46 protein-coding genes, 1 other RNA gene and 1 pseudogene are annotated in these 57,619 nt (G+C 51.9%); 14 read left to right on the forward strand and 34 right to left on the reverse strand.

Annotated features, from left to right (window positions below; genetic code table 11):
* Positions 1-33: 33 nt before the first annotated feature.
* The 3 genes from L1D47_RS04940 (at position 34) to L1D47_RS04950 (ending at position 3,555) form a co-directional block, all read left to right on the forward strand.
* Complete coding sequence (locus L1D47_RS04940; RefSeq protein ID WP_239882803.1) at positions 34-2,448, forward strand: S8 family serine peptidase; 2,415 nt, start codon at positions 34-36, stop codon at positions 2,446-2,448.
* A 101-nt stretch (positions 2,449-2,549) separates the two neighbouring features.
* Positions 2,550-2,954, forward strand: a complete 405-nt coding sequence (locus L1D47_RS04945; RefSeq protein WP_239882804.1) for a VF530 family protein — start codon at positions 2,550-2,552, stop codon at positions 2,952-2,954.
* Between the two features lie 142 nt (positions 2,955-3,096).
* Positions 3,097-3,555, forward strand: a complete 459-nt coding sequence (locus L1D47_RS04950) for an Atg14 domain-containing protein (protein WP_239882805.1) — start codon at positions 3,097-3,099, stop codon at positions 3,553-3,555.
* Between the two features lie 54 nt (positions 3,556-3,609).
* On the opposite strand, the gene ribA is transcribed toward L1D47_RS04950, so the two are convergent.
* From ribA to rssA, 6 genes are all read right to left on the reverse strand, one after another.
* Positions 3,610-4,227 (reverse strand): GTP cyclohydrolase II, encoded by a 618-nt coding sequence (gene ribA, locus L1D47_RS04955; protein WP_041509436.1) that lies wholly within the window; start codon positions 4,225-4,227, stop codon positions 3,610-3,612.
* Positions 4,228-4,473: 246 nt separating this feature from the next.
* Positions 4,474-4,830, reverse strand: a complete 357-nt coding sequence (locus L1D47_RS04960; RefSeq protein WP_041509435.1) for a YibL family ribosome-associated protein — start codon at positions 4,828-4,830, stop codon at positions 4,474-4,476.
* Between the two features lie 169 nt (positions 4,831-4,999).
* Positions 5,000-5,476 (reverse strand): anaerobic ribonucleoside-triphosphate reductase-activating protein, encoded by a 477-nt coding sequence (gene nrdG, locus L1D47_RS04965; protein WP_239882806.1) that lies wholly within the window; start codon positions 5,474-5,476, stop codon positions 5,000-5,002.
* Positions 5,477-5,671: 195 nt separating this feature from the next.
* Positions 5,672-7,789: an anaerobic ribonucleoside-triphosphate reductase gene (gene nrdD / locus L1D47_RS04970; protein WP_239882807.1), complete on the reverse strand. Its 2,118-nt coding sequence runs from the start codon at positions 7,787-7,789 to the stop codon at positions 5,672-5,674.
* Between the two features lie 250 nt (positions 7,790-8,039).
* The gene (locus L1D47_RS04975) at positions 8,040-8,735 is read right to left on the reverse strand and encodes a hypothetical protein (RefSeq protein ID WP_239882808.1); all 696 of its coding nucleotides are present in this window, start codon (positions 8,733-8,735) and stop codon (positions 8,040-8,042) included.
* Positions 8,736-9,165: 430 nt separating this feature from the next.
* Positions 9,166-10,113 (reverse strand): patatin-like phospholipase RssA, encoded by a 948-nt coding sequence (rssA, locus tag L1D47_RS04980; RefSeq protein ID WP_239882839.1) that lies wholly within the window; start codon positions 10,111-10,113, stop codon positions 9,166-9,168.
* A gap of 216 nt (positions 10,114-10,329) precedes the next feature.
* Between rssA and L1D47_RS04985 the strand changes: the two genes are divergently transcribed.
* From L1D47_RS04985 to L1D47_RS04995, 3 genes are all read left to right on the forward strand, one after another.
* Positions 10,330-11,673, forward strand: coding sequence for a DEAD/DEAH box helicase (locus L1D47_RS04985; protein ID WP_239882809.1), 1,344 nt, complete (start codon positions 10,330-10,332; stop codon positions 11,671-11,673).
* Between the two features lie 340 nt (positions 11,674-12,013).
* A complete protein-coding gene (locus L1D47_RS04990; protein ID WP_239882810.1) occupies positions 12,014-12,454 on the forward strand; it encodes a DUF3010 family protein in 441 nt (146 codons plus the stop codon).
* A gap of 76 nt (positions 12,455-12,530) precedes the next feature.
* A complete protein-coding gene (locus tag L1D47_RS04995) occupies positions 12,531-13,034 on the forward strand; it encodes a YgjP-like metallopeptidase domain-containing protein (RefSeq protein ID WP_239882811.1) in 504 nt (167 codons plus the stop codon).
* Positions 13,035-13,113: 79 nt separating this feature from the next.
* On the opposite strand, the gene L1D47_RS05000 is transcribed toward L1D47_RS04995, so the two are convergent.
* From L1D47_RS05000 to L1D47_RS05045, 10 genes are all read right to left on the reverse strand, one after another.
* A complete protein-coding gene (locus L1D47_RS05000) occupies positions 13,114-14,370 on the reverse strand; it encodes a peptidoglycan DD-metalloendopeptidase family protein (RefSeq protein WP_239882840.1) in 1,257 nt (418 codons plus the stop codon).
* A 245-nt stretch (positions 14,371-14,615) separates the two neighbouring features.
* Positions 14,616-17,672: an SMC family ATPase gene (locus L1D47_RS05005; RefSeq protein WP_239882812.1), complete on the reverse strand. Its 3,057-nt coding sequence runs from the start codon at positions 17,670-17,672 to the stop codon at positions 14,616-14,618.
* Positions 17,669-18,811: an exonuclease SbcCD subunit D gene (locus L1D47_RS05010; protein WP_239882813.1), complete on the reverse strand. Its 1,143-nt coding sequence runs from the start codon at positions 18,809-18,811 to the stop codon at positions 17,669-17,671. The genes L1D47_RS05005 and L1D47_RS05010 overlap by 4 nt, the downstream gene beginning before the upstream one ends.
* Positions 18,812-19,143: 332 nt before the next feature.
* Positions 19,144-20,004, reverse strand: coding sequence for a glutathione-dependent disulfide-bond oxidoreductase (gene yghU, locus L1D47_RS05015; protein ID WP_239882814.1), 861 nt, complete (start codon positions 20,002-20,004; stop codon positions 19,144-19,146).
* A gap of 235 nt (positions 20,005-20,239) precedes the next feature.
* Positions 20,240-20,563: a hypothetical protein gene (locus L1D47_RS05020; protein WP_239882815.1), complete on the reverse strand. Its 324-nt coding sequence runs from the start codon at positions 20,561-20,563 to the stop codon at positions 20,240-20,242.
* Between the two features lie 83 nt (positions 20,564-20,646).
* Positions 20,647-21,666: a hypothetical protein gene (locus L1D47_RS05025; RefSeq protein ID WP_239882816.1), complete on the reverse strand. Its 1,020-nt coding sequence runs from the start codon at positions 21,664-21,666 to the stop codon at positions 20,647-20,649.
* Positions 21,667-21,777: 111 nt separating this feature from the next.
* Positions 21,778-24,093 carry a toxin-antitoxin system YwqK family antitoxin gene (locus tag L1D47_RS05030; protein WP_239882817.1) on the reverse strand — a complete coding sequence of 772 codons (2,316 nt, stop codon included), beginning with the start codon at positions 24,091-24,093 and terminating at the stop codon, positions 21,778-21,780.
* 90 nt (positions 24,094-24,183) lie between these two features.
* Positions 24,184-25,947 carry a hypothetical protein gene (locus L1D47_RS05035; RefSeq protein WP_239882818.1) on the reverse strand — a complete coding sequence of 588 codons (1,764 nt, stop codon included), beginning with the start codon at positions 25,945-25,947 and terminating at the stop codon, positions 24,184-24,186.
* Between the two features lie 123 nt (positions 25,948-26,070).
* A complete protein-coding gene (locus tag L1D47_RS05040; RefSeq protein ID WP_239882819.1) occupies positions 26,071-28,455 on the reverse strand; it encodes a hypothetical protein in 2,385 nt (794 codons plus the stop codon).
* Positions 28,456-28,649: 194 nt separating this feature from the next.
* On the reverse strand, positions 28,650-29,414 hold the full coding sequence (locus L1D47_RS05045; RefSeq protein WP_041509420.1) for a TSUP family transporter: 765 nt from the start codon (positions 29,412-29,414) through the stop codon (positions 28,650-28,652).
* Between the two features lie 111 nt (positions 29,415-29,525).
* Between L1D47_RS05045 and gcvA the strand changes: the two genes are divergently transcribed.
* Positions 29,526-30,503: a transcriptional regulator GcvA gene (gene gcvA / locus L1D47_RS05050; RefSeq protein ID WP_239882820.1), complete on the forward strand. Its 978-nt coding sequence runs from the start codon at positions 29,526-29,528 to the stop codon at positions 30,501-30,503.
* Positions 30,504-30,694: 191 nt separating this feature from the next.
* Here the strand turns inward: gcvA and L1D47_RS05055 are convergent, their stop codons facing one another.
* The 6 genes from L1D47_RS05055 to L1D47_RS05080 form a co-directional block, all read right to left on the reverse strand.
* On the reverse strand, positions 30,695-32,665 hold the full coding sequence (locus L1D47_RS05055) for an NERD domain-containing protein kinase family protein (protein WP_239882821.1): 1,971 nt from the start codon (positions 32,663-32,665) through the stop codon (positions 30,695-30,697).
* A 92-nt stretch (positions 32,666-32,757) separates the two neighbouring features.
* Positions 32,758-33,144 (reverse strand): ribonuclease E inhibitor RraB, encoded by a 387-nt coding sequence (locus L1D47_RS05060; protein ID WP_041509417.1) that lies wholly within the window; start codon positions 33,142-33,144, stop codon positions 32,758-32,760.
* 36 nt (positions 33,145-33,180) lie between these two features.
* Complete coding sequence (locus L1D47_RS05065; protein WP_239882822.1) at positions 33,181-33,408, reverse strand: RNA-binding S4 domain-containing protein; 228 nt, start codon at positions 33,406-33,408, stop codon at positions 33,181-33,183.
* A 48-nt stretch (positions 33,409-33,456) separates the two neighbouring features.
* On the reverse strand, positions 33,457-34,005 hold the full coding sequence (locus L1D47_RS05070) for a GNAT family N-acetyltransferase (RefSeq protein ID WP_239882823.1): 549 nt from the start codon (positions 34,003-34,005) through the stop codon (positions 33,457-33,459).
* Between the two features lie 4 nt (positions 34,006-34,009).
* Positions 34,010-34,288 carry a peptidylprolyl isomerase gene (locus tag L1D47_RS05075; RefSeq protein WP_011866267.1) on the reverse strand — a complete coding sequence of 93 codons (279 nt, stop codon included), beginning with the start codon at positions 34,286-34,288 and terminating at the stop codon, positions 34,010-34,012.
* A 91-nt stretch (positions 34,289-34,379) separates the two neighbouring features.
* Entirely contained in the window at positions 34,380-36,221 is a 1,842-nt protein-coding gene (locus L1D47_RS05080; RefSeq protein ID WP_239882824.1) for a DUF885 domain-containing protein, read from the reverse strand.
* 79 nt (positions 36,222-36,300) lie between these two features.
* Here L1D47_RS05080 and L1D47_RS05085 point away from each other — a divergent pair, with 79 nt between their 5' ends.
* Entirely contained in the window at positions 36,301-36,810 is a 510-nt protein-coding gene (locus tag L1D47_RS05085) for a diguanylate cyclase (protein ID WP_239882825.1), read from the forward strand.
* A 54-nt stretch (positions 36,811-36,864) separates the two neighbouring features.
* Here the strand turns inward: L1D47_RS05085 and L1D47_RS05090 are convergent, their stop codons facing one another.
* From L1D47_RS05090 to L1D47_RS05135, 10 genes and pseudogenes are all read right to left on the reverse strand, one after another.
* Positions 36,865-38,112 carry a hypothetical protein gene (locus tag L1D47_RS05090; protein ID WP_239882826.1) on the reverse strand — a complete coding sequence of 416 codons (1,248 nt, stop codon included), beginning with the start codon at positions 38,110-38,112 and terminating at the stop codon, positions 36,865-36,867.
* A gap of 2 nt (positions 38,113-38,114) precedes the next feature.
* Positions 38,115-38,732 (reverse strand): energy transducer TonB, encoded by a 618-nt coding sequence (locus L1D47_RS05095; protein WP_239882827.1) that lies wholly within the window; start codon positions 38,730-38,732, stop codon positions 38,115-38,117.
* A gap of 1 nt (position 38,733) precedes the next feature.
* Positions 38,734-39,138, reverse strand: a complete 405-nt coding sequence (locus L1D47_RS05100) for a biopolymer transporter ExbD (protein WP_239882828.1) — start codon at positions 39,136-39,138, stop codon at positions 38,734-38,736.
* Between the two features lie 13 nt (positions 39,139-39,151).
* The gene (locus L1D47_RS05105; protein WP_011866273.1) at positions 39,152-39,679 is read right to left on the reverse strand and encodes a MotA/TolQ/ExbB proton channel family protein; all 528 of its coding nucleotides are present in this window, start codon (positions 39,677-39,679) and stop codon (positions 39,152-39,154) included.
* Positions 39,679-41,034, reverse strand: a complete 1,356-nt coding sequence (locus L1D47_RS05110; protein ID WP_239882829.1) for a MotA/TolQ/ExbB proton channel family protein — start codon at positions 41,032-41,034, stop codon at positions 39,679-39,681. Before L1D47_RS05110 ends, L1D47_RS05105 begins: the two co-directional genes overlap by 1 nt.
* Positions 41,034-41,816, reverse strand: coding sequence for a DUF3450 domain-containing protein (locus tag L1D47_RS05115; protein WP_239882830.1), 783 nt, complete (start codon positions 41,814-41,816; stop codon positions 41,034-41,036). Before L1D47_RS05115 ends, L1D47_RS05110 begins: the two co-directional genes overlap by 1 nt.
* Positions 41,817-42,321: 505 nt before the next feature.
* Complete coding sequence (locus tag L1D47_RS05120; protein WP_239882831.1) at positions 42,322-43,296, reverse strand: class I SAM-dependent methyltransferase; 975 nt, start codon at positions 43,294-43,296, stop codon at positions 42,322-42,324.
* Positions 43,297-43,787: 491 nt separating this feature from the next.
* Positions 43,788-46,427, reverse strand: coding sequence for a TonB-dependent receptor (locus tag L1D47_RS05125; RefSeq protein WP_239882832.1), 2,640 nt, complete (start codon positions 46,425-46,427; stop codon positions 43,788-43,790).
* Positions 46,428-47,110: 683 nt separating this feature from the next.
* Positions 47,111-48,321 (reverse strand): annotated as a pseudogene (locus L1D47_RS05130) (porin).
* A gap of 233 nt (positions 48,322-48,554) precedes the next feature.
* A complete protein-coding gene (locus tag L1D47_RS05135; protein WP_239882833.1) occupies positions 48,555-50,969 on the reverse strand; it encodes a DNA polymerase II in 2,415 nt (804 codons plus the stop codon).
* Positions 50,970-51,116: 147 nt separating this feature from the next.
* Between L1D47_RS05135 and dinG the strand changes: the two genes are divergently transcribed.
* The 6 genes from dinG to L1D47_RS05165 are packed head-to-tail and all read left to right on the forward strand — an operon-like array spanning position 51,117 to position 56,575.
* Positions 51,117-53,189, forward strand: coding sequence for an ATP-dependent DNA helicase DinG (gene dinG / locus L1D47_RS05140; protein ID WP_239882834.1), 2,073 nt, complete (start codon positions 51,117-51,119; stop codon positions 53,187-53,189).
* An 8-nt stretch (positions 53,190-53,197) separates the two neighbouring features.
* Entirely contained in the window at positions 53,198-53,971 is a 774-nt protein-coding gene (locus L1D47_RS05145; RefSeq protein WP_041509404.1) for a TSUP family transporter, read from the forward strand.
* Positions 53,968-54,630 (forward strand): primosomal replication protein, encoded by a 663-nt coding sequence (locus L1D47_RS05150; RefSeq protein WP_239882835.1) that lies wholly within the window; start codon positions 53,968-53,970, stop codon positions 54,628-54,630. The genes L1D47_RS05145 and L1D47_RS05150 overlap by 4 nt, the downstream gene beginning before the upstream one ends.
* A 9-nt stretch (positions 54,631-54,639) precedes the next feature.
* Positions 54,640-55,329: a DUF2057 domain-containing protein gene (locus L1D47_RS05155; RefSeq protein ID WP_239882836.1), complete on the forward strand. Its 690-nt coding sequence runs from the start codon at positions 54,640-54,642 to the stop codon at positions 55,327-55,329.
* A gap of 7 nt (positions 55,330-55,336) precedes the next feature.
* Positions 55,337-56,239 (forward strand): histone deacetylase, encoded by a 903-nt coding sequence (locus tag L1D47_RS05160; protein ID WP_239882837.1) that lies wholly within the window; start codon positions 55,337-55,339, stop codon positions 56,237-56,239.
* A 51-nt stretch (positions 56,240-56,290) separates the two neighbouring features.
* Entirely contained in the window at positions 56,291-56,575 is a 285-nt protein-coding gene (locus L1D47_RS05165; protein ID WP_239882838.1) for a late competence development ComFB family protein, read from the forward strand.
* Between the two features lie 289 nt (positions 56,576-56,864).
* Here L1D47_RS05165 and ffs read toward each other — a convergent pair.
* Positions 56,865-56,961, reverse strand: an RNA gene (gene ffs / locus L1D47_RS05170) — signal recognition particle sRNA small type.
* Positions 56,962-57,157: 196 nt separating this feature from the next.
* Complete coding sequence (locus tag L1D47_RS05175) at positions 57,158-57,457, reverse strand: ComEA family DNA-binding protein (RefSeq protein ID WP_041509562.1); 300 nt, start codon at positions 57,455-57,457, stop codon at positions 57,158-57,160.
* Positions 57,458-57,619: the final 162 nt, after the last annotated feature.

Consider the following 57,619-nt stretch of genomic DNA (forward strand, 5'->3'; position numbering starts at 1 on the left):
TTATTAATTCTAACTTTTAAAATGGAAGACAATATGACAGTTAAAAAGACAACTGCGGTCGCTATGTCTTTGTCTGCGCTTGCCTTGGCAATCGCAGCAAACGTCAATGCGGCGCCTTCGAAAGGACTCCACCTTCAGGCGGATAATGCCCGTATCAATCAAGCATCTCCCCTGCCTAAGCGCTATATCGTCAAGTTTAAGAATGCCCAGGCCGCCGCACAAGCCGATGTCAACAGCCTGAATGATTATCAGCCTAGAGCCAACGAAGTCTTCTCTCAGCATAGAGCGCTGAACAGCGTGAAGGCCAAGCAGATGAAGCGCATCGGTCGCTCAAACGCATACTCGGCTCAGCTGGATAGCAAGGGCGTTAAGGCCCTGAAATTGCGTGCCGACATCGACTATGTTGAAGAAGATATGCCGCGCCGTCTGCTGAGTGAAACGACGCCTTGGGGTCAAACCTTCGTAGGCGCCACCAGCCTAAGCGACAGCATGGCCGGCAACCGCACCATCTGTATCATCGACTCGGGTTACGATCGCAGCCACAGCGAGCTAAGTGGCAACAATGTCACGGGTACCAACAACTCGGGCACAGGCAACTGGTATGAGCCAGGCGCCCACAACGCGCACGGTACTCACGTAGCCGGCACCATTGCCGCTATCGCCAACAACGACGGTGTTGTCGGTGTGATGCCAAACCAAAACGCCAACATCCACGTGGTGAAAGTATTTAACTCTGACGGTTGGGGTTACTCATCTTCACTGGTTTCTGCGGTTGACACCTGTGTCAATAACGGCGCCAATGTCGTCACCATGAGTCTGGGTGGTTCTCAGTCAACCACGACTGAGCGCAACGCACTCGCGGCTCACGCCAACAACGGCGTGCTACTGATCGCCGCTGCCGGTAACGACGGTAACAACACGCACAGCTACCCAGCATCATATGACGCCGTAATGTCTGTTGCCGCGGTAGACAACAACAAAGATCACGCTGCCTTCTCTCAGTACACCAACCAGGTTGAGATCTCAGGCCCAGGTGAAGCAATTCTTTCGACTGTCACACGTGGCGAGGGTCGTCTGGCAAACATCACCGCAGGTGGTCAGTCATACTTCGACAATGGTGTGGTTCCTCATAACCGCTATGTGAAAGACAGCAGCGGCAACTATGTCGGTACACCTATCGCAGGTTCTGTCACCGCCGAGCTGGCCGAGTGTAGCGTATCGGGCGGTGTATTTAACTGTGGCGACATGACAGGTAAGGTTTGTCTGGTTGAGCGTGTTGGCAATCAAGGCGCCAGCTACCCAGAGATCGACGCGGTTAAGGCTTGTAACAATGCCGGCGCTCAGGCGACCATCGTGTTCAGTAACACGGCACTGCCAGGTCTGCAAAACCCCTTCCTGGTTGACACCAACAACGAAGCCCCAATGGTTTCTGTTTCTGTCGATCGCGCCACTGGTCAGGCACTGCGTGCTCACCTAGGCACCAATGTCACTGTGGCTAACACTAGTGGTGAAGATTACGAGTACTACAATGGTACCTCTATGGCGACGCCACACGTATCGGGTGTTGCAACACTGGTATGGAGCTACCACCCAGAGTGTAGCGCCGCCCAGGTGCGTGCTGCGCTGACCGCAACCGCTGAAGATCTGGATGTAGCGGGTCGCGACGACAAGACTGGTTATGGTCTGGTTAACGCGGTTGCAGCCAAAGAGTACCTAGATGCTTCTTGTAACGGCCCAACCGATCCGGGTACGGGCGGAAACGGTAGCAACGTGCTGGAAAATGGCGTGGCTAAGACCAACCTGTCTGGCGTGAAAGGCGACGAGCTACACTTCTCAATCGAAGTACCAGCAGGTGCCAGCGATCTGAACTTTGCCATGAGCGGCGGTACCGGTGATGCTGACCTTTACATGCAGTACGGCGCGGCCCCTACCCTGAGCAGCTACGACTGTCGTCCTTGGAAAGGTGGCAACAGCGAGTCTTGCCCAGTGAGCACACCGCAGGCAGGTACCTACTATGTGATGGTGCAAGGTTACAGCGACTTTAGCGGTGTCAGCCTGACGGCTAGCTACACAGAGCAGAGCTCTGGCGGCAACACTGGCGGCGCAGCCACCTACACCAACAACACCAGCTATGCGATCCCTGACAACAACTCTGCTGGTATCAGCAGCCCAATCGATGTCACTCGCAGCGGCGACTCTGGTACAGTCACGGTAACGGTAAACATTACTCACACCTATATCGGCGACTTGCAGGTTGAACTGCACAGCCCAAGCGGTCAGGTAGCCGTGCTACATGACAACAGTGGCGGCAGCGCAGACAACATCATCAAGAGCTACACAGTCGACATGTCTGGCGTTGAATCGGCCGGCACCTGGACACTGAAGGCCGTAGATAGCGCCCGTCGCGACACAGGTACTATCGATGCATGGCAGCTTAGCTTCCAGTAAAGGCATAAAATAAACAGGGGACCTCAGGGTCCCCTTTTTTATCGAAAACGCCATGAATAAGCTGATATAATGAGACAAAATTTTTTGACTCATTCATCACCATGACCCAGGCGAATAATCCATTACACGGCATCAAACTCGAAGCCTTACTCACCGACCTTGTCGACCACTACGGCTGGGAAGAGCTGGGTAGACGCATCGACATACGCTGCTTTAACCACGACCCTTCCATCAAGTCCAGCCTCAAGTTTCTACGCAAGACCCAATGGGCCAGAGAAAAGGTCGAGCGCCTCTATCTCAAGATGATTGGCGAGCCTATTCCGCAGCACCTTCGCGGTGACGCCGGTCGTAATACCGAGGCACCACGCGCTAGCGGTACCCAGGATTCTGGCAGATCCAGACCAACAAGCCATCAACCCACAAGAGAGCAGCCCACGAAAGACAAGGCTGAAGATGAGAGTTCAACGGGCGTGAATCAACACATTTGGGGAAAAGGCCAGGACTAAGCTAGAAAAGAAGCCAGCGAATTTCACCGAAAAAGTGAATCCTATCAGCGTATTCATGCAGGAATTAACTTAAGCTTTGCGCCTGCCTGCCGATATTCTGGCTAGGCATCCTCTTAGTCGTAATAACCAGGAAGGTTAGCAAATGAATGTGCTCGGTATAAATCCCTTAGGCGCCCAAAGCGCCGGTCCTACAGACTTAAGCTTTATCGAAGTGCGTAGCACCAATGCCCCGCAAGCGCCCCAAGTTCAAAACGCTCAGTCTCAGCCAGTGACCGATAAGGTCAGCCTGTCCGAAGAGGGCCGTCAGGCGCTCGCCGATGCGACAGGCAAGGCGCTGCGTAACAACGATGCGGCCAAGGCAGCTAACGCGCAAAAAGCGGAGCAAGAAGTGGATGAAGGCCAATCTCAGATAGACAAAAAGATTAAAGAGTTAAAGCAGAAACTCGAAGAGTTAAAACTCGAGCTCCAGGCCCTTCAAGGGGATGATTCCGAAACCGCGAAACAAGCGCGCAAGCAACTACAAGATCAGATAGCCGTTCTCAGCAATCAGCTGATGTCGCTGCTCAGCGCTAAAGAGAAACAGGATCAATCGCAAGGGTAACGAAAAATAATCACACCATGGCGACAGGTTAAGGCGTCGCCATGGCGAAAGAGGTTAATTTTGATGTTCTTCGGTGAAGTGATATTCAGACATCATATGACCCAGCTCGGTCGACTTGGTCTTTAGATAGGCCTCATTGTAACGATTCTTACCTACCTGCAGAGGCACGCGCTCGATAACCGCTATACCTAGCTCTTTCATCGCCTTGACCTTGCGGGGATTGTTGGTCATCAGCTTCACCTGCTGCACACCAATCTTCTCCAGCATGGGCTTGATCATGTCATATTTGCGCATATCGGCGGCAAAGCCCAAACGCTCGTTGGCCTCTACCGTGTTGGCGCCTTGATCTTGCAACTCATAGGCACGGATCTTATTGAGCAGGCCTATGCCACGGCCTTCCTGACGCAGGTAGAGAATAAAGCCCTGACCCGCCTCGGCGATATTTTGCATCGCGGTTTGTAGCTGAAAACCACAATCGCAACGCAGACTAAACAGGGCATCACCGGTCAGACACTCGGAATGAATTCTGCCCAACATGGGCTGGCTCGCATCTAACTCGCCAAAGGTGAGCGCCACATGTTCTTTGCCCGTCTCTGTATCTTCGAAACCATGCATGGCAAATACTCCCCAAGGCGTGGGAAGTTTAGAGGTGGCGACATACTTAATCGACATGAAATAACCTTTACAACTCGCTCTGTCTGAGATGCGAATGAAGAATGAAAACCAGGTGGAGGAACTCTCCCCTTTCTCAGACCGAGCATTCTATGTGTTTTTGCCTAACAGTGAAATACCCGAGTATTAAAATCGGATATTGCTTCACCGCAACCGCTTCGGCTTATTAGGATACGCTCTGAGCGGCGACAAGGCTATGAAGTCGCTCACGCCGCCATCAAAATCCTTTATGCTTTATCCTCGGTCTTAAAAGGCCTTAGGTGCGTATCCTGTTACCTGAGTCAATCCCATCTGACGACCCAGCGCCGTCATGGGATGCACGACTATCAAACCCTTCACCGAACGCTTGAGCTTACCCATATCGGCCTGCTCGGCCTTGGTCAGCGCACGGCTAAAGGCAAGTTCACTCAGCTCGGTGCCGCGTTTGTTCAATTGGCGGCTCTGTTGCTGTTTGACATGGGTAATTTGCTTAGTTACCGCATTGATCTCTTGCTTAAATTGCAAAATCACCGCCTGATCGCCGCGCTTCTCCGCCGCATCTAATTTACGACGATACTTGTCGAGACGATCGTTCAACTGCTGTAACTCTTGCTTTAAATTCATTAACTTGCCTTAAAAATCTCGCGAATACACAAATGCCACTCGGTTAAAAATAGGCAGCATTTGCCAGTTTGGCGAACATTATACCACTAATGAGGAAGGTGCGAACAAGTCATCTGGCGCAGGCCGCGCCAGCGTCTTGGGGCCTGTTTATTCGTTTTTGGCGTAAAAATCAGCGCTGCTTTTGGGTAAGATAGTGGATCACCTGGTTGCTGCTGCCGCGAAACACCAAGCTAGGATCGGCTAAATCACGCTCAAACTTGCCATCCACCAGCACATCCACATAGGCGACAACGGCTTGTTGCGCCAGGCTGAGTTCATCAAGCCTATAGCCAGTCCATAACCAGATATCCTTACCCTTGCACTCCTGTCTGACTCTTCTCACCAGGGTGAGTATGGTGTCGAGGTTACCCGGATGCAGCGGGTCACCACCGGAGAGCGACAGGCCGCGACGTTTGATGCGGGTATCATTGAGGTCCTCGATCACCTGCTCGAGCATCTGCTCATCGAACAGATGGCCCGAGTCGGGATGCCAGGTCGATTGGTTGTAACAGCCCCGGCACTGATGCTCGCAGCCCGAGACAAACAGGGTTGCTCTGGTACCTGGGCCATTGACCACGTCGATGGGAAAATATTGATGATAATTCATGTGTCTCTCATGCAAAGATAGCTAGGGCCTGTTGACCTTTTGAGAACAAATTTTGTTCTAATTGAGCACGTTCAAATCGCGGCATGAGGCTTGAAGTATAGTTATTCTATATAAAAGCCGAGTAACAAAGCGTTGAACGTGCTCAAGACGAACCCTGCAAAAATGAACGCGAAAGATAAACGGGCCCTCTTCTCGTTAGAGGTGCTTCACCCGGCGTTTAACTTCTTCCTGCTTACCATAGTTAAAGGGTCTGGCATCTGGGCTGCCCAGATAACCACACACGCGGCGGGTCACAGAAACCCGGCTCGGCTCATGGTTGCCACACTTAGGACAGGTAAAGCCTTTGCTGGTACAGCTAAACTCGCCGGTAAAGCCGCAGTCGTAACACTCATCAATCGGCGTATTGGTACCATAGTATGGCACCCGACTGTAACTATAGTCCCACACATCCTCCAGCGCCTCGATGTTGTGCTGCATGTTGGGGTATTCGCCATAGCAGATGAAGCCACCGCTGGTGAGCGCCGGATAGGGCTGCTCGAAATCCAGCTTATCGTAAGGATTCACCTTCTTCTCCACATCCAGGTGGAAGCTATTGGTGTAATAGCCGCGGTCCGTTACGCCATCGATCACCCCAAAGGCCTCGGTATCCAGCTTGCAGAAGCGACTGCACAGGTTCTCGCTCGGCGTGCTATAGAGGCTGAAGCCATAGCCAGACTCTTCGCGCCAGCGCACGGTAGCCGCCTTGAGATGCTCGATAATGGCAAGGGCCTTATCTCTGAGCGCCTCGCTGTCATACACATGGGTCTGGCTACCATAGAGCGCATTGATGGTCTCATGCAGGCCGATATAACCCAGGGAGATAGAGGCGCGACCATTTTTAAAGATGCCGCTGATCTCATCGTCGGCGCGCAGACGGACGCCACAGGCGCCTTCCATATAGAGAATTGGTGCGACTCTGGCCTTCACACCCTGTAGACGCTCGATACGAGTGTCTAGGGCGCGGCGAGCCACCGCCAGACGCTCATCAAGCAATTGATAGAAGCGGGTCTCGTCGCCCTGAGCCTCGATAGCGATCCGCGGCAGGTTCAGGCTCACGACCCCCAGGTTGTTGCGCCCCTCATGCACCAGCTCGCCTTCCTCCTCATAGGTGCCGAGGAAGCTGCGACAGCCCATTGGTGTCTTAAAGGAACCGGTAACCTTCTCGACCTGTTCGTAGTTGAGGATATCCGGATACATGCGCATCGACGCGCACTTGAGCGCCATCTGCTTGATATCATAGTTGCAGTCACCGACCTTGTGGTTAATGCCGTCGCGAATGGCAAACACCAACTTAGGGAAGACGGCCGTCTTACGGTTCTTACCCAGGCCTGTCATGCGCACCTTCATCATAGATGACTGAATCAGGCGCGACTCCCAAGAGGTGCCCAGGCCGAAACCGAAGGTCACAAAAGGTGTCTGGCCGTTGGCGGTGTGCAGGGTATTTACCTCATACTCCAGCGACTGGAAGGCGTCGTGACACTCCTTCTCCGTCTGCGCCGTGGCAAAGGCCTTGGCATCTGTGATCCCCCAGGTCAGCGCGACCTGATAATGCTTGTCGTAACTCTTGGCAACGAAAGGTGCCAGCACCTCATCGATACGGTTGATGGTGGTGCCGCCATAGATATGGCTAGCCACCTGGGCAATGATCTGCGCCGTCACTGCAGTGGCGGTGGAGATTGACTTGGGGGTTTCGATCTCGGCGTTACCCATCTTGAAGCCGTGGGTCAACATGCCGGCCAAGTCGATCAGCATGCAGTTAAACATGGGGAAGAAAGGCGCATAGTCGAGATCGTGATAATGGATCTCACCGGACTCGTGGGCCGCCACCACATCTTTTGGCAGAATATGGCGTGTGGCATAGTGCTTGGCGACAATCCCCGCCAGTAGATCCCGCTGAGTCGGGATCACCTTAGAATCTTTGTTGGCGTTCTCATTCAGCAGCGCGGCATTGCTCTGCTCCACCAGACCACGGATCTCGCGGTTGAGGCGACTGCTCAACTCACGATGGATATCCCTGTCATGACGATACTCGATATAGACCCTGGCGAGTCGCTTGTAGGGGCCTTCCATCAACTGGTTTTCGACCGCATCTTGCAGATCATGAATATCCACCTGCTCGAGCTCTGCCACCGACTGGCGTACTTGTAGGGCCACCTCGGTGGCATAGGCAACATCATCAATACCTGCCGAACTTGCAGCGGCAATCACTGCATCCCGAATCCTTGTTTCGTCAAAAGGCGTGCGGTAACCATCCCGCTTAATAACCACTGGCATTGTTCAATATCTCCTCAAGTAACGGCCAAATTAACACCATATATAGTGTTAATATAGACGACGAACACAATATGTAGCGCATTAAGCTACAAGTTAGGCTCAAGTACCTTGATCCAGATCATTAATTTGCGGATGGATTTTTTTAACACAAGATTACTGCCAACTGAGCCACTTATCGTCAAAACTGGCCTTGACCCAGCCGGCAAAGGGAGCTAGATGCGGGATAAAAATGGGACAAACTGTGAATAAGTTACGTAATTCTTTTAGATAGTGACAGATAACGCTGTAGTTGCCCGGAAGCCTGTTGCGAACTTCCTGAGGCAGACGCCAATTGCATGGTCGACTTGAGTCCTTGCCACATCGCCTTATCGTTCTGGGTCAGCCCGTGTTCCCCCTGAACAAACACCGCCAGTTGCGCCGACACCCGCGCCGCCTTCTGGTTCAGCCCCTGACTATCGAGGCTGTCCATCTGCTTTAGCACAGACTCGGCGTCATCGAGCATGGCGATCATCACGCTATCGGGCTTACTCTCCTTGAGTTGCGATCGCTGGCTGGCAATAAAGTCAAGCAGCGAGGGCTGTGACGCATCCCCCCTTGGGATCTCAAAGCCTGCCTGACCCAGGCGATTGAGCTGATTTTCCGACAAGATGCCGTCCTGATGCAGGCGCTGAATTAACTTAGGAATGTCGCCAAGACCAAATTGCCCCTTGGAAAAGAAATCTTTGGCCATCGCCTCTATCTTTTGCGCCCGCTGTGCTCGTGGCGAGAGAAACACCGCCTCCTGTGGGATCTCTGGTCCACCAGCTTTTGCCTGGGGGCCCTGGTGGGACAGCGTCACCTTGTCGCTGGAAGATGAACTATCGACATCTGGGGTGTCTGTCTGGCCATAGGTGTTGGCGATCAGGTTAGCTTGTGAACCCGTAATGGCCTGGCTAATTGAATTCATTGTCAATTTTTCGACTGCTGCATGAAATATCCAAGCAAGCAGCAAAAACCAGGCCAGAGATAACCTATGTCCGAAATAACCTAAGTCTAAAATAAATCAGGTTAGAGAAAACCCGCGTCACAGAAAACCTGGGGCACAGAGAACCAGAGGCGCTTATTTAAAAGCTAGGGCCTGTTTATCTTTCGCGTTCATTTTTGCAGCATTCTGTATCGCTTTTATACAAGGCAGAGCGATTGCAATGTAGTGCACTACATCAATGAGCGATAACGCAGTAGAAAAATGATACAGACGCTGCCCGCAGGGTTCGTCTTGAGCACGTTCAACTCCTTGTTACTCGGCTTTTATATAGAATAACTATACTTCAAGCCTCATGCCGCGATTTGAACGTGCTCAATTAGAACAAAATTTGCTCTCAAAAGGTCAACAGGCCCTAGTGACTCTCCAGCTCATCGACTCGGGCGCGGATAATATGGGCCACCTGCTTCACCGCCTCCTGCCCCGCCTCGATAGCCTCGCCGGCGCGGTGAAACTCCATGGTACCTATCTCCATCACGTTAGGGGTGATCAGGATATCCGGCGGATCGCCCATCAGGCGTACTCGCTTGTGGCGCTGCTCCAGGATATCCATCGACTGCGACATTACAGCCAACATCCCGGGCTCGCTACGATTACCTAGGGAAAACTTATCAGTCAGCCCGCTGACATAGTCTCTTCCCCTTGCCAGGAGATCCATGAAGCCGCTCTCCAGCTCCTTCTCGGCTTTCACCAGCTCAGCTTCGCTGGCCTTCACATCGGAAGAGATGGCCACAGGTAACTGTTGTTGGCGCGTCTTCCTGTGTGCATTGAGATCTACGGCGATCACCAGATCAACCCCCATGGCACGACTCACAGACACGGGAACCGGATTGACCACGGCGCCGTCCACCAGCCAGCGGTCGCCGACTCGCGCCGGTGGTAAGATCCCCGGCATAGAGCAGGAGGCGCGCACCGCATGACGCAGATTGCCCTGCTTAAACCAGATCTCCTGCCCGGTATAGAGGTCGGTTGCCACCGCGGCGAAAGGCATCTGCATCTGCTCGATGTCCAGGTTGCCGATATGCTGCTGCATCACGTCAAACACCTTCTCGCCACCAATCAATCCGCCCTTGCGCCAACTGAGATCCATCAGGCCAAGCACGTCCCAGCTGGAGAAGCTGCTGACCCAGGCCTCTAAATCCTCAAGATTATCCTGCGCATAGGCCGCGCCCACCACGGCGCCGATAGAGCAGCCTGCCACCTTATTGGAAAAAATCCCCATGTTCGCCAGCTCATTTAGCACCCCAATATGGGCCCATCCCTTAGCCGCGCCACTCCCCAATGCAATGCCGATATTCGCCATCTTCTCTACTTCTCTCCCTGAGACGCGATCTGCCTTAACCACGCCGCGCCGTATGTTGTCTTTGTTTTCATCATAAGCCAAAGCGCGCTCGGGCACAGCCCGTGACACTAAAAATTAATCTCGGCATTCGGCTGACAAATCGGTATCGCGCAAGTCATGGCTGAATCGTGCTTAGCGATGTATAATGCGCGCCTATCTATATTTTGGAGCACAGCATTGCAATTTTCAGATTTTTCACTCGATAAACGTCTACTGACCAGCCTTGAACACATGGGCATCGACACGCCGACCGAGATCCAAACGCAATCGATCCCCGTAGGCTTATCGGGAAGAGATCTCATGGCATCGTCTAAGACGGGCTCGGGCAAGACCCTCGCCTTCCTGTTGCCAGCAATGCAGCGCGTCATCGCCACCAAGGCCCTCAGCAAGCGCGACCCCAGGGTCTTGATTCTGCTGCCCACTCGAGAGCTGGCCACTCAGGTCTACAGTCAGCTACGACTGCTTGTGGCTAACACCCAATATAAGGCGATCAAGATCCTCGGCGGGGAAAACTTTAACGACCAGGCCAAGGCGCTGGCCAAAGACCCTCACTTCGTGGTGGCCACACCCGGCCGCCTGGCGGATCACCTGGCCCAGCGCCACCTGTTCCTCAACGGACTCGAACTGCTCATCTTGGATGAGGCCGACCGCATGCTGGATCTGGGCTTCGCCGAACAGCTAAAGGCGATCAACCTGGCCGCCGATCACAAGCGTCGCCAGACCCTGATGTTCTCGGCCACACTGGATCACGGCCAGATCAACGAAATCGCCGCCGAGCTACTCAAAGAGCCGGAGCACGTGGCCATCGGCGCCTCTCACGTAGAGAACCAGGATATCACCCAAAAGATCTACCTGTGCGACAACCTCAGCCACAAGGAGCAGCTGCTCACCCGCCTGCTGCAGCTCGAGCCGCACAAACAGGTGATCATCTTTACCGCTACCCGCGGCGATACTGACCGCCTGGCAACACTGCTGGCCGAGCAGGGCTTTAGCACCAGCTCCTTAAGCGGTGAACTGAAACAGGCGGCGCGCAACCAGATCATGGATCAGTTCAGTCGCGGTCAGCAGCAGATTTTGGTCACCACAGATGTGGCCTCTCGCGGACTGGATCTGCTCAACGTCTCCTTGGTGATCAACTTCGACATGCCAAAATTTGCCGAAGAGTATATTCACCGTATCGGCCGCACCGGTCGCGCCGGCGCCAAGGGCGATGCTATCTCCCTGGTGGGACCGAAAGACTGGTTCAACTTCAAGCAGGTACAAAACTTCCTGCAGAAACGTTTCGAATTTAGCGAGCTTGAGGAGTTAGCGCCTACCTTTAAGGGTCTAAAAGACAAGCCCAGCCAGAACAAGCGTCAGGGTAAGAGTCATGCAAAGCCTAAGGCCAAGACGACCAAGGCTAGCCGCAGCGACAAACCCAAGCAACAGCGAGATAAACGCTTTATCACCGGCGTCGATGTAGGAGATGCGCCTATGCTGCGCAAACCCAAGTCGAAACTGCAAGATACGCCGGAAGAGTAAGCATCAAGGACTGAACTAGTACACGTAAGCGAGTAGACATAGGCGAGTACAAATAAGCTATTACGAATAAGCTATTACGAATAAGCGGCCACCTAAGGCCGCTTTTTAATGCCCTGAGCCGCTCACATCAGTTCCCCTCTAGAGCAGCTTTCCCTGACCTGCGTCCCTGACTTGCTCCCCTATCCAGCTTCCCATGACGCTCCCGGTGGAAACGGCGCCAAGTCGCAAGATTTAAACCGAGCATTAGCTAAGTGAGGCGATTTTCACATAACAACTAGTGCTCAATCGCAGCAATTAAGGTTACAATAGCGCCCATTGATTTTTTTATATTAGGGTTATCATGAGAGTTTGTGGCGTTGAATTAAAAGGTGGCGAAGCCATCATCTGTTTGTTGAGCTATGAGGGTGAGACCTTTAACATCCCTGATTGCCGTTCTCGCTCACTGACCATCTCTAACTCGGCCAGCACAGAGTCGATCAAAGAGTTCCACTTTGCCTTCAGTAAGCTGATGCAAGACTACAAGATCGACGAAGTCGCCATCATAGAGCGCGAGCAGAAAGGCAAGCTGGCAGGCAGCGCCACCAGCTTCAAGATGGAAGCAGCCATTCAGCTTTGCGGCCTGCCGGTACACCTGATCTCACCGGTCAACATCAAAGAGCAGCTCAAGCGCAATCCGCCCATGGTCGATTTCGACGGTCTGGACTTGAAGCGTTTCCAAAAGAGCGCCTTCGAAGTAGCCTACTGCTACCAAAACAAGTGCATCTTTACCAAGAAAGACTAAGCATCTTGCCGGGTCACTGCGCCCGGCTATCTCTTCGACCGCGACGTCAACGTCGCCAGCTAATCAGCACCTAGTTATGTCATCACTGCCCTATCTACAAGGCTATCGACCCGAACTCATCAGCCAGGTCAATGAACTCATCGAGACCAATCGACTGAGGACTGTGCTCGAGCGCCGTTACCCAGATAGCCACGCTATTCGCAGCGACAAGGCCCTGTATGACTACACCATGGCGCTGAAGAACCGCTACCTCAAGAAGTCATCGCCCCTAAGCAAGGTGATATTTGACGATAAGATCACCCTCAAGAAACAGACGCTGGGGCTGCACAGCTATGTGGCCAAGAATCATGGTGGCAAGACCAAGTCGAAGAATGAGATCCGCATCGCCGCCAGGCTCAAGGAGGTCCCCGAGCCCCTGCTGCGCATGGTGGTGGTGCACGAGCTGGCGCATCTTAAAGAGAAGGATCACAACAAGGCCTTCTATCAGCTGTGCTGCCATATGCAAGGCGACTATCATCAGCTGGAATTCGATCTGCGCCTATGGCTCACCATGCTGGATCTCGAGGCGCAACAGGCCTAGCCTGACAGCTCACGGCCATAAAAAACGCTACAAGATGTGGCATTTTTTTGTGTCTAATCTTTTTATGTATAAACCGAGCTTAACTCTGACCCATCATCATCTGGCGCACCTTGACCAGCTGGGCAAACTCATTCATCTGTTTCTTCGACAGCTTACTCGCCATGGGGATATTTGCCTTCATAGGATCCACCGGACGGCCATTGATATGAAACTCATAGTGCAGATGTGGCCCAGTGATACGGCCCGTCTTACCCGACAGGGCGATCACCTGTCCGCGGGACACACGTTGACCCTTATGTACCAAGGCCTTAGAAAGATGCAGATAGCGGGTGCGGTACTTGTTGCCATGATCGATCACCACATATTTACCCGCATATCTATGGTCGGTCACCAAAGAGACGATGCCATCACCGGGGGCGATCACCTTAGTGCCGACAGGCGTGGCAAAATCGGTACCATTATGGGGCGCGGTGCGACCCGTCACCGGATGGTGACGATGGCGGTTGAAACGCGAACTGATACGGTAATTTTTCTGTAGCGGAACACGCTGGAAGGCGCGCGCCAGGCTGCGGCCCTGCTCGTCATAGAAGTTGCCATCGCTGTTTTGATAGGCGTTAATCTTGCTGCGTCCACGCTCAATGGTGACGGCTAAAATATCGCTGTTGCCCGTGACTTCCCCATCGATATATTGATCGCTCTTAAGTACCGAGAATCGGTCGCCTGCACGCAGATCCCGGGCAAAATTAAGCTTCTCTTTCAGCAGGGTCTCGATGCGTTGGATCTCGCCGGCATTGAGGCCGATACCTTGGGCCGACAGATAGAAGGAACCTTGGATCTCGCCGCTTAGGGCCCTGTCCTGCCAGATCCCGTCGATGTTGATCTCATCGACACTGAAACCACCCTCTTCGTAACGGCTAAACACCACCTGGCGCGCCGCATTAAAGTAAAGTTCAAGTTTCTCCAGCTGGCCCGAGTCGTCGAGCCAGAAACGTATTATGTTGCCGGGCTTTAGGGTATCGAGAGCCAGGATATTGAGATCCGCCTCCAATACCTTGTACATGGTCTGCTGATCGACATTGGCCTCAACAAACAGGCCGCTTAGGGTATCGCCGGACACGATTGTCTTTACAAAATCCGCTTGAGATACGGTTTCGACCGTTTCATCGCTCAGGTGCAGGTTAGTCACCAGAGATTCAATATCCAGCGCCACGGGAATGCGTTGTGGCAGCGCCTGTTTTTGGCTCGGCCACAACAGTGCCGCGCCCACAACCAGGCCCGCCGCCAATAAGATCTTTTTGTGAGGCGCGGGTAACGCCATGATACGGGATTGAGACATGCTCAAAAAAGAAATTTTACCTGCGCGCAACCTGTGCCTCATTTTTCATTATTATGCTTTTCATTAGACCCCAAAACCCCATAAAACATGGGGTCGATGCCAAGTTATATCAAAAATAACGGCATTTACAAACCGATCGACAACACAATTTAATGGAATAAATAGAGGTTTTCGGCCGCCAAACAGACAAAAAAACTAAAAAGGTGCTGAAAAGCCAACCAATATCAGCACCTTCTTAATTTCGGCTAAGGTAAAACTAATTTAATTTCGCTGCCCTCGGCGCTCTTGTGGATATCGATGCGGCTAGTGATCTGCTCCTTCATCTCGGTGACATGGGAGATCACTCCCACCATGCGCCCGGCCGATTGCAGATCCATCAGGGTCCTGATGGCCAGCTCAAGAGAATCCTGATCCAGGCTACCGAACCCCTCGTCGATAAACAGGGTATCTAACTTGATACCACCGGCGTAGGCCTGCACCACATCCGACAAGCCAAGGGCCATAGACAAGGCCGCCATGAAGCTTTCGCCGCCGCTCAGGGTCGCCACAGATCGCACCTTGGCCGTGTAGGCATCTTCGACCTCAAGCTCCAGGCCTGAGGCCTTATTGCCCTTGGCCCGCTCCTCCTTGCGCAGCAGGCGATAGCGCCCCTTACTCATCAGCTGCAACCTGTGACTGGCTTCTAGCAAGACATCGTCCAGCAACACGGAAAGCACGAAGCGCTGCAGGCTGATCTTGTTACCCGTATTGCCGTTGGCCACATCGGCAAGGGTGCCTACCACGGCATATTGCTGCTCGAGCGCATCGGCCTTAAGGTCCAGCGCCTTGAGCTGCTCCTGAGTTTGACTGAGCTGCGCCGCCCTGGCACTCAGCTTCTGCCACTGCGCCAACGCCTGCTGCATCGCCTGCTGGGCATCCATTTTCTGCTGCTCGAGGACGGCGATATCCGGCGCCTCACAGCCCGATAACGCCTGGGTTAACTGAGACAGATTGGCTTGATGTGTGATTAGCGCCTGCTCGAACGCCTTTATCTGGTTTGCCAGCTCGCTCTGCTCTGCCTCTGTCAGGCAAGCCTGCTCAAAGTCAGCAACACACTCAAACTCTGAGGTGTCGAGCGCCTGTTGGAAGCTCTGAGTCTCCTGCAGGGCAAGCGCTTTGATGTCCTCAAGACGACCGCTGGCCGCCTCCAGTGAGGCCTTGGCGGCGGCATTGTCTTGCTCCGCCTTGGCGTGCGCCGCCCTCACCGCTTGCTGACGTGACTTAAGCTCTGCGATGGTTTGAGTGAGCTCGGCAATGGCCGCGCCGACCGCCGCCGCATCGCTGAAGCCCTCGGGAATGGCCGCGCTTATCTGCTGATGCTGTCCCTTGTCGCTGGCCAACTGTTTGTCCAGCTTGGCATAATGCGCGCGCGTCTCATCCAGCACGGTTTGTAACTCACGCCCCTGGCGCTCACTGCTCTCAATCTGAGTATCTAACTCGCCAAGCGATGCCTGTGCCGCCTTGGCCCGTTCAAACGAATCGCCGAGATCTACAAGTCGCGCCTGATGTTGCTCGAGCGACAAACCTGCCGCCTCGCCAAGCTCCTGCGCAAGCTGAGTCGCGCTCTGCTGCAGACTTTGCAGCGATTGCTTGAGCAGCTTAAAGTCACTGCGAGCCTGGTGCAGCAGCGTCAGCGCGTCGCTCTCTGCCTGTTTGGCGCTCGCCAGCGCCTCATCGCTTGGCAGGTCAAACTCGCCCATGGCAGGCTCTGGGTGTTCCAGGCTGCCGCAGACAGGGCAAGGCTCGCCCGGCGCTAACTCTGCCGCCAGGCGCGCGGCCTGACCGCGATGCCAGCTAAGCTCCAGGCGTTTGTGCTGCTCTTGGGCCTGTAGATGCTTATCGGCCAACTCGCTGCCGGCGGCCTTTGCCGCCGTGAGTTTCTGCTCAAGGGTGTTTATCTCAACTTGCTGCTGCTGCCAACGCTCAAACACCTTGAACTGGGCGCGCGCATCGCTAAGCGCCTGCTGCATACTCAGCAGCGGCTCGGCCTCACGCTTAAAGGCATCACGACGACTGGCCATCTCCTGGCGGGCCTGATTCAGCTGTTCCAGCTGCTGGGCGCTGCGCTTACCACTGGTCTCGGCCGCCAGCATCTTGGCCTGACCATCCGTAAGCTTCTGGCTCAATTGGTTAAGCTGCTCAAGCTGAGGAGTCAAAGCCTCGAGCTGAGTCAGACGCTGCTGCTGGCTCAATTGCTCCTGCTCAAGCTCACCCAGTCGCTCAAATGCCTGCCTGCTCTGCACTAATGCCTGCTCGGCACTCGCTTGGGCCTGCTGGCACATCTCTAGATGCCGGGTGGCGCTTTGTTGCTCGCCGAGGCGTGACTGCATCGCCCGGAACAGGGGGCTTAGACTATTTGCCCGGCCCGCCGCCTGCAATCTCTGCTGCCACTGGGTCGCCTCGACCTGACGGGCCTTCAAGGCTTCACCCTCGCTCCGCAATTGCTGCAAGCGATTAAAATCGCCCTGTAACTTCAAGCCCTGGTCCAGATGCTGATTGGCCGCCAGCAGGCTCTGCTCGCTCTGCTGCTTTTGTGTCTGGGCAAGTGCCAGCTCGGGCGCGATACTCTCAAGCTCGTCCGCCAGCGCCTGGTCGCTCTCAAGCGAAGCGCCTTCTAAGATACCGCCGCGGCGATTACGCATCGCCTCGACGTCGCGTCGAATACCGGCCGCCTGCTGTTTGAGTCGCTCCTCGATGCGGCGGTAGATGTGGGTCTGAAACAGCTGGCTGAAGATCTTCTCTCTGGCCTTGGAGTCGGCCATCAAGAGCTCGCGAAACTTGCCCTGGGGCAGCACCATCACCTGACGGAACTGATCCACATCCAGGCCGGTTAACTGCTCTATCTGATGGGTGGCGTCAGACACCTTGGCCGCCACCAGCAGGGTCTCGCTGCCATCCGTGTCGAAGCGGCTCAGCTGGGCCTCGCTCTTTTGCAGCGTTACCCCGTCACCACTCTTCTTGGCTCTAGGCTGCTCGGGCACACGGCGAATCAGGTAACGGGTCGCCCCCAGTTCAAACTCGAAACTGACCTGAGTGAGCCTTTGCTCATCGGCCATGTCGCAGCGCATCTGAGTGCCTTCTCGCTCGTCCCCCGTGGTCTTGCCATAGAGGGCGAAACAGATGGCGTCGAGAATCGTCGTCTTACCCGCGCCAGTGGGGCCGTTGATCAGAAACAGCGGGTTGCTACCAAGCGCGGCAAAATCTATGGTCTGCTCATCGGCGAAGGGCCCGAAGGCGGTCATGGTCAGTCGCAGTGGTCTCATCGCTCCGCCTCCCCTTTGTGTAGCTCATCCAGGGTCTGGGTGAGCAGCTCAAGCTGCGCGTCATTGAGCGGGTCGCCAGAGACCTGAGTGAAGAAATCTTTAAACATCTCAAGCTCACCCTTCTTAATATGGTCTGATGCGATGGCCAGCTGCTCGTTATTGGCCATCAGGCCGGTGCGCTCCAGATGCAACACGTTGGGGTAGACGCTCCTGAGCTTGCCCATGGCATCCAAGATGGCATGTTTGTCGAGCAGGCGCACCATCAGATAATCTTCGCGGCCGGGATCTTTCACACCTTGCTTTAGTAAGTCATCGAGCGCCCCCTCTATGATGCGCACATCTCGAAGTGGGGAGAGTGGCAGCAGCGTCATGCTCGCCGGGCTGCCCGAATTCAACTCCACCAGGGTCACCGACTTGTGCTGATACTGCTCACTAAAGGAGTATTTGAGGATGGAGCCCGAATAGCGCACCTGCTCCGCCCCCTTGTATTGGGGACCATGAAGGTGACCGAGCGCCGTGTACGCGAAGGACTCGAAATGTTTGGGCGAGATCTTGTCCGCCCCGCCGATACTCAGTGGCCGCTCCGAATCCGACTCGCTGCCGCCATCGAGGAAGCAGTGGCCTATCACCACCTTAGGCAATCCCTGACTGTCGTGCTCGTGTACCTGCTTAAGCAGCTCGACCATCGCCGCCTCATGGCTGCTGGCCTCGCAATCGAGTATCTGCCTGACGCTAGCAGGCTCGGCATAGGGCAGCGGATAGAAGATGGCATCGCCACCCTCGCCGCTCAAGCGTATGGGACATACCTGAGCGCCCAGCGGGCCTATGATATGCAGGCCACTGGCCTGCATCTGACGCGCGGCAAATCCGAGGCGCTCATGGCCATCATGGTTGCCGGCGATCATGATGACGCTGATCCCTAAGGCGATAAATTCGTTGAGCACCTCATCGAGCAGGGCCACCGCGTTGGCCGGCGGCACGGATCTATCATAGATATCACCGGCGACAATCAGGGCGTCGACCTCATGGGTCTTAGCCAGGGAGACTATCTGATCGAGCACATGGCGCTGGTCGTCGAGCAGGCTCTGATTATGCAGCTGACGGCCGATATGCCAGTCTGAGGTATGGATAAATTTCATCTTTTCTCGTTTAAAAATGAGGAGGATAGGAGCGAAGCCATTGCTGGCTATAGTAAGAAATGTCACCCCATTAGGCAATGCAGGCCTGTATCTGTATCACTTTTCTACCGCGTTATCGCTCGCTGTTCTAGTACATACACAACAATCGCTCTTCCTTGTACAAAATCGATACAGAATGCAGCAGAAATGAACGCGCAAGCTCAACAGGCCGTAGGACTCTGTTTACCGCAGATAGAAAAGATAAATAGATAAAGAGATAAGAAGATAAAAAAGACCCACCTTAAGCGGTGGGTCTTTTCAGTATTGCTAACTCATATTATCAAGCGTGTGCGTTACTTGTCGGGCGTCATGGCCAGCACGGCGTCGATATCGGCGCCGCTGTGACGCTCGGCCAACAGCTCCCAGGGCTCTCCCCAGGTGCGATTGACGATGCGGCCACGGCGCACCGCCTCCCGTGAGGCGATCTGCTCTGCCCAGCGCTTAAGATGCACATAGCTATCGACATCGAGGAACTCGCCAGCATCATAGGCCTGACCCAACACCAAGTTGCCATACCAGGGCCAGATAGCCATGTCGGCGATGCTGTACTCATCCCCGGCGATATAGGTGTTCTCGGCCAACTGCTTATCCAGCAGATCCAGCTGGCGCTTCACCTCCATGGAGAAGCGATTGATGGGGTATTCAAATTTTTCCGGTGCATAGGCATAGAAGTGACCGAAGCCGCCCCCCAGGTAAGGCGCGGAACCCTGTAGCCAGAAGAGCCAGTTGAGCACCTGAGTACGCTGTGGGCCGCTCTCTGGTAGGAAGTGGCCAAATTTCTCCGCCAGATAGAGCAAGATGGCGCCCGACTCGAACACGTTAACCTCGGTCTCGCCTGAGGTGTCCAGCAAGGCGGGGATCTTAGAATTGGGATTGACTGCCACGAAGCCGCTGGAGAACTGGTCGCCCTCACCTATCTGGATCAGATAAGCGTCATATTCGGCATCGGCGCCGAGGGCGAGTAACTCTTCGAGCATGATGGTGACCTTCAGGCCATTGGGGGTAGCCATGGAGTAGAGCTGCAAGCCATGCTCGCCTCGGGGCAGCTCGGCTTCATGACGGGCACCCGCGGTGGGTCGATTGATACTGGCCCAGGTACCGCCATTTTCGCTGTCCATGGTCCACACTTTCGGGGGAGTATAGGTTTCTGACATACTGCTTCCTTTATCTTATTCGTTTGCGCCCCTCACTCATTCTGGCCTTGCCTGTGGGAGCCTGATAGCTTCCCTATCTATCTCGGGGCGATTGAGTTCAATTTAAACCCTTGTAGGGTCAATTGGATAGAACCTTTGGCTATAGCGCCAAGAAAAAAGGCATGAAAGAAAACTGGCACTTAACCGCAGCAACCTTGGCATGGCGAGCGTAACGATATTATCGCCTAGGCAAGAATCAAGCCGGGTCTGTATCAGACTCGCCAGCCTGCTTTGTCTGATACCTCTCCAAGATACCGCTGCGGGCCAGCCCCCGATGCACGTTGCGGCACAGCTTGGCGAAACGACTCACCTCACCCAATAAGGGCTTTTCTCCCTGCTCGAGGGCGCTTTCCCAATAGCAGATCTCGCTGTCGACCAGCTCGAGTAACTTCTTAGGACAGCCGATACAAGACCCCTTGGGCCCACAGACGAAGGTCTCTGGCTCATTTAGCGGCATGGTGTGCCTGACCTCTTCGATCAGCTGCTGCATGGCGGTCGCGCTATCTGGCTTATGCGTCATGGGCTTCGATATCTCCCACCGAACCAAAATAAAAGTGAGGCCACTATATTACCTTTGCCTGAGATAACTAAATAGGGCTTAGATCAAAGCCGCTCGTGATAAACCTGCTCACCCGCCTGATTAAAATAAAAGGTCTCGAGCCGTTTTCCCTTGCCATCAAACAACTCACGTTTAACCAGGTGGCCCGACTCATCCAGGGTGTCCACCCGAGTATCCACCATGACGCCCTGTCGATAATGCTTGGCGTTCATCAGCCGGCCATTACAGTGATACCACTCAAACCGCCCCTGTTCGCTACCCATCTGGTAGTGGGCGAGTTTCTCAAGCGCGCCGGTGGACTGACAGTAACTGCGCTGCTCACCATGGCGCACTATGAGCGGATCGAAGCCGTATTGCTGCTCAGACTGCAGGCGACCGTTTGACCAATAGGTCTGCTGCGCGGCCAGGTTCGCCGCCCTGTCATAGGTATAACGGGTCTTTACCTTGCCGCTGGCATAGAAAGTAATTTCGCTCAGGCGCTTAAGATCCTTTTTACGAAACAGGGCGTCGCTGGCCAGGCTGCCGTCGGGGAAATAGCGACGCAGGCGCTCTCGCTGTTCGCCATCATGATAGAAGAGGTGTGTCCAGGGACGCCCCTGCTCATAGGTGATGGACTCGAGTATCTCATCGCCTTCCAGGCGCTGGTAGCGCTCAATAATGCCTTGCTCATTAAACAGGGCTACCGCCTGAGTCTCACCGCCTCGATAGATAGCCTGACGTTTAGGCCGCTGGCTTTGTGCATGATAATCCAGCTGCTCCCCCTCTCTTACCCCCTGGTGATACCAGGCATGGGACAAGATACGACTGCCATTTGCCGAGAAGCTAAAGCCGTGGCGTTTGCCCTGATGGTACTGGGTGGCGCTGAAGAAGCCCTCCGGCTGACCTGTAGTCTTGATGCCGCTGAAGGGCTCGCCGCGATAGCCTTCCAGGCAGTCCGTTTCGATCCAGATCCCGTAGACCTCTTGTCTGCTACAGTCGATGGGCGACAGCGCCTGCTCATCCACCGGCAGCTGTGGCGCCTCGCTGCAACCGGGTATCAGGAGAATACCAAGCAAGAGCGTCACGGCTCGACCTAGCAAGCGTACAGCGACTCGACTTAGCAAGCGTGCAGCGGCCCGACTTAATAAGAGACCAGGACACATCTTATCTAACCAGCCGCATTTTCGACGCGCCACCTAGTGATGCTCCGTCTTGATCAGCTTGCCAAATTGGTCATAGAAGGCCCAATCACCGGCCTCGCGATCTGCAATGCAACTTCCTTCGCTGCGCAGCTCGCCGTTAGGCCAGTAGGCGCGCCACAACCCTTCCTTGCGTGAGCGCAGAAATGCCCCCTGCTCGGCCTGCTTACCGTTAGCATGAAAATAGCTGGCCTCGCCTTCGCGCTGACCGTCGAGCCAGAGCTCCTTGGCCTTAGGCTTGCCGGTTTGAAAATAGCTCAACTGCTCGCCGCTGAGCCTATCCTTTCGATAGTGGGCGCGCTCCTGCTGCTGACCATTGGGATAATACTTGGCATATTCCCCGTGGCGCTTACCGCTCTGACACTCGGCGCTTTCTGCCAACACGCCATCCTCAAACCAGCTTTGCCACAGGCCCTCCTGGCTGCCCTTGAGCATCTGGCCCTCGCGCTTGAGTTGACCATTGCTCGAATAATATTCGCTGAAGTGGCCGCTGAGCTCACCCGCCTGATACTGCTCGCTGCGATAACGCACCTGCTTGAAGCTGTAAGCCCGCTCGCCCTCGAGTTTGTCCTCATGGTAGTGGCTGACACGATAGATGTTACCCTCGGGAATCGGCCCGAAGCTTGGGTCTTTCTCCTGGTAACGATACTCGGTCCACTTGCCCTGTTTACGATCTGCCTGGTAACTGCCTGTCACCCTGCGCCGGCCATTATCAAACTCGCGGTAAGGCCCGTTTAGCTTGCCCGCCTCGAAGGTCATCTCCCGACTGACCAAGCCCCGGCGATATTGCCGCCAGGTTCCCTGTTTCTCGCCATTCTTGTACTCGCCCGCTTCGTTAAGATCGCCATTGGCGTACCAGCGGGAAAACTCACCATCGAGCGGATAGCGGCTGCGCCCGGCCGGCTTATCCTTGCCGTAATGTAGCAGCTCTCTGGGTTTGCCCGTTTCATAGAAGGACTCATACTTGCCCACCCATTGGCCCTCGATGCGTGTACCGCGCTCTTTAAGAGTACCGTCATCGAAGTAGCGCTCGGCCTCTCCGGTCTGGCGATTGTCCTGGTATTGATCCAGGCTGCGCAGATTGCCATTGTCGTAATAGGCCAAGAAGTCGCCATGACGTGCCCCCTGGCGCCACTGCTCTTGTCGTTGCAACCTGCCATTGCGGTAGCGCTCGAAGTTGCCATCTTTCAGGCCGAGATCATAGTCTTCTGTCTTGACCAGGTTACCGGCCGTGTCGAAGACTTGCTGCATTCCGTGTAAGGGGTACTGACCGTTATCGGCCAGAGTCTGCTCGTGGTAACGAATCACCTTCTTGGGTTTGCCGTCATCGTAATAGGTCTTCTGCACGCCAGCCTGCAGCCCGGCTTTATAGTTAAGTTCGCTCACCAAAATGCCGGTGCGATTGCAATAGCGCTGAGGCCCGTCATGTTTGCCATCGAGGTAGTTTTCCTCCTCGAGCTTAACGCCCGTATCGCTGTAATGCGCCAAGGTGCCCTGGCGCAGCCCCTCACTGTACTGCCCCTTTAGCGACAACTGACCATTGGGATAATAGGTCAGGCTCTCACCATGGAGGCGACCGGCGGCGTAATACTCGTCGCGCTCGGGCGTACCATCATCATAGAAAGTCTGCCAGCGCCCCTGACGCTTGCCGTTGGCATCCAGTGTGCCTTGCTCTATCACCAGCCCCTCGCTGTTTTGTGCTAGATAAGGGCCGGACAACTGGTTGTTGGCATACTGCTGTCGCTGTGCCAGCACACCATTGCCATGATAGGTCTCCCAGATCCCGTGGCGCAGATTATCGATATAGGTTTCTTTAGCCTGAAGCTTGCCGCTGGCAAAATAGCGCAGCACCTCAGTCTTCACCCCGGCCTCATAGACCGTCTTCTGATAGAGGTTCCCCATGTCATCGTATTGCACCCACTCTCCGCTTGGCACGCCCTTGAGATAGAACTGCTCCTCACTCAGCTCGCCACTCGTGCTAAACAGCTGCCAGCGGCCCGATTGCAGGCCTTTCACATACTCGCCATCCAGCAGCTTTTGATTATTTGGCAAAAAGACCTGCCAGCGCCCATTGGGCACTCCTTGAGTAAACTCCCCCAGGGTATAGCCCTGATTATCGCGCACCAGGGTCACCTGACCGTTGAGCGCCATGCCGGTAGCCAAGTTGTAGTATGTGGCTATGCCCTCCTGCTGGCGGATCTCCACCATCAGGCTGGAAAGATTCTGACTCGCCGCCACTGGGCTGACGATAAAGCTAGCGACGCCTAGGCTCACGCCAGCCAGCAGGGCCGAATAAGCTCGATTAAACTGCATGTAAGCTTCCTTTTACCTAACAATATGTTCCTAAAATACTTTCTATAAAATCTTGCCTGAACTTGGCCCTCAGCCTTAGCCAAGCCGCGCCTATCGCGCGAAGATCTGATCCCGCAATGGGCGATTGGGCCAACTTTGCGCGTCGCCAAGCGGCTCACCATGGCGATATTCGCTGCGCCTATGTAGCGCACCGTCCTCATAAAACTCATACTGAGCGCCATGCTGACGTCCCTGCTCGTCAAAGTTAGCGATCGCCATCTGATAACCCTGAATGCTGAGTCGCTGCCAGACACCAACCTTAATGCCCTCCCGAAAGCGCCCCCGCCAATACTCTCTATGTGAGACGACTCGCGGTGAGTCATCGTCCTCAGCGAGCGGCAATATCCACTCGCCGTCGCGCCGACCATCGCGATACTGTCCCTGAGCGTAGATCTCGCCATCGGCGTAGTAGCGCTCAAAACTGCCGGTTAGCTCGCCATCGCGATAATGGAGCCGCTCCAACACCTGCCCCTTCTCTCCAAGGGAGAGATATTCGCCATCGAGCAACCCTTCGAGGTTATAGTGACACTGAGTACGCATCTCGCGGCTCTGGCTCTGCCAGTCGCCCACCGGCTTATCTTCGGCATATTGCCCCTTGTAGATAAGAGTACCATCGCCGCTAAGCTTCTCGGCCAGACCGTGGCGCAGCCCGTCTCGGTAATGGATCTTCTCTATCCAGGCGAGCTGATTTGGCTGTTCAGGCTTATTCTGCCGACCCAGATTAGGTTGACGCTCCTGTTTGCGTTGACCATCTAGCTTAGTTTGACGACCTAGTTTAGTGGCGATCTTGAGTCCGGTAAGCTTACCCGCCAGGTTTTCCTCCCGGCCTATCACCTCCCCGTCAAGATATTGGGTCTCCAGGCGCCACTGCCTCAGCTGGCGCTTTTCTATCTGCTTGACCAGGGCGTCTTGACGGTAAAAGCGTCTCACCTCTTGCTTGTCGCCATCTGCACCATAGTGAAACTGCCCCTCTCGATATCGCTCGCCGCTGCGGCGATACTCGACGAAATTGAGGGTGCGGCCGCGATCGTCCAAAAACTCTCGTTTCGCCAGCAGCCCCTCTTCGAAGTAGTTCAGCTGCTCGCCCACCTTGACGCCGTTTTGCCATTGATGATGCTGTTTTATCTGGCCATTTGGAAAATAGGCAAAGTAATCGCCCTCTTCCTTACCGTCTCGATAGGCCTGGGTCACCTCCACCTTGCCCTCTCGCCAGAAGGTTTCGGTGCCATGCTTTAGCCCGTCTCGCTTCTGGCTCTCCATGATGAGCTGACCCTGCCGGTTGTAAAACTTATCGCTGCACAGCCCCGTATGACACAGCACCCGCACAGTCGCACCGCCCGGGGTATAGACAGTCTCTTGCTGCACAGGCTCGCCCAGATGATAGACCGCCTCACGCTTGAGCTGCCCCTCGGGGTAATACTCCTTCTGCGGACCGTCTCTTTCGCCCTTGTCAAACTGACAGTCACAACTGAGTTGGCCGTCTTCATAGAAGATCTTAACCCCGCCCTGTCGCTGCCCCTGCGGGTTAAATGTCCCCTGCTCGACCAAGGTGCCATCGACGCCATAGAAACGATACGGCCCCACAGGATGGGTGTTGTCATCCCCCAGGCGATCGCTGTTAAGGGCGCCGCTAAACTGGCGAATACCGGAGTGCGAGTCTAAGTCATTAGCAAGATAATAGGACTCGAAGGAAAACTCTTGCTCGGCGCCGGGTCGCGGCTTGGGCGGCCCCTTGAGGTAATACTTGGCCTTACTCTTCTCCTGGGTGGGCTGCCAGTCCTTATCGAGCCAAATCGTCGCCTGGGCAGTGGCCATGCAGGCACACCAGAGCGGCAGACTGTACGGCAAACAGCGCAGAAGCGTGTAAAAAGCACTGGAACGAATACTGAAAAGAATACTGAAAAGAACACTGGAAAGAAGACGCAATCTACTCATCTCCTATGGCAGCGGTTTTAGGTGAAATTGATAGGGGATCGCCAGCGGCTCGTGGTCAATCGAGAGATAGGCAGCGCTGCTCGCGGCGCCATCGACGCTTAGCCAACGCCCGTCAACCAGGGCCTTATCTAAGGTATTTCTCTCGCTTCCCTTTGCCGAATGGGCCTCTTTGGGCAGCCGCGGCGATAGGTGTCGCCCCTGAGCATCGGTGATCACCAATGAGCGATATAGCTGGCTGATTGGCACCTCGGTCTTGTCCAGTGTTGATAGCCAAGGGGTAAGATCCACCAGCCAGGGACGGCGATTATCACCGGCGCCCAACGTCTGCCAATGGGCGCGGCCAAGGCACTCTATGCTGCCTTTGATGCGCTTGTCGTAAAAATAGCGCCTCTTGCCATCGGGCGTCGTCAACACATAGGCGCTCTGCCCCTGGCCATTGTCGACAAGTCGCCAATCAACCGACTTACCCGCCTCTTCGAAGCCCTCGCTGATTTGAGGCTGACACACCTCGGCGAGGGCGCTCGGCAGCGGGATATAGAGATCGTTGCCCGTAATGGAGGCAATCGATGGCTCGCTTAATCGGCCGGGCTCAACAGCCGAGCCTCGCTTGGTTACCCGCTCTAACTGAACAGGGACTAGATCGGCTGGCTCCAGCGGCGGATTGGCCAGGTTGGCCTCATAGGTAGACTGAGTAACGAAGCTAACCTGTTTTGCTATCTTACGATCACTTAACTGCTCGCTATGCAAAACCTTAAGCGATTCGGGCACGCTATCGAGCTGCAAGATATAGACATGAGTGCTTTGCTCGAGGGAAAACAGCTCATCGAGCAGTAGCTGCTCTGTGTTTGAGAGCCATGCAGGCCCCAACCCCTCCGACTCGACAATGCCCAGCTTGCCCTGTAGGCCATTGAAATCTGGCGCCAGGGCGTTAGCACTACGATTGGTTATAGCGAGGCGATAGCGGCCGGGTTTACTCAGCGCAGATAGCGTTAGTGTCGTCTCACCAAATCGATAGGGCTGCTTTAGCAGTTGCGGCCAGGGCAAATGCTGGCTGTAACGTTTCACAGGGGTGAATATCAGCTCGGCGCGGATCTGATAGAGCTCCTCCAACTTGGCTTTACTCTCCCCCCAACCGACGGGGAGCAGATTAACGCCTGAGCTGACCACACCATTGATGGCGCTGGCGCCGCGGGCGCTGTGTTGCCAAAGCGGCAAGTCGATCGTCCTATCCTTCCAGTCGAGCAACTCGATATTACGGTATTCAACCGAGGTGGCGTAATCCCCCGTCGTCAGGCCATGGATATAACGCAGCTCGATATCATCGCCGCCCCAGCCCGCAGACATGACCCCCTCATCGGGTTCCATCATGGCAGCGCTGGCATCTCTATCATCCGGCGCCATGGGCAGGGTCGGAATATCGAACAGCTCGATATCGGCCCCCTCGCCGCCCCGAGCGTCATACTCAAGGAGCTCCTCGGCGAAAACGTTGCCCTCAGCGAAAAAGTTGCCCTCATCGAAATAGTCACCCTCATCCTGCCACAAGATGCTGCTGACATAGGGGGTCGATGTCGGTGCCATTAGCCAGCGGCGAGCCTGCATCCTGTCGCCCTTTTGTTGCTGGTCTACTAGTAAGAGTTTGTCGAGCCAACCGGTTTTCCGATTAAAGCTCACTTCGCCAAAGCGCCGATATTCGATGCCTTGTCGCTTTATGCGCCACTCGAATCGAGCCCTAATCCATTGCCCCTCAATGGCGACTATCTGCCACTCTTGTGGCTCGCCAGTCTCCGTTTGCGAGAAATCGCCAAGCCCAGATGGCAATAAATAGCCAAGCCTAAGCGTGTCGCCCACAGCAAGCGCCTTCTGTGGACGATGTGCTCGAGAAACAAGCGGATAAAACTCGAATAGCGATTTCAGGGGAGCGAGTACCGACAGCGCCTCTTGCCCCTGTTTAGCCACATAGGCATGCCACTCATCTTGGGCCTTAAAGCGCGCCTTACTCTGACTGTCGCCATTGTCCATTAGCAAGGCGCCCTGGCGCACTATGTTGGCAAGCGCCGCACCGCGGCCGCTATCGTCGAAACTGTTGATATTGAGTCGATAGGCGGGGTCTTGATATTGCAACATAGCGGGTAAGACGGAGAGACTGACCGCCTTAGCGCTATTTGGCGCCGAGTCCACTCGATATTGGAGCAGTGCCCGGGCCCGGGCAGTGACTTGCTGGCTATCACCATGGGCAAATAGCGTACTCATGGTGACCTGATATTCACGCTGGCTGGGGGCCATTTCCCGGCCATCCGATTCGCGACCATAGCTGGGTGACGCCAGCCCCAAAAGGCTGAAACAGAGCGTCAATGCCGTAAAAACAATCCTGTTCTGGCTAGAGGTCATCCTAACTTCCCTGGCTTTGCATGTTACTGAAATGTAATGAGATTAAACTATCCCTTCGGCCATTCTACACAAAAGCCCGGTGAAATCCACAGCCTTGGACACAGGCAAAACACATAGTCAAACCGATGGCCTGCTAACTCGCAATCGGCCCCTGAAACCTTTTAAAGATCGGCACTATCTATAGCCCTTTAGCACTATAGATAGTGCTCCAACAATAACTTGCCGCTCATCGCTATCGACATGGTCACCACCAGCGGCCGGATGATCTTACTGCCCTTGGTGAGCACCATGCGAGAGCCTAAGGTCGCACCTATGGCCTGACCCAAGAGCATAACGCCGCCCAGCAGCCAGAGCACCTTACCGCCTAAGGCGAAGAAGATGAGTGAGGCAATATTGGTGGAGAAGTTCAGCACCTTGGCGTGGGCTGTCGCCTTTGCCAAGCCATATCCGGCGAGCGACACGAAGGCCAACGCGAAGAAGCTGCCCGTACCTGGACCGAAGAAGCCATCATAGAAACCGACGCCTAAGGCGGCCGTCAGACCAAACAGGGTTGGCGAGAGTACCTGATGCTTGTCCTCTTCGCTGATGGACTTTGAAAACAGGAAATAACAGCCTATCGCTAGGATCAGAAAGGGCAGCAGGAGCTTGAGCACGCTGGTGTCGATAAGCTGCACCGCAACCGTGCCCAGGGCCGCCCCCACAAAGGCGCAGCAGATGGCGAGCTTCATCTTGCTGAGATCGACCATCCCCTTACGCACAAAATAGAAACTGGCGAAGAAACTGCCGCCACAGGCTTGCAGCTTGTTAGTGGCCAGCGCCGCCGTGGGGGGCAGGCCTGCCCACATGAGTGCGGGAATGGTAATAAGGCCACCGCCCCCGGCGATGGCATCGATGAAACCGGCCAGGGCTGCCACCGCAAACAGCATGGCCATCAGTTCATAACTCAGTTCGAGAGACATAAGGACTCATATAAAGCTTGATTAGAATCTGGCGGCTATTAAACGCCCTTTGCATCTATTTGGCAAAGGAGTTATCCTCGCCTTAGCGTGAAATAATCTCACACATAGACAATGAAGCCACTAACACTCCCGCCCCTCAATGCGCTGCGCGCCTTCGAGTCGGCTGCTAGACACCTAAGCTTTACCCGCGCCGGAGAGGAACTCTTTGTCACCCATGGCGCCATCAGTAAACAGATAAAAACATTAGAGTCTTACCTAAATGTCAGCCTGTTTACCCGCCAACATAAACAGCTCAGCCTCACGCCAGAAGGAGAACGTTACCTGCGCCACATCAGCAGCGCACTGCAAAGCATCGGTCAGGCCACAGAGGAGCTAAGGTCACAGCCAGGTATCGCTCAGGCGCTATCGATCAATGTCTTGCCCAGCCTCACCATCAACTGGTTGATCCCTCGGCTGGAGGAGTTTAAGGCCCGCCACCCTCACCTGTATGTGGATCTCTCCATCGGTGACTTTCAGGTGGACTTCAAACGAGATAAGTATGATGTGGCCATTCGCAGTGCCACGGTACGGCCGAGTCATTGCCATGTGCTCAAGCTGATGGATGAAGATCTCTGCCTGGTGTGCGCTCCCCAGCTCGCCGAGCAGATAAAGACGCTCAAAGATATCAACCGACAGACGCTACTGAAACACACTACCCGCCCCGAGCTCTGGCCGCTCTGGGCCGAAAAGGTGGGCCTCAGGCTGACCACAGATAAGATGCTGGGGATGGAGCATTTCTATATGCTGAGTCAGGCGGCGGTCAGCGGCATGGGGCTGGCGTTGATCCCCCGCTTCTTCATCGAAAAGGAGCTGGCCGAGGGCTGCCTAGTGATCCCCTTGGACACCCAGTTTATCAGCCCCTATAGCTACTATGTACTGACTCCTAATGCGGCAAAATCTGAAGGAGCAGAACCTAGGGCCAGTGAGCGACCACTCAAGGCCCAGGCCTTTATCGACTGGCTGCTGGAGATCTTCGCGCCCTATCGCCACGGCGACCAAGAAAGCTCATTCCAGCTAACAACTTCCGACTCGCTAATTTCGACTCGCTAACTCCGGCTAATTCCTTCTAATACCAATCACAGTAAACATGTGATCAGAAATAGCGCAGGAAAAACGCTTGAGAACAAAGCAGGATTTTTAGATAAGTAGTTATTCTACAATTAAAAATACTAATACAGTTATCGAGCGTTTTAACAAGCTAGAATGATCAATTATTTATTACGATTGGTATAAATCGAGCCCTACTCAAGCAGCTCGCTCACATCGAAGGCCTCGAGATAATTGACGCCCTGGCTTACGTCGAACTCGAAATTGAGCACCTTGAGGCAGGTATCGAAGGTCTTCTCGCCAAACCATTGCCTGTCGAAGGCATGCAGCGCCTTGACTATCCCCGCCTGATCACCGTCGCCCTGGAGTTTTACCGGCGTCAGGGTGGCGATGAAGCTTGCCACCAGGCCATAGAGATCCTTCTCCGCTTCCCCTTCGGCGGCCCATAGCTGAGGGTCGGCATAACGGCGGGCGTAATGACTGGTGGCGATATCCAGCCCTATGCCGAAGTTCACCAAGACGGCCTTCTCATCACTACAGATGATATTTTTCGGGCAGATGGCACCGTGATAGATATCCATCTGATGCAGATACTGCAACGCCGACAACAGCTGAGTAAACCAAGTTGCCGGCTGCCCGAGTTGGATCTCGCTGAGTTCGTCCAGCGACACGCCTCGCTCCCAAGCTCGACTGATAAACAGCTCATCGCTCTGGGGCAGCTGACCAAAGTTAAGCACCTTCTCCACATGGGGGTGATAGAGTTTCGACAGGCTGCGATAGAGGCTGCTAAGCATGAGCCAGTCTGTCTCTACCTTGGCATAGATGGAGACGCCACAGGGATAATTCCCCTGAAGGTGACGGGCACGCCAAAACTGGCTGTGCTCGGTAGCGGCAATAAATTGCTCGAGCTGATAGTGATGGTCTATGATGGCGCCGCTGGCGATCTCGATACGCTCAGGCAGCGTGTCACACACGCCGTTATCGATCAGCGCCGCGATATCACAGCGAATCATATCTAAATCTGTGTTGCTGCCACTGGCCGCCATCCTGAACCATTGGTAGATTCTGGGCTGACGCGTCTGCTCCGCCAGGGGCAGAAAGCTGCTCGCGAAGGCGGCAATATCTTCGCTGGTGTTGAGGTTATCCTTGATATCGATAAACTCGACATCCCCCAGATCTGAGACAAACAGGCAGTTGCTCTGCCAGCCACCCACAGTCACCCCACGGCGGTGGATCTGCTGCAGGCCTGACACGGCCCGGCGCAGGATCTCCAGCAGTTGATAGGTGGTCAGCTGTTCATGTTCTAGCACATCCAGCGGCACGCCCCGAGGCATACGGATGGGCAGCACCAGGTGCTCGCCATCCTGAATAAGCGGCGCGCACTGAGGCACACCGCTGCAGCCGGCCAGGGTTTGCAATCGCTTAAATTCGTCTCGCAGGCGCAGCTCATATTGCAGTGACTCATCGCTGTTCTCAAACTGAGTGGGCACTAACACCTTGAGTAACCAGGGGGCGGTCCAGCCACCTGGGTTGTACTCCGCCTGCCACACCTCAAGACCACTCTGGATAAAGAGACACTTGAGCTTAACGAAGTCCTGGATCTTGTTGTTACGCTGCTCCACCAGAGCCACCTGACCTATGGTCTCCAGCACCATCTGCTTCTGTTTGTCGGTCACCTGATGCTTACGCGGCGCAGTGAGTCCCCACTCCTTGGTAAGCGCCGCGACGATCTGACTCGGGGTATAGATACTGAGCGAGCCCTGCTGCTTGGCCAGCTCTATCTCTTCCCCCTTTCGCCCGGTGACAAACACCATCCCCTGGCACCAGGGGGCATAGACGCCCACGGGGATCTTATGTTTGACGTTGCCGGCAAGCACACGGGCCACATAGTTGGCCTTGGCTAAACTGTTGTCCACCTGACGCCCGTCGAGCGACCAGGCATGCATTCCGGCATCTAGGCGCCCTATGTAGCCCTTAACATCGACCACATAGACGCCCCACTCGCCGATCACCAGGGCATCGACCTCCATCGCCTGGCCCGACTTGGTGGGGATCTCCACATTGGTCAGCAGGATGTAATTTTCCGGCAACTCGTCGGCCAACATGGCAAATGCCCAGCGTTCGGCGTCATTGACCGGGGTTCCAAAACTGATCTGCTTCGCCATCTGCTCTCCCTAACTCTGGCTAAATGCTCTTGTCGCTAACATTACCGTAAAAAAAAGCCACTATAAATAGTGGCTTATTAAATTAGTCGCGATTAGTGCTGGCAGTCGTCGCCGCACTCATGGTCATGGTCGGCAAACTCGTCGTCACCTTCCTGGTGCTGCATCACACCCCAGCCATCGGTGGCGCCGCCGAACTCCGCGGCAAACTCGTTAAGCTCGAACTCCTGATCGACGATCGCCTGGTAGTCGGGCACCATATTGATACAGACGATAAGCTCCCACTTGCCAAGCTCGTCGTTGAGGTGTAATTCCATCTCACCTTCGAGCTCAGACTGAGCGAGTTCTTCCACCGCTGATTCGGCGTCACGCTGATCTTCGAAGATCAGGAAAAAATCCACATCCAAGGCCTTGGTTAAGTCGATACCCGCCTCGGCCATGGCCGCTAACATCTTGCCATTATCATCATCTGGAAACTGCATTGTTTGACTCCTTCTGGATCTCTCGGCGACGAATCACTAAGCGACAATTGTCACGCTTTCGCCGTTATAGCTGACCACCTGCCCGGCAATCACCTTCTTACGTTTACGGGTTTCGACCTCACCATCGACGGTCACCAGGCCTTCGCTGATCACCATCTTGGCTTCGCCGCCACCTGAGGTCATGGATTGCACCTTCAATACTTTATAGAGTTCGATATACTCTTCACCCGGCAACAAGGCCAAGGTTTGGAATTCTGTGGTCACACTAACTACCTTTATTTAACTGAGTCGGCGGGAGTATACCACTCTGCCTTACTGCGGGCTATCGGGACGCTCCGAGGCGAGCAACCCATAATAGCGGTCGTCCACCCATGTCTGGTTAAGCCGAAAATTGTGCCTCAAGGTGCCCTCAAGGACAAAGCCACACTTCTCCAGCACCCGCGCCGATGCAAGGTTATTGTCCGTACACAGGGCGATAAACTTATGCACCTTAAACTGCAGACAGGCCCAATCGATCACCGCCTTGAGGCTCTCGGTGGCATAGCCTCGGCCCTGGCCGCTACGGCTGAGCATATAGCCTATCTCGACCTGTCCCAGGCTGGCATCGACACAGTAGAAACCGGTAAAGCCGATAAACTCGCCGCCATCTATGGTTTCGATCGCCAGAGTCAACCAGGCGCCGGACTCGTAATGCCAGGGAGTGAGCCTTTGGTCAAACTTCTCCCGTATGACACCTTCGCTTTGGGGCGCTCTCACATAGCGATTTTGCTGCTCATCCTGATGGACCGACAGAAAATGCGGCCAGTCCTCAGGTATGAGCGAGCGGATCTTCAAGCAATCTGTATATAACTCTAGACTCAAAAGATTAACCGCGGCTGGTCACTTCGAGCAGGTGGTAGCCAAACTGCGTCTTAACCGGCCCCTGTACCTCGTTTAGCGGTGCACTGAATACCACTTCGTCAAACTCACGAACCATCATGCCTGGGCCGAATGAACCCAGATCGCCACCCTGTGCGCCAGACGGACAAGAGGAATGAGCCTTAGCCATCTCACCAAAATCTGCGCCGTCCAGGATCTGCTGTTTGATCTGGGCGCACTCTTCTTCGCTGCTAACCAATAGATGACGTGCTGTTGCTTGTACCATGTGGCACTCCTTTGATTTTCCTAAAAATGAATAAAATAAAACCCAGCAAGTATAAAACATTTGCTGGGTTTAAAAAGGCGTATCGCTCAGATTATGCCTTACCACCCTCTGCTTTTATCCAGCGGTGGATTTTTTGCTCCATGACCGCCATCGGTAGAGAGCCAGAGGTTAAGATCTGATCGTGGAAGCCTTTCAGATCGAACTTGTCGCCCAGAGCCTGCTCGGCTTCTGCGCGAAGCGCCAAGATCTTAAGCTGTCCCACCTTGTAAGAGAGGGCCTGGCCAGGAATCGCCATATAACGCTCTACCTCGGCGATGATATCGGTCTCGGCCATCGGCGAGTTGTCCTTCATATATTGAATCGCCTGTTCGCGGCTCCAACCTTTGGCGTGTAGACCTGTGTCCACCACCAGGCGCATGGCGCGTAGCATCTCGTCAGATAGTTTACCGAAATACTGGTATGGGTCTTCAAACAAGCCCATCTCAATACCCAAGTACTCGGCGTACAGGGCCCAGCCCTCTTCGAAGGCGGTATAGCCGCTAAAGCGTTGGAACTCGGGCACACCAGTCAGCTCCTGCTTGATGGCTATCTGGAAGTGGTGCCCCGGCGCTGCCTCGTGCAGAGATAGCGTCGTCATGCCCCACTTAGGCTGAGCCTTCAGGTTGTAGGTGTTGATGTAGAACACGCCTGGGCGAGAACCATCCACCGCTGGCGACTCATAAGATGCCCCGGCAGCCGACTGCTCACGGAAGCTCTCAACCGGCTTAACCACATAATCGGCCTTAGGCATGACGTTGAAGTAGTTAGGCAATACTGCGTTGATCTTGTCCTTTAACACCATGTAGCCATCAATTAGCCCCTGGCGCTCGCTAAAGAAGTACTGAGGCTCTGAAGAGAGTGACGCAAAGAAAGCCTTAAGGTCGCCCTTAAAGTCCACCTGCTCTCTCACCTTATCCATCTCACTGAGAATACGCGCCACTTCATCTAGGCCAATCTGATGGATCTCGTCGACCGACATAGTGGTCGTGGTATGAGCGTTAGCTAGGTGTTGATACCAAAGTTTACCGTTAGGCAACCCCCACCAACCATCGCTCGCTCTGGCAACCGGCAGATAGGTTTCCTGGAAATATTGCTTCAAATCGGCCAGCGCAGGGATCAGCTCTTTGCTGATTAGCGCGTCATATTGCTCGGTCAGCTTTTGCTTGTCAGCGTCACTAAAGCTCTCTGGCAGGTTGTTGATTGGCGCATAGAAGAGGCTATCTTTGGCCTGCTCAACTAACTGAGCATCCAGCTGAGGAATAATACGCTCAACCAGGACGCGTGGAAGTACTGCCTTGCTGGCAATCCCTTCGTCCATGCGTACCTGAGCGAGCTTAGTCCAGTTGATGAAGCCTGACAGACGCGACAGCCAGTTTTCATAGTCTTTAACCGTCTTGAATGGCTGTGCACTCTCGCCACTGCCCAGCTGCACCATGGTAATCACAGTGCTGTAGAACTGGTTCATCGGAATAAAATAGGATGGGAAGGTCTCAGACACTAGGGCCATGTTTCTATCATAGCTAAACATGTCGTAGCTAAGTTGCAGCGACTCGGGTAAGGCATTGCGATCGATTGCCTTAAGAGCCTTTAGATAACGACTATTAAGCTCGTGACGCGACTTGAGATACTCCTCGGTCAGATCGCCACCAAACTGATCGTTATAGTCATTAACACCAACAAATGTTGCGTACATCGGCTCTAGTTTGAGCATGTCGTTGAAATACCGATCCACTAAGGCAAGGTATTCCTGCTCGGCGCTTTGTATCTGAGGTGCCACCGCCTGTTCTGGCGCTTGCCCATTGTTCTTGGCCTGGCTTGCACTGGTTTCCTTTTCTGAGCAGCCCACCATGGCCACCAAAGCTGATATCGTCAATGCGAGAAGCGTTTTATTCATTCGAGTTATGTCCTTCATATTCTGTGCAAGTGATTGTTGTTCTCTATACTTACCTTAGGTATATCTGAGGAGCGAGCTAATGATTTACTCATTTAGTAATTCTGGATTCAGAGATCCCGAAACTGGCGTTTACAACCAAACCTATTTTATGGAGGTATTTAACCGTGAGTGGCACCGCCATATACGTGAACGCCAGTCGCTGGCCTTATTGTATCTTTGCCCACACATTCATGAAACAGTAAAGCAACCTCATTTACTGGAATTATTCATGAAACAGGTTCAAGAAGCGATATTAAGGACAACGGATCTAGTAGCCAGGCTAAATCAAGATAACTTTGCCTTAGGGCTGTTTAACATAGATAGAGAAGGGACAGAGATCGTTATCGCCCGCATAGAACAGAAAATAACGGAGTTTAATCAGGACTACCAACGCAAACATACGGCCCGTATTGACTATGAACTCGCCGGCTGTCTCTGCCAACCCGAGAGTGGCCTAAACATAGAAAACCTATTTGAAGATGTACGCACCCTCACCCACACCCTTGAGGGACAGAAGAACAATCACACGGCTATTCATTGTCTGAACTAAACGCTTATCTGTCGGCATAAAAAAAGCCCCTTGCGGGGCTTTTTATGTTCAAGTTTAAAGGTCTACGTTATAAATACGTGCCTTTTCCTTGATATAGGCAAGATAACTGTTAGCGGTACGCTTAGTCTTCTCATCCTTAGCAGCTTTCAAACAAGCATTATATGCCGCCTTATACTGCTTTGTACCCAGATAAGCCAAGGTTAGCTCAAACTCAACTTCACCTGCACTCACACCACCAGCAGCCAATGCTTTTTTCAGCACAGGGATTGCCTCTTTGTGTTGCTCACGCAGCGTCAGTAGACGAGCTTGCTTAAGGTAAAGCTTACCATCATTATTGACGGCAGCAGCCTTGCCATAATATTCCGCCGCTTCCTTTAGCTCTTTAGCATTGTGATAGAAGCCACCCAGAATAGAGAATGTCTTCTCATCTTCTTTAATTAGGCCACTCTTCATATGCTTTTCATAGATTTTAGCAGCGCGGTATGGAGAACCGTTTTGCGCCAGCAGTTGGGACAGACGAGTGATATTACCCGCAGTCTCTAAAAATCCATTCTTATAAGCTAAGTCGTAGGTTGCTAATGACTTATCATAGCTTTCAGTCATCAAATAAAACTGCGCTAACTGTACCCATAGACGGCCATCTTCTTGGAAAAGAGGCACCATAGTCTCTAGGACTTTAATCGCATTTTTATAATCTTTCTTGTTGAAGTAAGCAGTCAGCTTCATCTGGTACAAGCCTTTATCTGGCTTAGTACTGATAGCTAGCCCTTTATCGACAACGCTAAGCACCTTATCCCACTCTTTAAGCTCTGAATAAGCAATACCTATACGACGATACACTTGCGGATCTTCTTTACAGGTAAACTTCATCCACTCGTAGTAGTAAGGAATAGACTCTTTAAACTTCTTTTCCTGAATCAACAGGTCGGCGTATAGACGTAGGGTTGCACCATGGTCTGTACCACCAAGAATATCAGCGTCAACGGCTTGCTTCAGGTACTTGATCGCTGTGCCCATCTGATTTTTTTCGGCATAAAAGTTACCCAACATACGGGCAATATAGGCCTTATCAAAAGCATCACGTGGGCTAGCTTCAAGCAGTACAGCAATTGCCTCGTCGATATTGCCTTCTTGATAAGCTTCGAAAGACTTTTGCACTTTCTTTGCCGAGCTTTGGCCTACAGCCTTTGACTGGCGCTTTTCAATAGGGCATTTTTCAGCTGCGCTTGCTGCTGGTACAACGACTAGGCTACCACCAATGGCAAGCAATAGTGCGGCTGCAAGTGTATTAACCTTTTGCATCTCTATTTGCCTCCATCAAGTTTAAAGTCTAGTTGTACAGTCATACCAGGTTGCTTAAGGGCTTTACCGTCAACAATCTTTGGCTTGTACTTCCACTTCTTCAGTGCGCGCCTAGCCTCTTTATCAAAGATACGCTTAGGTTCGGCATTGATCACCTGCACATCTTCAACACCACCTAGTTCGTTGATGGTAAAGCTAAGCTGTACCCAGCCTTCCTTTCCGTCACGTGCTGCAGCAATCGGGTACTGTGGCTCGATTCGAACGATAGGTGTGGCATCACCGTCACGAGTCATCATATTACCCAGCTTAAAGCCGGTAGATGCTGCACCTGCTACGACACCCGTCATGTTGAAAGACATATTTGTATCTATGTCAGATGAGCTATCAGGCGGCGGCGTATCTGGTAAAGGTGGCTGCTCAGGCGGTGTAGGCGGCTTAGGTTTTACCCTAGGCTTGTCCTGCACTTTCGTATCCTGTTTATCCATACTGATCTCAATTACCGGAGAATCAGTAGCAGTGTCGGCGCGTTTCGCGCCGCCACCGACCAAGAAGGCCATGAAAACAAACAGGGCGAAAGTAACAGCACCACCAACTAATAATGATACTATTCCTCTCAGCATATTAGTCTTTCCCCGCTGATACCGAAATCTTGCTGATTCCAGCTTTCTTCACATTGTCCATAACCTTAACAACAATGCCATGTTCAGCTTCTTTATCTGCTTCGATCAATACAGCCGCTTCTGGTGATTCAGCCAACATACGTTCAACGTTTGCTGTTACACGCTCGATGTCGACCTGACGGTTTTCCATCTTAATCACGCCTGTCTTGCTTACACCGATAAAGATGTTTGCCGACTTCTGAGTTGTCGCTTGAGAAGCCTCTGGCTTGTTGTAGTCAAGACCAGATGGCTTAATGAACGACGTTGTTACGATAAAGAAGATCAACATGATAAACACGATGTCGAGCATCGGTGTCATATCAATTTGCGCTTCTTCTTCTATACTTGAATGCTTTTTACGTGCCATGTTCAATCTCTCTCTAGTGGTGTGGCAGGCTATCTTTTAGCTTTTCCATACTGATTTTCATCTTGGCGTCTAGGCGAGTACTAAAGAATACTCCCGATAACGCTGCGACCATTCCCGCCATTGTCGGCATGGTTGCCATTGAAATACCAGCTGCCATCATACGAGCATTACTCGTCCCATGAACTGCCATCACATCGAATACCTGTATCATACCGGTTACGGTACCTAGTAGACCGATCATTGGACAGATGGCTACTAAGGTTTTGATAATCAGCATACGAGCATTCATATCTTGTTTCGCTTGGGATACCCAAGCTTCACGGATACGGTGTGCATGCCAAGAGGTTGAATCCTCTCGCTTGTCCCATGCGGTGATAATGTTCTTGTGCTCTTTTGGCGCAATCAGATTGAGATACCAATAGCGCTCAAGCATTAACACCCACATGAGGAATAGCACTGCCGCAACCAACCAGAGGACGTCACCTCCGGAGGCCATGAAGCCCCTGACGGAATCCCAGATGTCCATCAGGTATAGCATCATTAGGCGTTCCTCTTCTCAGCGTGCTCGGCAACGATACCTGCACTTTGCTCTTCAAGTACTTGAACAACTGACTTGCTACGTGCAATCACGATAGCGTGCATTAGCATTAGCGGAAGCGCAGCAACCAGACCTTGTACGGTTGTCATCAGTGCCATAGAGATACCACCAGCCATTAGCTTAGGATCACCAGTACCGAATAGCTGGATGCTCTGGAAGGTTGCAATCATACCTGTTACGGTACCAAGTAGACCCATCATAGGGGCGATAGCCGCTAGAACCTTGATGATAGAGATGCGAGTTTCAAGTGCTGGAGTTTCTTTCAGAATCGCTTCGTCAAGTTTCAGCTCTAGGGTTTCAACGTCAACATCTTTGTTGTCATGGTATGCCTTAAGTACGCGTCCAAGTGGGTTGTTACCTGGGTTTTCGATGTCCTTACGTTGTGCGTTAACTTTCGCACCAACAACGTATAGAGTAACCAGACGCTCGATAGAGATCAGGGCACCAAGAACAAGCAGACCGATAATGATGTAACCGATAGTACCACCGGCTTCGATACGCTCTTCGATAGTTGCCTTCTGAGTGAACACGTTTAGTAGAACACCACGAGCAGGGTCAACGAACAGCTTATGAACACCAGAGGTTTGGCCTTCGAAACCCTTAACACTCGCTACCTGTTCACTACCTGGCTGCTGTGAAAGTTGTTGGATAAGGCCTAGGTCGGCGTTGTAAACAACATACTGACCGTCGGCTAGAAGGTTGTAGGCACCAACACGAGTTACTTTAGTATTGTGAACATTACCATCAATACCGGTTACGGCACCGTCAAAAGTAACCACTTTAGCAGACTCAGCCATTTCGAATAGCTGCTCTTCCCAGAACTTTTCTAGCTCTTCGATCTTTGGCAGTTCTTTACGAGCACCTAGCTCGGCGATGAAAGCATCACGACCTGGATACTGCGCACTGACGTTTGAAGAAACAAGCTTACCAGCGAAATCACCGGCTTCACCCTTTACAACACCGAACATCTCACCCAAGTCACCTTGAGCAATCTTACGGTCTTCTTCTAACTGAGCGATTTTACGCTCGTTATCGGCAAATGCTTGAGAAAGATCTTTACCGCGCTGTTCTTCAGCAGCTAGAGCCGCTTTTTCACGCTTTAGCAGTGCAGCTTTATCGCCACGCTCAGCTTGGAACTCTGCTTCACGCTTCTTGTTTACTTTAGCAGCGTTAGCGCGATCGGTTTGAACTTGCTTTAGTAGCTGGTCGATGTTCTTAGGCGCATCAGCAGCGCTCACCATGCCAGCAGTTAAAGATAGACTTGCAGCAACGATTGCTGTAGAGATTAACTTTTTCATTATTGTGCAGCCTCCGCAGCTGGGATTGGTAACGCGAACATATCTGGAGCACCCTGGCCACGAGCCTGGCGAATTGCTTTAGTAATGTTACGCAGGTAGCTATCTTCTAGCTTATCCCATGCTTTTGTCTCAGGATTGAACATCCACGCAGACTTTTGATCTAGGCTTTGCGCATAATAAGCAACGCGACCGAAGTTGATGAAATCAACTAGGATCTCTTTGCCATCAAGTTGCAGCTTACCAGTTTCAACATTCAGCTTAGAACCGTATTCACGCTCGATGTTATAAGCATCTAGGATCAAACGATATTTTTCAGCCAATGTTACGTTAGCTGTATCTAGGGTCTCACGAAGACGCTTGATACGAGCTTCACGAGCTTCTTTGTTGAATGGTAGATCCAGAGCAATAAACTGCTCTAGTGCATCAACCATCTTGAACATTAGTGGTACAACACCCTGACGTAGCTTATCAACACCGTTGATATCTTCTTGAATAAGCTTCATGGTGGCTTCTTGGTCAGCGACCAGGCCAGCTACATAATCGTTGTATGACTTAGTTGACTCACGAGTATCTGCAACTTGGCCATATTCAAACGCCATGTCTTGCGCTTGATCGTAATACTTATCAACTTTCTTTTGAGATGCGGCTGCATCTGCATGAATTTTCGAATCCGCCTTCTGAACATCAGAAAGTGGATCGGCAACCACTAAGTTACTGCCTGCTAAGGCCAGCGCGCCAATGAGCGCTGTAGCGATTTTAGTTCTATTGCTTACCTTGGACATAGTTCCCAACCAATTTGAAGTGAAAAATAAAAGGTTTAACTTATCGGCAACACGGGGTTTCTGCTTATTTTTGCACGAATTCCGCCACCATAAGTGTGCATTTCTCTTGTGATTGTTAGTTATTATCTTCCCTTTTCTACACCCTTCAAAGGTGTAGACCCGCAGGCATCATTTCACAAAATGTTGACCTGTGTCAACATTTGGAAACGGCTAAAACTAGTAGAAAAAGCTCTTAGACAGCGAAAAAACTACAAGAGGTGTTTTTTCAAACAAGTTAATAATTACAAATTAAGCAAATTCTCTTAAGTTCAAACGAGACAAGTCGCCTAAATACATGAATTTACAACGCTATTTGAATTAACAATAAACAAAAAACTTATTAACAACTTGATAACCGGCGACGATAAAGAAATGCATTCGTATAAACTTTTGCGGTCCAAACGTTAATCCACGGCAATCTTGCAAACCTGTTCCCCAAATATCATCGACTTGAACCTCTCGCTTGTTAAACAGTTTTATTTATCATTATCTTCCACCCTAAAATCTGCTCCTCATCGCTTACTATTTGGCTAAGAGAGAAAAGCGCTCCGCCGTTTTCGATAAGCTCGGCCAACAGAGAAGACAGGGCGACTTCATCAAGCGATGCGGCAACCAATTCCGACAACCTCTCTTTTAACGTAGTAATTTGAGTCCTTGCAAAATTCAGGTATGCCATCTTTTTTTCCAAAGACCAAAATAATCCCTGCTGAAAAATTGTCGCCACGTAGCCTAGCAGCTCACTATCCTTTAACGCCTCTTCATCAAACTCAGCAAGAGCGGAAATATATTGATTTAACGCATGCCTTAAACGCTCACACTCAGGATTTTGCTTAACTTTTTTCAAATCCTCGCCATTGGCTAAATTTCCCATTTGCAAGACTAGCGCCTCCATAGTGGCAAAAAGAGCCTTAATTTCATCCCGGCAGATCAAGGTTAAAATTTGCTTATTGCGCCTGATAACTAAAGAGCCACTATGGTGTGTAACCAGACTTAACGTGCCGCCGGGCTTCAAAACACGAAGAGCTTCCGGTATAGAAATTGTTAAATCCGAATATTCCAAACCGAATTGCGAAATAACTTTATCAAAAAGATTATCGGCGTAGGGCAAAGAGGCACAATCGATATGAGAGACCAGAGAAACTTCGATATTACTATTTAGTTCTACCTTGGCTAACTCGGTATTAATTTGAGCCAGATCAACACCTATCACCTCGCCGGTCTTCTGTGATCCAGTAAAGAACTGATTTAACAGAAGCGGAAGGGCACCATTCCCCGTAGCCAGATCCAATACTTTGAACCCGTCGGGCAACCCCTTAAAATCTTGATGCCATACTGTCTCTAGCACACCTGAGTAGTTTCCGCTAAAACTATCACCAAAAGATGTTAGATGGCCCTGTTGCCAATATTCACTCCAATGACAATTACTCTCATGCTCTACCATAATACCCCTTATAATGTAAGTTCAATACTCAATAATCTACGAAAAATACAAGCAACGACTTTTCACTCAATCTAACATCAGCCTGCATTATTAAAAATAAAAATAGGCAGTAAAAATCCACCTGCATAGCAGGTGGATTTGCTTTTGAGGCACCCGATAAGGGTTCCTTTGTATCGATAAAGATTTTAGTGTGATCTATGGCCTACTCTCGTTGTCAGCAACATTATTCTAGTTTTTACTCTTCCTAATTCATTCCATCAATGGCCATACCTAAACCAGCAGAATCACATCACCATTCAACTACATAATAACAAAGGTGTTTTGAGTAAGCAGAGAAAGATTGAAAATACGAGAGAGACGGTCCAAGAGAAAATACGGGCATGACCCAGACGGAACGATAACCACCTCCATAGGAGGTGGTTATCGTTTTGCCAAAAAAAACCCCACTTCTCAGTGGGGTTTCATCAACATATCTACGTTAAAGGTAACTATTAGAAGTTCCACTCACCGCCGAATGTGTAAGTACGTCCAATATGACCTGCACTGTATAATGCATCATAACCATTGCCATATTCGCCGTTTGAATTCAGGACAGGATCTTCATCGGTCAAGTTACGAACACCTACAGTATACTTACCCCAAATACCACCATCGTAGGTATAAGTGACGTTGTGTACAAGGAAGCTATCGTTCTTGCCGTTAGTTACCAGAGCTCCGGTCAGATTACCATTTGAATCAGCTGCAGGAGTCTCGTATCCACCCGTTGATGGTACATAGTCCATGTTCCAAGAGACAGAGTGATCCTGATATGACCAGCTAGTTGTGAACTGAGTTCTGTATTCAGGCTGTAACTCGAATCCACTTTGATCTTGCACTGGACCACCTACATACGAATCTTGATTATATTCGAAAAAGTAGTTAGTAGAAGAATTAAAGCGGAAATCACCGACACCTGTTTCAACAAGATATGCAATGTTGAAATTAGTTCCTGTAACCTCTAAACCTGGGCCATTAACTGTCGAGGTTTTGAAAATTGGCTGACTTGGTCCATCTGTAACGCGGTCAACGGTGATCTTATCAGGGTCAGGGTTAGCCGTTCCTAATAGTTCCATCATGATGATATCTTGAATCGGCACAAATCTAATGGCGTTATCAATTTCTAGGTTATAGAAATCTGCCGTTACACTTAAACCTTCAACACCACTCCAGACTACACCAAAGTTAATAGTTTTAGATGTTTCAGCATCTAACGTACCATTTGCTTGACGTGTTGTATCATATTGCTGCTCATCACAATCACCATCTGCAATACCTTGCGAACGACAATATACATAATCTGTCGCAAAATCAGCGGCGAAACTATCTGCTTGCGAAAGTGTAGCAAGAGATGGGGCACGGAAACCTTCACCATATGAAGCACGAAGCATTAGGGTATCCGTTGGACGATAAGTCAATGACGCTTTTGGTGAAAGTTTGCTACCAAAGTCAGAGTAATCATCATAACGAGCCGCAATGCTAAGCTCTAAGCCTTCAGCAATTGGGAAGTTACCTTCATAGAAAACAGCCCAAATATCACGGTCACGTCCTGAACTGTTACCAGCAGAACCACCAATCAAACCAGCCTCAGACTGTGCATCGACAGTAGATGAATACTGAATATTAGTACCTTCGGCACCAATATAATGGCCAATAGCGCCACCAGGTAACTCACCCATCTCAACACTTAAACCTACAAAATACTGATCAAGCTTATATTTGTCTTGCTGCAAAGTTGTTGCTCTGGCGTTATTAACACCTTGCTCAGTTCCCAATGAAATACCATTAATTTCATTGTATGCAAGACCTGAGTAGCTTAAGTAGAACTCACCAACTGAATTATTGTCTGTATTACTGTGATGATAGAAAGTTTCCCAAGTAGCAGTCTCGCCAAAATCACCTTCTAACCCAACCATGTAATCTTGGGTCGTATCGGTAACTTTGCCATCTCGGTTACCAATTTGATACCAACGGAAACGACCGTTAGTAGCTTCATCATATGGATTATGTTCTGAGTTAGGAGCAATATTACTCCAACCAGCCGCTGGCGGAGCGTAACGTCCGAAAGACTTATTTACAGTAATCATCGCACGAGACTTGAAGCGAACATCATCCGTAATTTCATAATTACCGTTCACGAAAATTGACTGGCGATCTGTAGATGCTTGGTTAGCAGAAACCCCTGCATAAGCAAAACCACAGTATTGGTTTGCACCGCTTTCCATCACACCTACAAACCCATCAACAGTTGCAGCAAGTTCGGCACACTTAGGTGACGCTTCCCAAAGTCCAGTAGTTGGATTTTTGATACTTGCGCCGTATGTACTAACACCAGTTGAACCCGATAAATTCAAGATGCCGTTACCATCAGTATCTTCGATAAACGGTGCCGTATATGGACGGTCGCGATCAAATACCGGCTCTTGAACTTGCTTTTCAAATGAGAAGGTTAGGTTACCTTTATCACTACTGATACCCGTTGTGATAGAGAAGTCATGTCCTTCACCACCTTTATCATCTGGACGAGCCACTCTACCGGTAATGTTTAAACCTTCATAGTTTTTCTTAGTGATGATATTTACAACACCAGCAATAGCATCCGAACCATAAACAGCAGAACCACCGTCTTTAAGAATTTCGATACGTTCTACTACTGACATTGGAATTTGGTTAATGTTGATTGCGCTACCACCTAGTGTCGGCGATGCTGCGAGTCTAACACCATCCATAAGAACCAAAGTTCTTGATGATCCCACGCCCAACAAGTTTACGCTGGCTTGAGACTGGGCACTTGAACCAGAAGACGGTACGATAGAACCAAAACTGTTAAATGTTGATGAACGTAATGCGTCGGCAACACTATATCTGTCTAGGTCCTTAAAGTCCTCACCACTGATAACTTCTACGGGCGATGCCCCTTCGATATCTACACGACGAATACGTGAGCCTGTAACTTCGATACGTTCAACTTTATCTGCAGATTCCACCTCTGCGGCTAAGGCTGCTGGTGCAACGAACACAGCTGCAGCTGCAGCTGCAGCACCACTAACTAGTGCTAAACGCACAGAATTAGCTAAAAAGCTGTTCTTATACATGTTGTTTCTCCCTGGACTTTATTTTTTATTCTTTTGTGAAGGCAGACACAAATAAACAAAAATTGTTTCACTTGTGTGCATTCGCCAACAGATAAAACCACATATGAAACATTTAATCAACAAAGGCATCAGTATTTTCACAGATTTAATTGATAACCGCTCATTTTGTAGACGCATATCACGGTAAGACCTGAATTTGTTATCTTAAGCACCCTTAGTTTCTTAAGCGTGCCTCAGCAGTTCTAGCTACAAACCTGACAAGCTTTCTGAGAAAAAAAACTAATAGAAAGAGGGGGTTGCGATTTTTTAGCCACACCAGCTTGCGTGAGAAAATACTAAATTAGACAAGGCTGAAGCAGAGCTTTTATGAGAAAATGACAAAGACGTTCAGAATGAAAAAGGCAAGAAAGTCTTAACAATTATGAGCCCCTCCAAGTTAACTTACCTAGAGTCACTACATTCCCTGTAAATAATTGATTACAAAACAACCAGCTTTCACAGTTGAAATTACTTAATCACGGATGAGTAACACGGCTCACCGCCAAATAGTTATTTCTTCAAAAAACGACTTCATAAGTAGATTAGAATATTAGGACGTCCCATCAAATGATTTAGGAAGAAAAAAGGCGCCCATTGGGCGCCTTTGATATGCAATTCACTTGGCACATAACAATGTGCTTATCTTATAAAGTATAGCGAATACCGATTGCTACACCGTCTTCTTCAAACTTTGCCTGAGCCTCTGCATCCGCACCTTCAAACTCACTAAAGTCTTTTCGGCCTTCGACATATAGGACAGTGTTGACATCCCATACATAATGCAGACCGACCACAACGAACTGACGCTTGAACGATGAATTAGGATCGACATTGTTTGGCTGGATCACATAATCTTTACCCGCATCCAACACGTTGTAAGACACAAAGGACCGGAAACCATTCTCAAACTTGTAAGAGAACAGGGTCTCTACGCCGTATGAGTCTTTAATCAAACGACCCAGGTTATCGGTATCGTGGTTCTCGTTTTTGTTGAAGTTAGCGGCGCCATAGAAGCCATCGGCATCCCAGTTACCCCAGGTCGCACCGACACCGTAAATAACATCGACAGCAGTGATCTGCTCAGAGGTCTTTCTGAATGTCACATCAAACTCGCCGCGGTTAATACCGGCAGAGAAAGAAAGCTTGTCGTTAACCTGATAGGTCGCCGATGCACCATATGTATAGTCGTACTTAACTTCTTCTGAATCTAAGACAGGATCTTGGCTATCCCAACGCTCTTTGCAATCAGTTGGAAGATCGGGGTCAGCTTCACAGTATAGAAAGTGTCATGTTTTAACTGTGCCTGTACGGCGAAACTCAGATCACCGATACTGTTACGGTACTGAACGATCTTGTCACCACGACCCACACCGTTTACTGCACCATCAGCCTTATTATAGGTATATACACCAGCAGCGTTACCGTCCCATACGAAACCGTAGTTAGTGTTGTAAACCACATCATACCAAGCACCCCACTGCTTACCTATGGTCAAACTACCATAGAGATCGTGGGCGATACCGACATAACCGAGACGGTTGTTAAGAAAGTCACCACTCTTAGATTCGAAGTTACTCTCACTGCTGTATACGATTTCGCTGTTACCGAAAGGGTTAATCCCCCACTCTAGCTTAGTGAAGGCCTTCCAGCCGTCGCTCATCTCGCGAGTGAAACCAAAATTGATCCGTGACGCTCCGTTAACCACTTCAGTTGAACCTTGAGTGTTAATAACACGGGCATCAATAAAACCACCAATTTCTACCGCATTTTTATCGTCTTTATAGATCTCGATAGCGGATGCAGCGGGGACAAAAATGACAGCCGCTAACGCTGTTGCTATTACACTCTTCTTCATCTGTTAGTCTAACCTTTTGTTATGTTCAGTTTGCTTTATCTTATTGTGCGACATTCCGTTGTTTTATTTCGTTCCAATTTCAGCTAAAGACTAGCAAAAGATTAGCATTCCCTCAAAGACGAATATCACAATAACGGCGCTATTTTTCACCAAGTTAACTAAAGAAATCCAGAAAACTCAGACTTTACACCAAGTGTTAACAATTCATCGCTATCTCAACAACCAGAAAACAACTAAATTAACGACATTTGCTTCGCCACAAGATTATTGAAACTAGTGTTTAAAATTGAAAGTATGGGATCAGAAATGGGTGCTATCTGTTTGTCCAGATAATATTGATAATCGATATTTCCGAGTAGATGCTGCACTGGTTCCGCACCATTTTGCGTCATCAGGTAACTTATTCTTTCACCTCGCTTGCCATGGCTATCATCGCCACTTCGCTGACACCATAGGGTCGCCGCCTTCACATGGGGTGATGACTTGGCGGTATAGTCTTCGATGTTGCGCCTGAGGCGTTTGGAAAAAACGAGTTTGTCGTCAAGCTTTCCCTGCTGCAGCGCATCCACAACCTGCTTCAAATAACCGAGCACATCCTGCTTAGCGAACAGGCGATAATAGAGCTCGGCTTGTACTTCCCGCGCCAAGGGGCTCCAGTCACTCCTCACCTGCTCCATCCCCTTGAACACCAGCTTGAGGCTTTGGTCTTCCTGACGATAGGCGCCCACATAACGCTTCTTAGAGCCCTCGGTCGAGCCACGCAGTGTCGGCATGAAAAACTGCTCAAAATGCCGCTCATATTCAAGTTCGAGATAACAATCTAACTGGAACTCCTGCTTGAGCTTAAGTCGCCATTTCTCGTTGATTGATGCCACCAGCTCCCTGGCAAAGGTATCGATATCGCCTACGCTCTCGGGCGAGGAGATATGCACGAAGGTAGAGTCGGTATCACCATAGATCACGGTCAAGCCTTGCGCCTCAATCCATTGCTTGGTCTGCTTCATGATCTCATGCCCCCTAAGGGTAATTGAGCTTGCCAGGCGCGCATCATGGAATACGCAGCCACGAGATCCCAGCACGCCGTAGAGGGAGTTCATAATAATCTTTATCGCCTGAGACAGGGGGGCATTGGCTTCGCGCTTGGCTTCTTCCCGCTTGGCAGACAGGCTGGCGATAAGTTGAGGCAGAATAGGAGAATTGCGACTAAACTGGGCGCCCAAAAAGCCAGGCACGGTATCATTGCCTTCATTTGCTCCCTTTACCCCGGCATTAGCCTCTGCTTTTAATCCTTCCACCAACCCCTTTGGGTCAATCAAAAACGTCCTGATGATCGAGGGATAAAGGCTCTTAAAATCGAGCACCAATATATGTTGATAGAGACCGGGTTTGGAATCCATCACATAGCCGCCGGGACTCTCTATGCCATCGCTGACCGGCACGCTAGGCGCCACATAGCCGGCGCGGTGCAGATGGGGCAGATAAAGATTATTAAACGCCGCCACCGAGGCGCCGACACGACCTAGCTCTAAGCCGGTTAGACGCGAGCGCTCCATCACAAAGGCCAGCAGATCGGTTTTGGCAAAGATCTCCCAAACCAGACGACAGTCGGTAATATTGTAATGAGCCAGCGCCGCCTTATCTTGACGAAACAGCATTGCTATCTCTTCCGCCCTATGGCTGACATCATGAATCGCCTTGCCTTCACCAAGCAGTTCCCTGGCGACAGACTCCAGGCTAAAACTCTCAAACTGATAGAAAGCCGCCTTTAACCAATCTATGCCATCGAGCACCACGCGCCCAGGCAGGATTAAGGTCTCCGGCCGATACTTGTTATCGATACGCCACGAAAGCTGCGTACCCTTCCTGCCCAGCGTTAGCGGAATATTGAGCGCCTTGGCCCTGCGATACAAAAGTGCCAGGTCAAAGGTGACTACGGCCCAACCTATGATGATGTCGGGATCATGCAGCCTGAACCAGGCCACCAAGGCCTTAATAAGCGCCGCCTCATCTACCACAAGCTGAAGATAGTCTGGCGGCGACTCACACGCCTCCCCCACCATGATCACCTGTTTGTAGGGCTCGCCGCTGGCCGATTGTCCATACAGACCCACGCTAAAAAGCTCGCCATCCATCGCACACTCGAAATCGAGCGAAACCACCGACAGCTTAACCGCTAAATCGCTGCGTCTGGCCCGCTCGGCGATTAACGTGGGGATCGTCTGCGGTTCACTCTGACAAGGACTATGGGAACTATTCTGCCAGCGGCCGATAAACTCGACGTCTAGTGCGATGTAGCGCTCGATAAGATAGCGTTGCTCGGCCCTGAGCTCAGACTCATACAGGGCGATCCCCTTGTCAGTAGCCACACGGCTTAGGTGCCTAAAACTTTGATTATTAGCAAAATAGAGCGCGCTGACCGGCTCGTCGTCGAAGGTGGTTAAATTAAGCGCCTCGCTGCGTAAGCCACTCTCTTGATTGCCATCGAGCAAGCGCAACTCATCCTGAGTCCGGCAAAAGCAGATCCGCTCGCCGTGAGGCACAATCACCCGCAGCGGCCCGTCGGCCGTACAGAGGTAATAATGTAATTCGCTGCCTAGGTGGTGACGGGTTAAGATCCGTCCCTTTACACTGAAAACAGGGGTGTTCAAATCATGCAAGCTTTGCTGTTTTCCAATTTAATTCAACACATTAGGATTGTTGACGACAAATAAGTCGTGAATTCCTCACATCAACTCTTCTTAGGCTATGTAATCACTGTTATTATGTACAGCATTATTTGCCAGACATAAGCCTTCATGTTATCTGCCGACGTTAAAACCCAGATCCGCACGATTTACAAAGATATTGCCGCCGCCCTGCCTAACTTCAGATCGCGTCGGGAACAAAATTATATCGTCGCAGAGATCTCCAAGACACTTGCGGGTGAATATGACAAGCACAGGCGTATCATAGTGGTCGAGGCTGGCACTGGCATAGGTAAGTCGCTGGCTTATATCTTAGGTGCGATTCCACTGGCATTGGCCAGCAAGAAAAAGGTCTGTATCGCCACGGCAACGGTTGCCCTGCAGGAGCAGCTGCTCAATAAGGACCTGCCCTTCTTCTCCAATCAATCTGGGCTTAACTTCACCTTCGGTTTGGTAAAAGGGCGTCAGCGCTATGTCTGCCTCTCCAAGCTGGAGATGCTGATCGGTGGCGATGACGGCACACAGATGGCCATGTGGCAGACCAAACCCGACCATAGCCAGGTCGAGCTACTGCAAAAACTGCTCAAAGATTTTCATGAGGGTCGCTGGAACGGCGAGCGCGATACCCTCTCTCAGCCGCTACCGGATCATCTGTGGCAGCAGATCGCCTGCGATAAACACAGCTGTCATCGACAACTCGCCAGCCACAGACACTGCCCTTTCCATAAGGCCCGAGAAGATGTCGACACCTGGGATGTGCTGATCGCCAACCATAGCCTGCTATTTGCCGATCTTGAGCTGGGCGGCGGTGTGATTCTGCCCGACCCGGAAGAGCTCTATTATGTGATCGACGAGGCCCATCACCTGCCGTTGGTGGCTAGAGACTTCTCGAGCGCCCAGGCCACTCTGAGGGGCGCCATTGACTGGCTGGAAAAGGTCGGCAAGACCAGCGCCAAACTGCAAAATCAACTCAAGAGCAACCACATTATTGCCCCCGCTCAGGCCATGTTGGATCACATCAACGATCTCACCAGCCTACTCACCAGCGTCGCGCAATATTGCGATGGCCAGGCGGCAAAATTTGATAACCCTGAGCGGCGCATCCGTTTCGAGCACGGCAAGCTGCCAGCAGCGCTCACCATGCTGGCCGAAAACCTGGCTACCGCATCCAGCAGCGCGCTCAAGCAATTTAACAAGATGCTGGCCCTGCTCAACGAGGCGATTAAGGATGGCGAGCTGCCTAAGCACCAGTCAGAACAGCTACTAAGTGAGACAGGCTTCATGTTGCAGCGCCTTGAGAACCTGCAGAAGCTGTGGAAGATGATGGCCAAAGAAGACAGCGCCAAGGGCGCCCCCATGGCCCGCTGGGTAGAGCATCTTGTGGGCAAGCAGAGCGACTATCTGTTTAATGTCTCTCCCATCGAAGTGGGTTATATGCTCGAAACCCTGCTGTGGGAGAAGGCCGCCGGCGTGGTGCTCTGTAGCGCCACCCTAAGGGCACTCAACAATTTCAATCACTTTACCCATCAGGTGGGGCTCTCCATCAATGATGGCAGTCGCTATCTTGCCATGGACAGTCCGTTCGACTTCCAGCAGAACGCCACCCTCTATCTACCCAAGATGCGCACCGAACCCACGGACGATCGCTATACCGACGAGCTGGCGGAGCAGATCCTTACCCTTATTGATGGTGAGATGGCCACCCTGGTGCTGTTCGCCTCCTACTGGCAGATGGAGAAGGTGGCCGATCTGGTCCGAAGCAAGATTAAGTCGCCGCTGCTTATCCAGGGGGAGGCGTCCCGTCAACAGCTGCTACAAGATCACAAGACGCGCTGTGACAATGGCGAGGTCAGCATCATCTTTGGCACCGGCAGTTTCTCCGAGGGTCTCGACCTTCCCGGTGACTACCTGACCAACCTTATCATCACTAAACTGCCCTTTGCCGTCCCCACCTCACCGGTGGAACAGGCGCACGCGGAATACATTAAGGCAAAAGGGGGAAATCCCTTCTTACAGCTGACTATCCCCGATGCTTCACGTAAATTAATCCAAAGTTGTGGTAGATTACTGCGTAAAGAAGAGGATTATGGCAGGATCACCATATTGGATCGCCGCTTAGTGACCAAACGCTACGGCAAGTCTCTACTGGATGCCCTGCCTCCCTTTCGACAAGTCATTGAATAGGAATACCATTGGATCTATTACTCGACCCAGGTAGCTGGGCGATTCTTGCTGCGACCGGCTTTATCGCAGGTTTTATCGATGCCGTCGCCGGTGGCGGTGGCCTACTGTCGATCCCGGCCCTGCTCACCATAGGCATTCCCCCACACACGGCGCTGGGCACCAATAAGCTGGCCGCCAGCTTTGGTTCCTCCATGGCGGCCTTTACCTATTATCGTAAGCAGTTTTTTACCCCCAAGTTTTGGTATCACGCCTCTATTGCCACCTTTATCGGCGCCGTAATAGGCACCTTTGTGGTTTACCTGATCGACAATCAGTGGCTGGAAAAGTGGCTACCGCTGTTTATCATCGCCGTGGCCGTATATACCTTACTTAAACCTAACGCCATGGGCTGCCCCAGCTATGAGCCGCCGGTAAAAGCACCCTCCAAATTTAAGCAGTGGCGTCAAGGGCTACCACTTGGTTTCTACGATGGATTCGCAGGCCCGGCTACCGGCGCCTTCTGGACCATTAGCAGCGTATCCCAATATCGACTGCCGGTGCTTAATAGCTGCGGCCTAGCCCGGGCCATGACCCTGATTAGTAATCTCACCTCCCTGAGCGTGTTTCTGGTGTTGGGACAGGTGAATCTGATGGTCGGTCTGTCGATGGGGCTTTGCATGATGCTCGGCTCATTTATCGGCGCCCGCACTGCCATCAAGTTTGGCGTCCCCTTTATTCGCCCTCTTTTTATTAGCATAGTGATACTCATCGCCATTAATCTGGCATGGGGAGCCTGGGCATGAAGACAAATGAACTTATCCATCGCCTGCGAGTCCAACTGAAACAGTTAGAGCAAGAGGTGCTGCAACACGACAGTCAATTGCCTAAGGGGCAGCGCAAGCTGCTACAAGATACCGAGCGATTTAATGACAACCTGTTTAATCAGGCGGGCGCGAAGCTCTCTCCCTGTATAGATCAGCTCAGTAAGAAGATCGCTCAGCTCGAGAAGCTGCTCCAAGGCAATATATCGGCGACCACCATCACCCTGGCCTGCGAGGGCATTCAGGACAGGTTTACCGCCTTGAGGCGGGCCCTGAATACCACGACACTCGGGGTGAAATCGGCCGAGCAACAAAAAGCCTCGCGGATCGCTCATGCGCGTAAACGTCGCCAGAAAAGCCATGCCCAGAGTGGATTTAGCTGGATCGCCGCCGGAGTGATGAATAACAGCCACCAGCTCTATGAAGAATTGAACAAACATATGAACTGGGTTCACACCTTTGAACAAAAAATTGCGCATTTGCAATCTAAGCTTGAAAACTGTCATAGTGCTGACAAAATTGCACTGCAAAATGAAATACTTTTGGTCCACCGCCGCTTAGGCAAGTGCCGACAAGCTATCAGCTATATAGAAGATCGTATTCAGGCGTTCGAACGCCCATACAAGCATCAGAATCGTTAAGGAGCAACAATGAAATCAATCAAGCCAATCACCGCTTTAATCGCTCTGCTTGGTGCCTCATCGGCAATGGCTGCCAACCTCACCATCCCCATGGCATTCGAATACCTTGCCCTAGACGGCAAGAAGGTAGAAGGCAGCCTGTTTAATCACAAATCTGATCTCGAGTTAAGCCAAGGCACGCATAAAATTGCTATCCGTTATCACGACATGGTGCAAGACGACTTCAGCGATAGCGAAAGCTTTGTTAAATCATCTCCCTTCATCGTAACCCTGGCCGTCGATGGCGACTATGACTACCGCTTACAACCGGCCGAAGGCGAGATCATCAAGCAGCCCAAATCGTTCGCCAAATCACCCGCCGTGGTGATCAGCCGTGTCGATGGCGGCGTCGTTAACTACAAGGTTACCCAAACTGACATCACAGAAGACAGCTTCGTCAGCAAGCTGTTTAATGGCAACTCGGGTCAGGATATCGAAACCGCTGCCGCTGCCGCGACCGGCGCAGGCGTTGCCGCGCAAGCAAGTGCCCCGGTACCGCAGGCAGGCACTGTCGAAGCCGTTACCCTACCCGCTACATTGCCGGCCAACCCGAATGCAAGCGATGCCGATCATGCTCAGCAGATGTTGCAATACTGGTGGTTACATGCCGACGAGAAGACTCGTAAAGAATTTATGAGCTGGGCAATTAAACAGCTGTAAATCCTAGATGGTACCGCTCGTCTATCACGCCAGCTATTCACAGCTGGCGTTACCCCAACACCACAGATTTCCCATCACTAAGTATCAAGCGCTCTACCAATACCTGCTGGATAAGCAGATAGTCGACCCAGGTGCGTTCCACGCGCCCCAGGCCGTTAACCTGGATTGGCTTAAATCGATCCATTGCCCAGACTATGTCATGCAGTTTATCGAGCAGCGCCTGCCCGATAAAGCCGTGCGCCGACTGGGATTTCCCCTGAGTGAACGACTGATCCAGCGCACACTCTACTCTATAGGTGGCACCCATCTCGCCTGTGAGCTGGCAGTCAAACACGGCGTAGCACTGCAACTGAGCGGCGGTTATCACCATGCCCACTATCAATTTGGTAGCGGCTACTGCGTATTCAACGACCTGATCTCTGCCGCCCTACACGCCCAGACACTAGAGGGGATAGATAGGGTGCTGATCTTCGATTGCGACGTGCATCAAGGCGACGGTACGGCCGCCATGGGTCAGGCTCATGACGAGATCTACACCTGCTCCATTCACTGCCAGGAAAACTTCCCGGCTCGAAAGCAAACCTCAGATCTCGATCTAGAATTACGCCGAGGTGTCGCCGACGATGAGTATCTTGAGGCCGTGGCACAAACCTTAGAACTCGCGCTGCGCCTCTATCAGCCGGATCTGATTATCTATGACGCAGGCGTCGATGTGCATCAGGATGACAGGTTAGGCCATCTCGAAATCACCACAGAGGGGATTTACCAAAGAGACAGGCTGGTGTTAACAAGCGCCAAGGCGGCCGGTATTCCCATCGCCTGCGTCGTCGGAGGCGGTTACAACAAGGCGGTAGAGGTTCTCGCCGAGCGCCACGCGCAAGTTTTTATTTCCGCCCATGCCATATGGTAGCAAACTAGATTATGCTTAGTTAAACCACAACGGAGCCTGAGGGAGAGACCTATGCAACTGGAAATTCGCAATTATTACGAAGTGTTGTTGATGGAGATACTGTCTGATGAAGGATTATTTGACGAGCTACCCAAAGACTATCTAGCCGATCTCTGCTGCGTAACCCTAAACCAACTGCCGGTACGTTACATACGTCACCTGGTCGATACCTACTTCTTCGAGGACTATAACGAACTCAAGCAGATGAAGGAGGAGATCCAAACGGCACTGGAAAAATCGAGAGCCTTCTTAAAGTCCAAACTGCCTGAAGAGCAAACTCAAACGGAAGAATCCTGAGGCTGCCAAGGTAAGAGCTTATCTGTTGCAGTTAGCAGCAAGAGTCAGCAGCAGGCTATTTGTCTCTGGTGACCAGTGACTTTCTGGTTTCCCGCTTCCCCAGAATATCCTAGTGAGCATTGAGTACGACGCTGTGGATACGACAATACGCGCATACCAGATGCCATGACGAGATTGAAACAGATAGGGAGGGTTTTTAGATAACCTATTTATCATCGAGTGTACCACCAAGTGTATCACCTGAGGTATTTCTGAGTTAACTCGTTGATAATAGTTGGAATTGGAGGTTCCCCTAGAGCCACACCCCGGCACATGAGTCGCCTGCTGCGGTTGCTCCCTTCCGGGCCTGGCCGAGTTCACAAGTTATCATTGCGGGGGGACCCTAGGGTCACCATAGATGCTTAAGCAATTAAATCCTTAAGACGGCGTGCATTATCTACTATGGCAGCCCGGCGATCAAGTCAATAACCAAGAGTAATCGCCAGAATAGGCCCAACTGCCGAATCTATAAACAAAAGCCCGCGAGTGCGGGCTAAATTCCATCGACCTTTGGCGCCACTACAAGTGCCACTACAAATGTCACTACAGAGACAAGATCGCCCTATTCTGTTCAAGCACCTTGGGGCCGATACCTTTTACCCGGGTTAATTCTTCAATGCTATTGAAATTACCGTGGGCGTCTCGGTATTCCACAATGGCAGACGCCTTAGCTTCACCTATCCCCTTGAGTTGAGTCAACTCTTGGGCGCTTGCGGTATTGATATTAACCTGGGTCAGGCTCGCCTGGGCCGTGTCAGCAGGTATAGAAACCTGTTCGGCAGCCAGAGCGGGAAAGAGGGAAAATGACGCCACGACGAGCGCGGCTAATAGTAGGTTTTTCATTGAGGGGCTCTCCTTAAATGTCCTTATGGTATGCATGGCCAACAATCCTTTTTCCTCGGCCACCTCGAAAACATAGAACAGCTTCAAAAATTTCGCCAATACGTGACAGACAAGCAAACCACGCAGAGCCCGCCGAGAGGTAGATCACAAAATAAATTATAT

Origin of the sequence: Shewanella sp. Isolate7 (genome assembly GCF_022398425.1) — a bacterium.
Classification (GTDB): domain Bacteria; phylum Pseudomonadota; class Gammaproteobacteria; order Enterobacterales; family Shewanellaceae; genus Shewanella.

Coding starts and splice junctions, on each gene's coding strand:
- L1D47_RS05165 (WP_239882838.1), top strand. CDS start 56,291: ATGCAACTGGAAATTCGCAATTATTACGAAGTGTTGTTGATGGAGATA.
- L1D47_RS05045 (WP_041509420.1), bottom strand. CDS start 29,414: ATGTCTCTCGAACTGAGTTATGAACTGATGGCCATGCTGTTTGCGGTG.
- L1D47_RS05110 (WP_239882829.1), bottom strand. CDS start 41,034: ATGAAAAAGTTAATCTCTACAGCAATCGTTGCTGCAAGTCTATCTTTA.
- L1D47_RS05125 (WP_239882832.1), bottom strand. CDS start 46,427: ATGTATAAGAACAGCTTTTTAGCTAATTCTGTGCGTTTAGCACTAGTT.
- nrdG (WP_239882806.1), bottom strand. CDS start 5,476: ATGAATTATCATCAATATTTTCCCATCGACGTGGTCAATGGCCCAGGT.
- L1D47_RS05030 (WP_239882817.1), bottom strand. CDS start 24,093: ATGCAGTTTAATCGAGCTTATTCGGCCCTGCTGGCTGGCGTGAGCCTA.
- L1D47_RS05150 (WP_239882835.1), top strand. CDS start 53,968: ATGAAGACAAATGAACTTATCCATCGCCTGCGAGTCCAACTGAAACAG.
- L1D47_RS04945 (WP_239882804.1), top strand. CDS start 2,550: ATGACCCAGGCGAATAATCCATTACACGGCATCAAACTCGAAGCCTTA.
- rssA (WP_239882839.1), bottom strand. CDS start 10,113: ATGGCGAATATCGGCATTGCATTGGGGAGTGGCGCGGCTAAGGGATGG.
- L1D47_RS05010 (WP_239882813.1), bottom strand. CDS start 18,811: ATGAAATTTATCCATACCTCAGACTGGCATATCGGCCGTCAGCTGCAT.
- L1D47_RS04960 (WP_041509435.1), bottom strand. CDS start 4,830: ATGAATTTAAAGCAAGAGTTACAGCAGTTGAACGATCGTCTCGACAAG.
- L1D47_RS05105 (WP_011866273.1), bottom strand. CDS start 39,679: ATGATGCTATACCTGATGGACATCTGGGATTCCGTCAGGGGCTTCATG.
- L1D47_RS05005 (WP_239882812.1), bottom strand. CDS start 17,672: ATGAGACCACTGCGACTGACCATGACCGCCTTCGGGCCCTTCGCCGAT.
- L1D47_RS05060 (WP_041509417.1), bottom strand. CDS start 33,144: ATGCAGTTTCCAGATGATGATAATGGCAAGATGTTAGCGGCCATGGCC.
- L1D47_RS05075 (WP_011866267.1), bottom strand. CDS start 34,288: ATGGTACAAGCAACAGCACGTCATCTATTGGTTAGCAGCGAAGAAGAG.
- L1D47_RS04975 (WP_239882808.1), bottom strand. CDS start 8,735: ATGAATTCAATTAGCCAGGCCATTACGGGTTCACAAGCTAACCTGATC.
- L1D47_RS05175 (WP_041509562.1), bottom strand. CDS start 57,457: ATGAAAAACCTACTATTAGCCGCGCTCGTCGTGGCGTCATTTTCCCTC.
- L1D47_RS05095 (WP_239882827.1), bottom strand. CDS start 38,732: ATGCTGAGAGGAATAGTATCATTATTAGTTGGTGGTGCTGTTACTTTC.
- gcvA (WP_239882820.1), top strand. CDS start 29,526: ATGAAGCCACTAACACTCCCGCCCCTCAATGCGCTGCGCGCCTTCGAG.
- L1D47_RS05080 (WP_239882824.1), bottom strand. CDS start 36,221: ATGAATAAAACGCTTCTCGCATTGACGATATCAGCTTTGGTGGCCATG.
- L1D47_RS05100 (WP_239882828.1), bottom strand. CDS start 39,138: ATGGCACGTAAAAAGCATTCAAGTATAGAAGAAGAAGCGCAAATTGAT.
- L1D47_RS05000 (WP_239882840.1), bottom strand. CDS start 14,370: ATGTCTCAATCCCGTATCATGGCGTTACCCGCGCCTCACAAAAAGATC.
- L1D47_RS05155 (WP_239882836.1), top strand. CDS start 54,640: ATGAAATCAATCAAGCCAATCACCGCTTTAATCGCTCTGCTTGGTGCC.
- L1D47_RS04950 (WP_239882805.1), top strand. CDS start 3,097: ATGAATGTGCTCGGTATAAATCCCTTAGGCGCCCAAAGCGCCGGTCCT.
- L1D47_RS05035 (WP_239882818.1), bottom strand. CDS start 25,947: ATGGCCACTGCCCAGGCGACGATTTGGCTCGATAAGGACTGGCAGCCC.
- nrdD (WP_239882807.1), bottom strand. CDS start 7,789: ATGCCAGTGGTTATTAAGCGGGATGGTTACCGCACGCCTTTTGACGAA.
- L1D47_RS05120 (WP_239882831.1), bottom strand. CDS start 43,296: ATGGTAGAGCATGAGAGTAATTGTCATTGGAGTGAATATTGGCAACAG.
- L1D47_RS05115 (WP_239882830.1), bottom strand. CDS start 41,816: ATGTCCAAGGTAAGCAATAGAACTAAAATCGCTACAGCGCTCATTGGC.
- L1D47_RS04940 (WP_239882803.1), top strand. CDS start 34: ATGACAGTTAAAAAGACAACTGCGGTCGCTATGTCTTTGTCTGCGCTT.
- L1D47_RS05055 (WP_239882821.1), bottom strand. CDS start 32,665: ATGGCGAAGCAGATCAGTTTTGGAACCCCGGTCAATGACGCCGAACGC.
- ribA (WP_041509436.1), bottom strand. CDS start 4,227: ATGTCGATTAAGTATGTCGCCACCTCTAAACTTCCCACGCCTTGGGGA.
- L1D47_RS05085 (WP_239882825.1), top strand. CDS start 36,301: ATGATTTACTCATTTAGTAATTCTGGATTCAGAGATCCCGAAACTGGC.
- L1D47_RS05040 (WP_239882819.1), bottom strand. CDS start 28,455: ATGACCTCTAGCCAGAACAGGATTGTTTTTACGGCATTGACGCTCTGT.
- L1D47_RS05020 (WP_239882815.1), bottom strand. CDS start 20,563: ATGACGCATAAGCCAGATAGCGCGACCGCCATGCAGCAGCTGATCGAA.
- L1D47_RS04990 (WP_239882810.1), top strand. CDS start 12,014: ATGAGAGTTTGTGGCGTTGAATTAAAAGGTGGCGAAGCCATCATCTGT.
- L1D47_RS04995 (WP_239882811.1), top strand. CDS start 12,531: ATGTCATCACTGCCCTATCTACAAGGCTATCGACCCGAACTCATCAGC.
- L1D47_RS05160 (WP_239882837.1), top strand. CDS start 55,337: ATGGTACCGCTCGTCTATCACGCCAGCTATTCACAGCTGGCGTTACCC.
- L1D47_RS05090 (WP_239882826.1), bottom strand. CDS start 38,112: ATGCAAAAGGTTAATACACTTGCAGCCGCACTATTGCTTGCCATTGGT.
- dinG (WP_239882834.1), top strand. CDS start 51,117: ATGTTATCTGCCGACGTTAAAACCCAGATCCGCACGATTTACAAAGAT.
- yghU (WP_239882814.1), bottom strand. CDS start 20,004: ATGTCAGAAACCTATACTCCCCCGAAAGTGTGGACCATGGACAGCGAA.